We start from the raw sequence: 45570 nt of genomic DNA, 5'->3' as shown, positions 1-45570 counted from the left end.
ACAGCCTACACCGATCATTACATACCTATACGCAGACTTTCGCCTACCCACAAGCATTACACAACCGATGCAAACCTTTGCTCGACTACCATAGATAGCTACTGAACCGCCTGCAATCTCCCGACTGCAAACGACCCGTATTATTCGCAACCCATAGCAGTCTTAGCTCGACCGACACAAATCCCTTGGGACCACACGGCAACAGTTGGGCTACCGTACAGCCTTTCAGGACTCATGCCAGTCTTCCCGCCGACTAACGCCGAGCCTCACGACCCGACGCCAATCTTTGGCCGACTGATGCCGAACACCATACGATATCCGACACCAATCTTGGCTCGACCATTACAGACCCTTTACACTCATAGTATCTGCTGATTAAAATATCTAATACCTTGAAATAAATGGTATTAGAATTGCATAAAAAGGTATAGTACAATACCTATACCTCAGCTTCGTATCAAGTTGTCGCCATAGCTAGTTCACGTCTGTTCACAGCTTGAGGAAGCTCTTCCAACCAGCCATTTTCTATCAGAATGTTAGCTCCATCTTCTGCATATAAAGCAATCTCTGCCGCTAGTCGGGTGTATTGAGCTCCCAGATCATATCTTTGACTAACACTGATGGCAGTACCATAGTTAGCTATACCAGCGGCTATTAGAGCGGTAACATGAAACATCATTAGCTTATCTGAAAAAGGTGGCACGATGGAGTCCGTAACTAACGCATCTAGGGTTGCCTGACTAGGCAAGTCTTCTTGACTAAGTCTATTCGAAAATAAATCGTTATGCTTTGCCGCTATTTCTTTCCCTCGCAAAAAATAATCTCTTACTTGCGACGACTGAGCGACTTGACTAAACCCGATAATTAAAGCTTTACCTATCAGGTTTGTTTGTATATTCGTAAACAAGTGGGTAATTTCCAAAGCACTAAGAGGACGCTCACCCTCAAATAATCCCCCCAAGAACTCTTGCGTCTGGGCGAAATGCACTTCTTTAGTAGGGGGAATATACGGAGAACGAACATATATTCCTTTACTAAGCATTAAGTGCGTCACCATAGAATCCAGTGTAGCCGTTAAGGATAAATGAGATTGATAGAACTGCCTCAAATCACTTCTCACCACTAACGAAAGTCCGATCCCAGAAGATAAAAGCCCCAATCTAGCCATATGTTTTAGATAATCTAAAACGAATATATCACCAAAAAGTCTAGGAGAATTTACGTTAACGTCATCCTTGCCAAATCCTTGTGGAACAGCAAAACCCTCATCACAAAAAGTGTTGGCTATCAGTCTAAGGCTATTTTGCGACATGGTTAAGGCTGAATCGATAATCTCTTTTATACTATCATCTTCCGCCTTTGCCGAAAAATAACGTAGCACACAACTAGCCATACTGTCATTCTGGTACTGCATCCAAATAGTAGCGATTTCTACGGCTGTTAGTCTAATGTTTTCGATCCGATTGTCCATGAAAAACGCCTCCGACAATTCTTCAATTGCTAGCATTTGCTACCATTTAGGATTTACTTGCTGAGGGTTTTACATACGTATATAATGAGCAATCTGAGGGCGGTAATGAAGCTACCCGTCAGCCATAGGGTTCGATGACGGGTAGCTATTCTTTCGCTTGAAGGCTCAATAAGGAATCTTGGGCGTAATAAAGGGCGTACACACAGGCCGGCATTTTGGTGATACAACTGTCATAGCCGGGATGCAAGCAATAACTGCAGAAGGACGACATATTGCAACAGGATTGCACGGAGAACAACTAGGCTGACAGGTGGGCGGACGATTTGGATCTATTTATTAACTGTTTCTTTATAGACAAGCGGCCACTTATCAAAAAAAGTATTAAAGTAAAGGAATACCATTAGCAAGGCAAACTGTCCTGCCAATAGACCCATTACCGGAAATCCCATTCCCAAATCATTGCCGGCAAAGGGAAGTATTTTGTAAACTTTCAGCCACGCAAGACCAAAAACAGTTCCGAGTCCAAGCCATATTACCACACGAATCATCACGCGACGCCCAATGCTTGGTTCATTTTCTGCTCCAGGATAGTCGTCAAACAAGTGATGCCAGCACAACATCGTAACAATAAGTGAGAGTTCAAGAGAAGCGGCTGTGACATAAGGATTTACACCGGGATTAATGTGGAAAGCGTTAATCAAGCTGACATAAAAGGTTGGGGTTAAATAACCACCAAATATCAGAGCCCCCGCTAATCCAATAAGTCCCATCCAAGGTTGTTTGCTAGTAAACAGCTTATAAGGATAGCCCTCCCCGCCTTCCGCCGGAATCAGAAACCAGAAAATAAATCCTTGACAGAAGGCAAGAACAGCCGGCCAAGACCCCAGCGGTTGTTCAGTAACATTGTGTCCACCCAATTGAAAATGCATAAAGCTGGGAACAAACATAGCAATCCAGATCAGCAATGCAAAGAAGGAACTTGTCATCATTACCGCCAACCCGTCGAGGGGCGGTTTTAGGTTACCGGCCCATGGCCGTTTTTGAAAAAGAGATACGAAAGGAATTTGTGCTATTATCACAGGTAATACATAGAAATTAGAAGCTTCCCATGCCTCCAGGGCCAAATGAAGTTCTTCCGCGCTCTTAGGAGCAAACATGAGAATGAGATTAAAGGGCTTCCACCATATGCCAATGAAGGATATCACAATTAAATATGCTGCACTACCGCAAATGAAGCTGAGGAAGGTGTACCAAATTCCGGCACCAGGTTGAATGGTAGTCAATTTGTATTTTCCGTAGTTGCCAAATATTAAAGTCTGCCAGATCCAGGCGCTGATGCTGCACCAAAAAAAAGTTCCCTCAGCAAATGTGGTTATAAATTTTTTCGCTACCGCTGGTTCAACTGCCTGTAAACCTACTCCAGCCGTAGACGTAATAATGGCTTTCGCTACCATTGCCCAAACCGGCCAGTAAATCATGGCATAGGCAAAGCATATGATGACACCCACAATCCCGGTAGTCAGCTTGCTATCAAAACGTTTTTTAATGGCATAATCCATGCACTATCCTCCTAATATTGTAAAAATCAACGGTCACTTCCTTTAATTTTTGCAACTGCCGAACCAACAACCATTTTTAGCACTTCAGATGCCCCAACACCGATATCAAGCAGTCTTGCATCCCGGGCATACCGCTCTACATCATTGTATTTCATATAACCGTGGCCGCCGAATATCTGCAATGCCTTATGGCATACCTCATTAACCACTTCAGCAACAAAGAGTTTGGCAACCGAGGTGTCTAGAGCATAATCCTTTCCACTATCTCTTTTCCTGGCAGTTTCGCCTACCAACAGGTTAGCGGCTTCTATTTTTACATACATATCTGCCAGCATCTCCTGAACTGCGAACAGAGAATTCAACGGCTTACCAAAAGCACTTCTTCGATTAGCATATTTCGCCGAAGTCTCCAGCGCAGCTTCGGCAATGCCTAGTCCCATAGATGCCATACCCAAACGGCCGCCAACCAAACCGTACATAGCAATTTTGAAGCCTTCATTGACATTACCCAGCAAATTCTCATGGGGTATTACACAATTGTCAAATAGTAACCCCGTAGTATAAGAGCTTCTACAACCCATTTTCTCTTCAGGGGCACCAATTTTAAAACCAAGCATACCTTTTTCCACGATAAACATGCTAATGCCTTTGGCCCCAGCCTCGCTATCGGTCTTTAAAGCAACGAAATAAAGATCGGCTAATCCACCATTAGTACAAAAATATTTAGCCCCGTTTAAAAGCCAGCCTGCCTCTGTCCTCACGGCAGTTGCCTTGATTGCGGCAGCGTCAGAGCCAGCTTGGGCTTCACTGACAGTATAGGCCGCAACTTTTTTGCCCTGTAGCAAATCAGGCAGGTATTGCCGCTTTTGCTCCTCAGTACCAAATTTAAGTAAAACATCTATTGCCATCCAATGCACGTGAAGGGTTAACGTGACCCCTGGACTCACTTTAGCGATTTCCTTGGCTACCAGATGGGTAGTGACAGAATCATAGCCGCCTCCGCCATATTCCGGGCTATAATTCATACCGAAAAAACCCAATTCACCCATTATCCCTAAAAGTTCAGTAGGGAATCGGCCGTTAACATCCAACTCTCTGGCAATAGGCTGCAGATGTTTTTTGCAGAATATTACTGAGTTTTCAACAACATTACTACCTGTGTGATTTTCCGTAAGGCTCATAAAGTCCCCCCCTGTATACTTAATTGAGAGGCCTGTAGGGCAGACCTCTCTATATAACATGCCGATTATAAGTTCATCTCACAGAATGTGTCAGCAACAATAAAGTCTGCCTCTGTACAAGCTTTAATTTCTTCTAATGTCACACCAGGAGCATGTTCCTTTAAAATGAGGACATTTTGCCCGACAGCAAAAACGGCTTTATCAGTAATGATCGTCTTAACACAACTTTTTCCAGTCAGTGGTAGAGTACACTTTTTCAGAATTTTAGAAGCGCCCTCCTTATCAGTATGCATGAGACAGGCAACCACTTGTTCCGTGCCATAGCATAGATCCATCGCACCACCAATGCCAGGCCACCATTTGCCATTACGAAGTACCGCCCAATTGGCGATATTGCCTAACTGATCGACTTCCAAAGCCCCCAGGACTGTAATATCCAGAATGCCGCTACGCATTGCCCCCAATGAAGTAGCCAAATCCATAATGGCAGCTCCTGGCAGCAGTGTAACAGGTTCTGACCCGGCGTTTGTCATATCGGCTTTAGCCTCTGATGCGGTAGGTCTAGGTCCAACGCCAAAAACACCGTTTTCAGCATGAAACATGACCTTAACGCCTTTAGGTAAATAATTAGATGCTTGAGTCGGCATCCCAAATCCTAAATTGACAAGTTGTCCGTCCTTAAATTCTTGTGCGACACGTTTGGCTATTAATACTCTCGGATCCATGTCAGTCCCTCCTAAAAATTCTTATTTTTCGGGGGTCAATTTACCTATTTTCAGCCAATGCTGACGGTAAATATCATCATGCTGCTCTAAACTCAACCCCTTGACAACAGCTTGCACAAAAGGTGCCGGTGTCCCAACCCGTTCAGGCGGAATAGTACCAACAGGAACAATTTCTTCTACTTCAGCAACTGTATAATCACAGGCCATAGCTACCATAGGATTGCAATTTATGCTGGTATGACGATATTCGAGATTACCCATTTCATCGGCACGCCATGCTTTAACCAAGCCAATCGGCGCCCTCAACGCAGCCTCGACAAAACACTTGATACCATTTACTTCAATTATTTGCTTTGGTTCTTTCAAATCGGGGAACAATGCAGGATCATCCAGTATGCCTACCCCAACCGGGACAAGTACGCCACCAAGCCCCATTGCGCCTGCCCGCACTTTTTCAATCCAAGTGCCCATCGGGTAGAATTGCTCAACTTTGAGGTTGCCTTTCAGGTATTCGTCTGTTGATTCTTGAGTAGTACCAACATGACTTGAAATAATCTCACGCACCAAACCATTCTTGTATAACATGGCTCTGCCAAAACCACTCAAACCCGGCTCATTAGTGATCAAAGTTATTTCACTGATTTGATTATTGATTAGCCACTCAATACAGCAAGTCGGCTCTGCCGCTCCAACAAACCCCCCCATCATAATTGTTGCGCCGCTTTTGGGAATGGAACTTAGTGCTTCATCAATGGATTTGATTTTGTTAGCAAATTTAGACACTTACTTTCCCTCCTCCAGATACTAATCTTTCGTTGGATGAAACTGATGGCCATCAGTATTAGTATACACTTGCAATAATCATGCCAACGCTATTAGATTAATTAAATGCGAATTTTTCGTAAAAAAGGCCCCTGGGTTTCTAGCCCAGGAGCCGTTTTACCGTATCGATAAGAGACAGGTGTCCACAAAGAATACACCTATACTCCTAATCTCCCTATTTTTTTATATAACACAGACCGCTGCATATTCAGCAGCCGTGCCGCTTGGGCCTTGTTCCCCTTCGCCTGTTCCAATGCGCTTACAATCAAATCCCGCTCGGTTTCCTGAATGCAACCCCGGAAGCCGATATCAGAACTCATTGGTACATTGCTACTCTCTTCTTCCCATGGCCTGATAGGAATATTGCGGATATCAACAATGTGGTCATCACTCCAGTTGATAGCCTGCTCAAGCCGGTTTTCCAATTCCCGTACATTTCCCGGCCAGCTATATCTTTTCATAATCTCCAGGGATTCTTGGGAAACGCCTATGGCATCAGCGCCTATTTTGCGGTTTATACGCTCAATCAAGGCATTGATTAACAGCGGTAAATCCTCAATTCTTTCCCGTAAGGCAGGCATCTTGATTTCTAATACATTCAGGCGGTAATAAAGGTCTTCGCGAAAGCGCTTTTCTTTCACCAGTTGTATGAGATCGGTGTGAGTAGATGCCATAACCCGTACATCAAGTTTGGTAGGAGTCGTAGCGCCAATTCGCCATACTTCCCTATCTTGCAATACTCGAAGCAATTTTACCTGCATAAATAAAGGCATATCACCGATTTCATCCAGCAAAATAGTGCCACCGTCAGCCAGCTCAAATTTTCCGGGTTTTCCCCCCTTTTTAGCCCCGGTGAATGCGCCATCTACATAACCAAACAATTCCGATTCAAGGAGATTTTCGGGAATCGCGCCGCAGTTTACACTGATAAACTGCCCTTCCCGCCTGACAGAACGGGTGTGAATGGCCTGCGCAATAATTTCTTTGCCAGTACCACTCTCCCCCGTAATGAGTAATGTCGAACTCGTTCTGGAGGCTCGCCTTGCCAGTTTCTTTACATATAGCATTGGGGGAGTTTCACCAATGACATCACGACAAGTACAAAGCGTGTTCTTTATGTAGTTTTCTGTTTTCGCCGGGCGAGACACTTTATTCATAATTTCCTTGGCAGTGATTTGGTCAGGAAACAAAGTCTTAACCATTGCGCCCACAGTCTGCCCATCTTTTTTCAAAGGAAAACGAGCCACTAAAAATTCTTTGCCATTAATTATTAATGTCTCACCCCAAATCGAATAGCCTTGCCCAACCGTTTCGAACAATCTGCAAGCAGGAATCACATCCCAAACTTTTTTGCCTACAACCTCCTGCTCAGTGCGATTTAAAATTTCCAAAAAGAACGAATTTGCAAAAAAAACTGTTCCGGTTTCGTCAATCGCAATGCTCCCCTCAAAGGGATTATCCAGAATCATCTTCAACCTAGCGTCCGACTGCTCAACGGTTACAAATTTCATAGTCACGCCACGCTCCTCCCTGTCGTATTGCTTAGATCATATAAGTTATGCAAATACTGCGCCAATGTACAAGCCTTGTAATGATGCCCTTTCATTAAAGCATCGCTATTATGCGTCTCTTTTTAATACACTCATGACAAATTTCATCGCAAAGACGTCTTCAATTGCTACACCTATAATATCCTCGACCAGGGAGATTGTCTACAGAAAATTCACAAGTGGAAACGAATACAGCGAATGATACATCAACTTCCCATTTTCCATTTTACTCTCTATCAGCGAAAACCGGCTCACTAGAAAGGATAATTTTTCCATGGTGTCGATGTATTTTTCAAAAGATGCTTCTCCGATAAATTCCACATCCCGCCCCAAGGTAATGTGCGGTTGATATGGCCTTTTTTCCGGTAGAAATCCCAACGGAGCCAAAGAAACGGAAAGATCTTTTTGCATGCAAGTCAGGTTTCGCATATCACCATCGATTCCCACCCAAATCACGCGGGATGTATGACCGTTTCTGAAATCTCCGACCTTTTTTAGTGTCATTGAAAATGCACTATGAGATTGGGCCGTCTTGCGTAAAGCTTCCACGACCGGCCCAATCTCTTGTGAAGGTACCTCACCCAAAAATTGAAGAGTAAGGTGTAAATTTTCTCTTGTCACAAACCGCCCGCGTTTCGCATGACTACGGATCTGATTTTGCACTTTCAACAGTTCATCTACTATCTCTCCCGGAAACTCAATACCAACAAACAGTCGCATGGCCACACCCCCGTTTCAGTTTCTTTATCTGTTTAATCATTATCTAAACCCCCCTTTATATAATCGGTTTTAGTATATAGAAAAAGGTATAAGCAATATGCTTATACCTTTAACGCTTCAAAACTTTAACATATTTCCTTCAATAAATTCATTCTTGCCGTGAGTGCGGGGACCCTCCAACGACGTTTTTCCACTCCAGTGTCATAATCATCCCAAAGGCGACCAGCAGTACAAGAAATGAATAACTGATCATCGCTGCCTGAAAATTAATGGAATCGGCTACCTGAGTTATTATCAAGGGACCAAAAAAATAACCGCTGCCCCAAAAAAGATAATATGCCCCTGAAATCGTCCCCTTTAAAGAATCAGGTACAATCTCATACAGGAATGCCATTGATGCAAGATAAAAAACGCCCATTCCAAAACTGGCAACCGTGAGTACCAATAAGATCAACGGAAAACTGAAAGCTGGCATAATAATGAACCCACCGGTAACGGTAAGCAACCCCAAAATCATAAATTTATTGCGGCCAAATCTATCTGATAATGGCCCGGTAATGATTTGTGAAAGGCTGATAGCTACATAAAACAACGAAAAGAACACGCCGATATCAACTGAGGTGAAGTTCTTTTCTTCTAACATAAATGTGGGGATATTGGTGATAAGAATGCCGTAACCCGCTCCGTATAAGGTGATCCCCAGCAAAGAAACCAACGTTTGCCGGTGTCTTATCAGTTTGAATATAGTTCGAATATCGAACAGGCTCGTTGTCTCTAATTCCTTCTTAGGAGAGTTATCCACGAAAAGATAAATGACAATCGCACCCACTAGACATCCAAAAGAGTACACCAGAAATACTTCATTGCTGTTTAATACCTTTGCTAATGCTACTCCCAAAACAGGCCCTAAGGTAAGGCCTATATGCATGGCTGCGTTATATATCCCCATAACTTTCCCCTTTGCAGACGGAAATCGTAGTGATAGCAACGCTGGCGCCAGTGCCCAAACCGGTGCTTCGCCAGCCCCCTGTAAAAGCCTGGCGAAAAATATCATATTCGAGTTTGTTGCAAAGTAAAACACCAGTCCGGTAAGAACACACAGCAAGTACCCAAAAATGATTAGCGGCTTGAAACCTATCTTATCAGACAAACTGCCAATAGGAACTTGGAGTACTAAATAGGAGAAGGCAAAGGCCGACGCTATATACCCAACTGACCGCCCACTTCCATCCAAATCGACGATTCGCTGCGGCAGTAGAGCAACGACCATGCCTACTCCGACCATCATTAAGACCACCGCCAAAATCAAGCCCCAGAGTGTTTTGTCCCTAATTCCTAAATCATTGTTTCTATCCAAAAAAATTCTCCTTTTTTACTCTTTTCGAGCCAAGAAGGATGCCCAATGATTTAGTGTAAGCAGGTTATCCTTCCGGCTAGAAAAGATTGTAGTCGGAATTAACTTTACTTACAGATTGCGGGGGTGGAATTCTCTTCGCGTAACAGCCAGTCGCAACTTGGGTTTCCAACTCATACATTTTCAACATAATAAAACTCCTTATCATAAAAATAATAAAGCCGCGCAAACCAAGTGCGCGGCTGATCCACAAAACCATACATTAAGGGTTGGGGGATTCATGCTCTTGCTGAGTTTGCAACCTAAACTTGATCAGTTTTTCTGGCAAGAACATGTTACACATTTAAGCATCCCTCACATTCCATATAATGGATTTATTATATAATCAATGCACTATCCTGTCAACAGCACTTACTTATTCCACCTGCCATTACTTCGTCATCAATAAACAGTATGTCATAATCATCACAGATTTGGCTTACCTGGTCTCTAAACAATATAATAGCTACAATTCCGTTGTAAAAACATAGTGGCATAACCCTTGTTCCCAAGGGGTTATGCCACTATCTGTTATCAGTAAAAACCATGTTGCCTTTTTACTCGCCTACTAATGGAAGAGGGCTGCCTATCGACTGCAGCTACCATCACAATAAGGAATATTTCCAGAATTACCGCACCCACAAATGGCCACGGTTTTACCCTTTTCCATTTGTATTATTGCTGGCTCTTTACCAGTTCCCTGGTGTGACCCATCGCAGTATGGGGGATTTCCAGTCTTTCCGCACGTGCAAACTGCTTGCGTTTTGGGTTCTTCTGATAGCATATATGGACTTTTCCTATCATACATACCCATTGTACAATCACCGCCTTTCAAGCTAAGTTTGCACATAAAAATAAATTTTATTCAACTAGGCGTTACCCAATGTTAGTAATTCAGTCACCGCGGATGCTATACCTTATCTTTTTCCGTCTGAAACGAAGAACCGTATAGCAAGGTTCCTAAAGCAGTTAATGTAATATTTATTCCGCAGAATGCACCATGTTTATCGGGAGCACAATTATCGCAAATTTTGCTAACTGTATCAAATGCGGCAAGAGCTTTAAATTTATCCACTCTGCCGTTTTCAGTTGGTAATCCCCGAATAACATCCAGAATATCGGAAGGCAGTATATCTTTAACCCGCTTATCACCTGTTTCGGATAGTCGTGTCAAAATATCTCTTGATATATAAATATGACAACTACTTTTGCAGCAATCTCGACAAATTCCACACGCCTTATTAGCAGCCAAAAACGCTACAAAGGCGTTCTCCTTCGTAAACCCCGTATGCATTTTTTCCATCTCCCAAAAATATTAGGCGACGGGGAGGTTTAATAATCCACCCCGCCGCTTCATTCTGTTATTTATTTATTCTTTTTCATTGCCTGACCACAGCAATGAATTTCCGGGTTACCACCAGCCTTAGTCACAACCACTTCGTTTCCACAACGTTCACAGATAAAAACTTCCCCAAGTTTAGCCAATGAAATTGCCTCCCTTTATTTTTAAATTTATGATTAAGCAGTTTTCTTTGCAGAAGTTGCCTTTAATGAGCTAAATAGATTACCTAACGCTAGAGTATTGCTTCCTGAAAGAATCAGCGCCACTGCAGCGGCCAGTAATGATAATTCAAATTCATACCCATTAATAAAGCCTTTAGAAGCTTTAACGGAAAAAATAGCACCCAGCATCACAAAACATATTCCGGTAGCCGCAGTACGTGTAAAAAGTCCAAGGATCAGACATGCGCCCCCCAAAGTCTCAATGGTAGTCACCACATACGCGAGGATTGGCGGTAGGCCAATTGAACCAAAAAATTTGACGATACCCTCAAACCCAGTAATCTTTTGTAATCCATGAGCCAAAAAAATTGCTCCCAAAGCAACCCGAAGCACGAGCATGCTCAATTCATAGTAACGATTTGACATCTTAGTTCCTCCTGTGTTTTGGTTTATTTATTAATTTAGTCAATACTTTTGCGAAAAAGGATACGGGTAAAATTCATTTTTTTATTACATCAATCTACCGGAATCTCCAACGGAAAAAACGCCGACCCCCTCCATTCCTTTGACCACAAAACCTTTACTTATAATCTTGCGCAACGCCGTTCTGCCGCGATGAAGCCTTGACTTGGCTGCGTTAAGATTAATATTTAAAATACTGGCAACTTCAGGGATAGAAATACCCTCAAGATCATGCAAAACGAGCAGTACCCGCTGGGTCTCCGGTAATTTCATAATTGCTTGCTGAATTAGAAATTGATTATATTTTGATTCACACATCTTATCCGGGTCTTCATTTGGGCGTTCAACCGGTAGCATTGCTGTTTGTACATTCTCATCCCATTCTATCTGATTGCTAGTGCGACTTCGTTTATTACGGAAATTCAAACAAACATTCGAGCTCAATCGATAGACCCACGTATACAAGCTGGATTGTCCCTTAAAGTTTCTTAAAGAACGATGCACCTGAAGCAGAATTTCTTGTAATGCGTCCATGGCATCATCATGATTTCCCAACATCCGGTAGGCCAATGAATACAGCTTAGTTTGATATTGATTTATAAATAGCTTCAGCGCTTTCTCTTGATTGCCTGTGTTAAATAAATGAAGAATCTCCTGATCTACAGGCTTTATACTCTCGGTCATAGTTCTATCCTTCCTTTGTTTAATGACAAACTCCGATATATGGAGTTTTTTTCATCAATTCTTCGTCCTTTTCAGTGTAACCTGAGTTTAAGAATTCAATGACACCAAGACCAACGCCAGGTAATTTTTCGTAAGCCCGAATATTTCCACGCGTCCCTGAGCCCATTACTCCTAGCAGCATAAATAGATCACGAAAAGCCCCTTCTGGTTTTGCTATCTCGACTAGCTTAGGGTTAATATTTAACACCTCCATCCCTTTTCCCTTTGACAACAAATTAAGCACCATCGAATCAAACTTTTCATATTCGCTCAATACCTCACCTGTCATAAAGCTGGAAAGGTCATGGGACAACGAACCAGAGGCAAGAAATAGTACTTTGCCACCCCAATCTCGCAAAGTATGCCCTAATATTCGCCCCCATCTAAATGCACAAAGCGGCGAGCCTGACACAGAAATGGGGATTACAGGAATGTCTCTCTCTGGAAACATAAAGTGTAATGGAATAGTAATCGCATGATCAACACCATACGGTTGCTCGCTGGGAAAGATTAAATTCCTTTCACCGGCCTTCAGGAGTAAATCGGCTAATGCAGTATGCCCGGAGACATCATAGTTAATCTCTCGACGAAAGCCGTAATAATCGGTTATCGTTTTATGAAACAACGAGTTATCTACAAGGAATTTTTCTGTCTGCCAATGAGTAGTAGCTGCAACTACAACTTCTACCCCCCATAGCTTCAGACTCTTACCAATATCCTGAAGGGCTGTAATTATGGAAGAAGATTTATGGTTAAGTTCATCCTCAAGCAGTGTTGGTGCATGAGGTACAATAATTCCACAAACATTGGACTCCAATTTCATGATCATCACCCTTTCTATATTCTTAGTCAATGAATGTCACAAAAAGGATTCGGGTGTTATTACAATTTTTTAAAATAAAAAAAGTAGCTCAAGTGATAAGCTACTCTTTTTATCATAAGATTTTTTGTGACTTTCGGCGGCAGGTGAAGATGATATTGTCAAATCCTATGACGCGATATCTTAATTTACTTTTGTAGCAAATTAATTTTCTCAGTTGGTACAAGATAATCGGTATACTGTCTAATTACACTGCATTTTAAAATTTTATGTTGCCAAATTGCTTCGCCCAGTACTTCCGCTCTTATTAAGATTTCCGCCTCATTGACGCCTAATAAAGCGCGCATTCCCGTGGAACTGCTAAAGCGAGGGTTTATTTCGAAAATATAGGGTTTACCATTGAGAAGACGCAATTGAAAATTGGACGGGCCGTAAGGTTTTAGAACCTGAGCCACTTCTTTGCAGTAATCTGTGATCTCCGTGAAATCATCTGAGTCCGCTGACATAGTCATGCCTTCTTGCAAGTATCTTTTTAAGGTTATCCCGGAAAGAATCTTGCCGTTGGTCCCAGTGCAAATACCGACCGTAAATTCCCCGCAATCCTCCGGTAAATATTGCTGAAGAATAATATCTTGCTTGTTTTTGAGCAGGGGTTGCAGATCCTCATATTGGTTAACGATGTACAAACCCTGTGATCCGGCACCCTGTCTCGGTTTAATTACGATGGGAAATTGCACTTCCTTAATAAATTCATCGATTTTATCCTGATCTTCCGGATAGCGAATGGTAACAGGAAAATAAAAGCCATTTTCTTTAAGAAAGTTTACGGTAAGCCATTTATCATTACATATATTCATTGTTTCGGGTAAATTGGTAAACACTTTGACTCCGGTCTTTTTTTCAATATCAAGCTTATTATGGCTATAAAAAGCAAGCTCATGTGAGGAAGCAACAAAAATGGCGTGTATATTTTCCTTGGCAATAATATTTAACAAGCTAGTTAAATATAGTTCCTCCTGGTGGGCAGGTGGTACGATATAGGCCTGATGAGCCAAGTACAAACCTAAGGTGCGGGCGCTGATATCACAGGCCACCAGGTTTAGGGGTAAATCCGATCTCAGTAAAGATTGAATGACGGCTACTCCATAAAGAGACCCGGAACCTGATATCAATACATTTACTTTTTTCACATGATCACCTGCTTGGTAAGATAGTCCTTGCTATTAGGACCGCAGTTAAATATCAAATCCACTGCCGACAAATTTGGCATGAAGTCTCCCCACAACTGTGGGTAAACAGGATGGTCAAATTCCTGGTAAACCAGCCGAATGTCGTTTCTTGCAAAGGCCGCCTCGTCATTATAGACGCGGGCTCCGTTACCGGAAAGGTAGATATCGGCTTTACATTGTTTACATAGGCTAATGATACGGTCGCCTTTATTTCCTTCGATACCAGGTATTTCGGAAGCTCGTATCATTGGCGTCTTAATTTCTAAAATGTCTCGCATAACATGGATCAACCGTAGGTTCAGGTCAGCCAGAAGTTCCCCTGGGTTTTCATAAATAGGGAAAAATAAGTTTTTGTATTTCTCCAAATAGGGAGAACGTGCATAGCAAGTTTGTAATGAGCCCCAGTGGTTTAAATACCATGGAAAATCGTTTTGAAGAGCCGCATCTTTAATCAAACTCTTTTTTCTACTTACCTGTACGCTTAATAATCGTTCTCCCTCCGGACCCTTTATTTTGTTTTTTTTAGTAACTTCCCTTCTCGCAAGAAGCACATCATCCAGGATGACAAACAAATCACAGGACATCATTTTATGAAAGTATCCCAGCCATGGTAGGTAATTCGGTTGATGGCCGCTAATAATCACGGGTACGCCCCCTCAACGGTAATTATTAATTACTTCTACAATGGTTGTTAAGTCACTCTGGGAAAGGGCCGGGTGAACAGGTATTGAAACACAGCAGTCAGCCAAGTCTTCTGCCACCGGCCAGGTACCTGAGCAAGTCGCTATATTTTTATATGCTGGCTGTGCCGGCATTATTAACGGGTAGTGGATGCCGTAGCCGATACCGTTAGCATCCAGGTAGGCTGTAAAATCGTCTCTATTTTTTACTTTTAAGGTATATTGATGATAAACATGCTTTCTATCTGGTGGTGACACTGGTTTTTGGATACGTGGGTTTAAAATATGGTCATTGTAGAATTTTGCGTTCTCTATTCTTTTTTTGTTATATAGATCTAATTTTTTTAGCTGCTCTAGCCCAATCGCTGCATGAATATTGGTCATTCGGTAGTTGTATCCCACCATTTCGTGATAGTAGCGCCGGCGTTGGCCCTGATTAACTAATATTCTTACTTTCTCTTCGATCGTTGGGTCATCGGTTAATACCATACCGCCTTCGCCGGAGGTTATATTTTTGCTGGGATAAAAACTAAAGGCCGAGGCTATGCCCAAAGTACCGACCTTTTGGTCGCGGTAAATAGCTCCGTGGGCCTGGGCACAATCCTCCAGAACGATGAGATTATTTTTGTTTGCAATCTCTAAGATTTCATCCATATCTGCCGGTAACCCGAAAAGATGAACTACGATCACAGCTTTGGCTTCAGGGTGGTCTTTCACCGCGTTATCCAGTTCGGAGGGCGAAAGATTATATGTTACCGGATCGATATCAACAAAAACGGGTGTGGCCCCTGTGTATAAAATTGCATTAGACGTAGCTATAAAGGAGTAAGGAGTAGTTATGACCTTATCTCCAGCGCCGATACCCATAGCCTGCAGGATAACATGTAGTGCGGTTGTACCTGAGGAAGTAGCAATGCCATACTGGGAATCGTGATACCGCTTAAACTCATCTTCAAACTCCTGAACATAGCTGCCTGCTGCCAACATACCGCTGCGCAAAACTTCTATCACCCGATCTTCCTCTTCTTTGCCTAACTGGAGTTTCACGTGGGGAATCATTTAAGCAACTCCTCCTTAATTTGCATCTTTAATTTCTGACATAATTGATTATTGTCTTTGTGTCCAGTTCTAATGCCAATAAAGTGACCCTTTATGGGTCGCCCTATGGTATGAATGTCACCCAGCAGGTCTAGTACCTTATGCCTTGCCGGTTCGTTATCCCATTGCAAATTTAGAGGACCTTTTGATATGACTAGACAGTCCTCAATATTTTTCCCAATTAATTTGACAACTGCTTCATATTCACTTTCCATAATGTATGACCTTGCTGTTGCCAGTTCAGAAGCAAAATCTAAAGAACCGTCGAATGTAAAATGAGCTAACTGGGTGGGAATTTCTTTATCCGGATAGTCAAGCAGGTATGTGAGGGTAAGCTCAGGTGCGGGCAAGGCCAGCAAAAACCGATCATAACGCTTTTCTTGATGAAAAAATGGGTTTGCGATGCAAACCGGTTCGTGTATGCTAAAACATCTTTTGGGTGTATCCTGGAAGACAAGTTCTGCCTTTAAAAGGGTTTGCACAAAATCCCGGCTGCTGAAGCTGCTTACCACCGGGATAAACGCGCTATTTAGGCTAACCTTCAAATTATCCAGGCCCAGTCCGGCAATGGCAGCCAGCAGGTGTTCAGTATGGTCGATGCGTATATCGTTGTTAACCAGTGAAGTCCAGCGGGCGTCTACCCGTGCATATTCCGGCCGGCATGGAATTTCCGGTTGCTCCGGCAAATCTTCCCGAATAAAGACAATTCCGGTATCGGGTGGGGCCGGGTGAAACGTTACTGTGCAATCTGTTTGACCGGTAATACAAATGCCGGTACAACAGGCTGTTTGTTTTATGGTTTTCTGCATGGTTTAACCTGCCTTAAACCAGTGAACTCAAGGATTTGTGCAGCCCTGTCATTGTACGTATTGTGGTAAGAATATACTTCCTGCTGACCCGCTAACGCAATTTCCTGCCGCTTTTCGTCCTGGTTCAGGTAATAATCTACCAGGCGTAGGGTTTCATCTTCCGAGCGGGTAACGACTAAATGTTTTTCTGGTGTAAACTTTTCTAAAACGGCATTGGTAGCCGGTGCCAGGAGGAATCCCCGTGCGCCCATAATCTCGTAGGTTCGTGAGGTTAGCTCTGTGATTACGTTTTGAAACCCGAGAATTATTTTAGCCGAACTGTAAACATGGTTTGTTTCCAGATACGATAAATTCCCCTGCAGGTGCCGGGAATCTACGCTAAATCCAACAATATCCGGGTCCAGAGTATCCCAGCGTTTACCCCAAATGGCTACATCATAGCCCCTTTCCACCAGAGGTTTTAATAATATCCGGGCGCTGTCCCGGCGGTAGGAACTCCAGGTTATCCCGGCGGTAGCTACAACTGCGATATCGCATTTGTACTTTTCTATAGGTTTGGCAGGCCGGTGAAACTCCGGATTACAAGCCCAGGGCAAATAGTACGCCTTAAAGCCAAGCTGGTTGTAAAAGGCTACTGATTCCCGGTCAATTGTAAAAATATATTCCGGCTTTGTTGCTTTAATATAGGGTAATGACCATTCATCTGTCCAGCGGGGATCCTCCGTCGCCCAGTAAGCATGCGTTAAGTGGTATTTCTCCACCATCTCCCCTAATATTTTAAGTCTTGAATTTGTGTGTATTTTAGTCCATCCGGCAGTTACCACAAGATCTGGATGATATTCCTCCAGTAATTGCTCCAGTTCTTCTTCTACGATATCCTTTAATATCTTTACTTCACACCCGTTTTTTTCAAAACCGGGAGGTAAGCCCAGTAAATACTGGTGATCCACATCAATAAAAAGTACTTTCACAAAATCACCTCTATAAATTAAGCTGATACACTTCCCGTAATACGCCCCGCCCACCGAACTTTTCTTTAAATTCGAAGAGCCCCTGATTTATCCTTGACCCCTTATCTTCAGTGGAAATACCCCAATCCAAGTAATAATAGCCCTTTTCCATACCCCAGCTAATTAATTCGTAAAATAATAGTTCAACAGAGCGCAGGTTCTGGTATTTATTGTTACTGGCAATGTAGAAACAGTTAATAACACGGCTGTTAAGCAGAAATGCGACTACTCCGCTAACCATTTCGCCTTGCAGGAAAGCGGCAAAGAGCTTTATTGACTGGGGGTACCTACTTGTTAAATCAAGGATTTCCTCTAAGGTATGGGTGGGCTCTGCATTATGCTTTTGTTTAAGATTATCTGTAAGAATACGCCAATAGGTTGCTAAATCATTACTTTCTTCGATGGTAACTCCGAGTCTTTGCGCTTTACGAATATTCCTTTGTGTACTCTCGATCAAATGATTGGAAGGCTCAGCAAGTTCTTTTAAAGGCAATGCCGTGGCTAATTCGGAACTGCCTATGGAAAAACCGTAATATCGTAAGGCAAAGTCTATTTCATCACTAGGCCAAAAATGATAAATGCGAGGAATCATTTTGATTTCGATAGCGTTAAAGTTATTAGACTTACAGTATTCAGTTAATAAGGGTACCAGGGCCATTGCTTCGGAGGTGCCAAACTTTTGGTCAACAATGATTCCGCCGTGTGAAGCACCAGGATACGAGGAGAACACTTTTTTTTGGCCCACCATTTTTTGAGCTGCTGGTATTACAGCAATTAATTTTCCGTGGGTGTTATAAACCATCAAGGAACAATCAACAAACCGGCCCGGCGGGTGATAGTTTAGAAAAGTTCGCTGCTGCATAAATGTACCGTTCCGGGAGGCTCCGACAAAATTATCCCAGTCTTGTTGATAAGCTTGGTTATAAACCTCAATCTTTAACATTTGTTTCACCGTTCCCATCCCAACAAAGTTTTGCTCCGTTGTTTAACAGTGACTGTTCCACTAGCTCCGTCGCCTTTATTACCCAGAGAATATCTGCGGACCCGGTCCTGGGAGGTAACTTGGATTTTATACAGTCAACAAAATGTATACACTGGTTGGTTAATGGCAAACTTTTTTCAAACTTGAGGATACTAATTTCGCCGTTTTTAGATATTAGCTGTAACTTATCGTTATCTTTGACATCATCAAAGACCATTGTCATCTGATCTCCCGAAAATTCCGCCTGTCGTTTTTTAATTGGACTGATCCAGTTTGCATAAATTTGTACAAGCAAATCATCAGGAAATTCCATAGTAATGATAACTAGGTCATAAATATTTTGTTGCTGATAGCTTACTCCATGTGCAGATACCCATCTCGGATTTCTGTTAACCAGGTATCTAACCATGGAAAGATCATGCACAGTAAGATCCCAGTGCACACTAACATCTTTGAGAATTTTCCCAAGGCTGGTACGTTCCAGTAAAATATACCTCAACTGCCCCAGCCGTCCCTGACTAATATGATCTTGCATTTTGAAAACTACCGGGTGATATTCCATTAAATGCCCCACCATTAAAATGGTATTATTCTTCTCAGCCAGCTTTGTTAGGGTATCTGCTTTATGGTAGGAAAGAGTGCACGGTTTTTCCACCAGCACTGCCTTGTTTTGCGATAAAAATTCTGCTGCGATAGAAAAGTGGCTATGAGGTGGTGTTGCAATAATAACACCGTCCAAATGGTCATCATTTAAGAGTTCACGGTAGTCGGTGGTTGTTCTTATACTGGGGTAAGTTTCTCTGACCTTTTGCAAAGATTCTTCTTTTATATCGCATATAATTTGAAGCTCTACTTCCGGTATAGAACATAAAGTGTTGATATAATTAAATCCCCAGGTGCCACAGCCTACCAAACCAATTTTAACCATATTTCACCATCCGCCTTGAAGAAATAAAAAGTTTCTATTTACTAGTAGGGTATTCCGCTAACATTTGAAGCGTGATAATTTTAACGAAATTACAAGAAGCGCTCCCCCTTAAAGGGTGTATTAGCCAGCAGATTTCGTACAGAAGAAGAATCGAAAATTACATGCAAAAAGCACTATTTGCTTTTTTAAAAAGTCAAATAGTGCTTTTACTTTTTGAACTCTGGATCGAAAAATCTCCGAAGAACTTAAACTCTAAAACTACTCATAGCATTCTGTAAATCTTGTGCCAAATTGGCCAAAACCTGACTTGATGAGGCAATCTCCTGCATTGATGCAGATTGTTCTTCTGTCGCTGCTGAAACAGTCTGGGCATTGGCGGTAGTATCGGAAACTACCCGGTCAATCTTGTCCGAAGCCTTAACGATTTCAGAATTACTCTCTGCAACAGATTCTACTGCTGTTACGACGTTTGTTGCCAGCTTAGCCACTTTTGCAACCACTTCAGCAATTGTTTCAAATTCCTTACCAGCAACATTTACACTGTTCACCCCTGTTGAAATGTTCCGGTTCGATTCCTGCATGGATGCTACTGCATCGTTAATGTCAGTGTTATTATCATTTATTAAGCTGATAATCTGAGTCGCTGCTTGCTGCGATTGTTCTGCAAGCTTTCTAACTTCTTCTGCCACCACCGCAAAGCCACGCCCTTGTTCACCAGCTCGCGCCGCTTCGATAGCAGCATTTAGCGCTAGTAAATTGGTTTGTCCGGCAATACCAGAAATCATACCAACAATCTCACTGATTTTTTGGGAACTGGCTGCTAACTTATTTACGGCTCGGTCTACTTTACCAGCAGTTTCACTAACACTGTTCATTTGGCTGACTGCATTATCGATAATTTTCTTTCCTTTAGTCGTAGATTCATTCGCGCTATCCGCCAGTTTGGTTACATTTTCTACATCTGTTTTGACATGCTGAACTTTTTTATCCAAATTAGCGAGAGCAATATGTACTTGTTCCACAGCTTGTTTAGCCTGTTCAGTACCAGCGGCTACATCAGTTACTGCTTCTGCTACACTGCTAGCCGCCTCTGCTGACTGTTGTGCGCTGGCAGTAAGCTCTTGGCTTGATGCTGCTACATGTTCGGCAGAAGTAGCAATTTGACGAATAAGTTGGCGCGTATTCTTGTTAAGATGATCAATGGCGGTCGCCATACCGCCAATTTCGTCATTACGGGTTAAGAACTCATGTGCTACATCAATAGAAAAATCACCATCTGCCAATTTAGCAAGATGATCGGCTTCCAGTTTTAACGGTTTGGTAATATTGTTAGCCAACAACCAACCTAAACCTAATGCAACCAACATTGATCCCAGAATAATACTAATTAATGTTTTTTTAGTGGTCTCAAATTCTTGTTCGCTCCTTTTGTTCATTTCATCAGCTAGTTTTACATTATAGTCTGCTAAATCGCGCAAGTATACATTAAATTTTTCAGCAGGTCCGGCCACATTGGCCACATAATACTGATAAGCCTCAGCATTTTTATTTTGCATAGCCAACTCAAGTACAATTTTGCGTGTATCGCGGTATTTCACCAATTCTTCTTTGGTTTGAGCAAGCAATTTGGTCGATTCTGTATCTAGTTTAGTCTTTTCATATTTAGTTAAATTATCATTAAATATTGTTATTCTTTTTTCAATATCAGCCTTCAATTGACTATTACGATTATCATTATTTGTAAGCATTAATTCATAAATATCGGCCTGAATAGCTCTAGCCTGATTGCGATTATCATTAAGCCATTCCACCGACAAAAGCCTTTGTTGATACATTTCGGATATGCTTTGATTTGCCTTTTCATTGTTATAGTATCCAAAATACCCAATAATACCGAGAAAAACCTCCATAACAGCGACTAAACACAAAATCTTGGAAGATAGCCTTAGATTATTAAACCATTTTACGTTCATGTTTTTCCTCCCAATTACTCATTATATTAACTTAATTGCCTGGTATTTCGAATATTTCACAGCAAACATTTTGAAATATTTGTCGAAATTTGTAGAATAAGAGATTCGATATAATAATGAATTATCCTCTATTTAACATCTAGGAATAACGTCCTATTTTGAGATAAAGTCTTTTACAGAATAAGACCAGAAACAAAAATAGAAAAGACTGCCAGATCGCTTAAATGACATAAGTCAATTGCAACCTGGCAGTCATGAAACGCACAGGGACAGGAATTAGTGAAAAATAGCGCAATTCAACTGTAAACTTTACAAAATCAGCCGATACCTTGTTTATTCCCTGAATACTCGTGTTTATGAAATTTGTTATGTCTCCCGTAATAGTTTATCATAATGTTACTATAATAGTATCTTTAAAATGAGGGAGCATAATTATGAATTCAGTCACACTAATTGTCGTAGCCGTATGTTTTTGTCTCTTAGCTTACCGTTACTATTCTGCCTTCATCTCTGCCAAAGTTTTAACACTAAGTGATGCGAATGTAACGCCAGCACTTAAATATCAGGATGGTCGGGAGTTTGTACCCACCAATAGATGGGTAGTATTCGGTCACCATTTCGCAGCCATTGCCGGGCCTGGCCCTTTGGTCGGCCCTATTCTTGCCGCACAATTCGGTTGGGGACCTGCTTACATGTGGATTTTGCTGGCCTCAGTTTTCGCCGGGGGTGTACAGGATTTGATTATCCTCTTCGCTTCGCTGCGCCATAAGGGCGAATCAATGGTAACTATTGCAAAGAAAGAAGTCGGACCCGTAACAGGTTTGGCAACCTCCTTCGCGGTGATCTTTGTCGTAATTGTCGCTCTGGCCGGCTTAGGAATTGTTGTTGTTAACGCCTTATACCAAAATCCCTGGGGAACCTATACATTGTTTATGACTATTCCGATAGCAATTATAATCGGCTTGTATATGTTTAAACTCTCTCCCGGTTCGATTCGTTCAGGCTCAATTGCCGGATTTCTCATGGTACTTTTCGCCGTCTTCTCCGGTAACTGGCTGGCATCTTCATCCTGGGCCGGGATTTTTACTTTAACTAAAGAACAACTTTCTGTCGCTTTGCCGCTTTATGGGTTTATTGCTGCAGTTCTCCCAGTGTGGTTGTTATTAGCACCCCGCGATTATTTAAGTTCCTATATGAAAATTGGTACTGTTACGGCTCTGGCCCTTGGTATTCTTATTGTTCATCCCGATATCAGCATGCCTTTTACAACTACTTTTGTTAATGGCGGCGGTCCGATTATTCCCGGCCCGGTATGGCCGTATGTATGTATCACTATTGCCTGCGGTGCAATCTCCGGTGCCCACTCACTAATTAGCTCTGGCACTACACCTAAAATGATGGAACAAGAAACAGATGCCAGAATGATCGCATATGGCGGAATGATGGTGGAAGCGATTGTAGCCGTTATGGCACTCATCGCCGCCGTAGTTCTTGCACCAGGCGATTACTTTGCAATAAATACCTCTGCGGCTGCCTTCAGTAAGCTTAATATACCGACCGTAGAGCTTAAGCAATTATCCGAACTGGTTGGTATGGACGTAGCTCACAGACCGGGCGGCGCGGTATCACTGGCTGTCGGCATGGCTCATATCTTCTCCAGTATTGGCGGCATGAAACATTTGATGAACTACTGGTATCAATTCTCCATTATGTTTGAGGCCTTGTTCATCTTAACAACCATCGACGCTTTTACCCGTGTAGGCCGTTATATTCTGCAGGACTTTTTCGGCACCTATATTTACGCCCCGTTTAAAAATGTCAATTGGTGGCCTGGCATCCTAATTACCAGTACTCTGATCTCCTTTTCCTGGGGCTACCTGTTATTCAGTGGTGATGTAGCCTCCATCTGGCCAATGTTCGGAGTCGCTAATCAGCTTATGGCCGTGGCCTCACTGGCTATTGGCACAACCATCATTTTAAAGGTAGGAAAAAAGAAAACTTATGCTTTGATAACTGCAGTTCCCCTAGCGTTCTTAACTGTAACTGTATTTATCGCTGGTTTTTTGAACGTAGGTCTCTTCCTCCAGCGCAATGACACTTTAGGCTACATTAACGGGATACTGTCTATTATCTTACTGATATTAGTAGCGATTATCCTCGTTGACTCCTGCCGTAAATGGTTGCCACTTATAAAAACTAGCAAACCGCAAGGACTAAATAATCATACTGTAGCGCAGAAGATAAAGACTAATCAAGCCTAGAAAAATCCCGCTAGTTGTATATCAACTAGCGGGATTTTCATTCGGGTGTGAAATTCCAAACTTACATCTGGCACCGTGCCGACAAAATCACATCTCTTCTTGCCCACTGTCATGGCTAAATTGCCATTGAATGCCAAACTTATCTGTTACATTGCTGTAGCATTTGCTCCAGAATGTTTCTTGAAGGTCCATGACTATAGTGCCGCCGTCTTTCAGCTTATTAAACAAAGATATAATTTCATCTATGTTGTTACTGACTATTGTAAGGCTTATGTTGTTTCCTGCAATAAAAGGCATACCAGGAAAAACATCAGAAAACATCACATTGCTTCCATTAATCTTAAGCCGTGTGTGCATTACTAATTTTTTTGCTTCCTCTGGAAGAACAAATTTAGGGTCAGGTGGCATATCTCCGAAGGTCATAATTTGTGGTTTTTCTGTTCCAAAAACCTGTGCATAAAACTCTACCGCTTCACGACAGTTTCCATTAAAATTAATATAAGCATTAACAGCCACTTGCTTCACTCCTTAGTTTTTAATTGCCAAAATCTGACCTTACTTCAGTATTTATACAACGCCGCTACCTCCATTAACCCTTCCCGTTCATCCAGCCTCATTCCTTGCGATTATTGCAACGAACCAGCCATGCATTTTAGGCTAAGGAGGGCAGATGGATGGCTTAGCAATACAGGTACTGGATATAATAATAACCTATTTTTATAAAATTATGAGGTGAAACAGGCTATGAAGATTAAACTAAACAGTGTATTTGTAGATGACCAGGACAAGGCCCTTACGTTTTATACGGAGGTTTTAGGCTTTGTCAAAAAACACGACATGCCGATAGGGAATTTTAAATGGTTAACAGTTGTATCACCCGAAGGGCCGGACGATATTGAATTAGTTCTTGAGCCAAATGACAACCCGGCTGCGAAAAAATTCCAAAAAGCCATTTTTGAACAAGGTATACCTTTAACGGCATTTGCTGTCGAGGATATTCAAAAAGAGTATGAAAGAATGGAAAAACTCGGTGTAGTATTTAGTATGCAACCAACAAAAGTGGGAGTGACAACCATTGCCATATTTGATGATACTTGCGGTAACCTCATACAGCTCTATGAGGCCTAGCGCCAAAAGATAAAAAAACACAAATCTAACTCTACTTCTTTTATATTAATAAACTAGAGCCATAGTTATCAAAAAATTAACTATGGCTCTTAGTTCGTTATATTAGATATACTTTCCTTGAACTATTTTGTTACTTTTGTGGACATGCACCGCTGCTATTATAACGCCTAACCATTTTCCTTTTTCCTTACAGCGATTGGCTCTTTTTAATCAATTTTCCCATTACCCACCGGAGAAATATAGCGAGGAAAAAGTATCCGGGAACGGAATATATGTGTTTCCATTCAATAAGTTGGTATATGTCTAAGTAAACAAGAAGCGGTTCCGAAACAAAGGCAAATAGAAATGAAACTATGACATGAGCAATAGCAAATGACCGCCACGTTTGGCAATACTGATATATAACCATATAACTGACTGGTAAAACCGATATATCATATGCAATGAAGACATCCAGCAAAGGGACCAGGTCGTACTTATATTCCCAAGCATCCATTTCCACACCGATAGCATCGAGTAAGCCGGAAAACAATGCTATTAGCAGGCCATAGGTTGTGATTTCGAAAAATCTTCTGCGGTCAACAATTTTCCACCAGACTAGGAAGGGAATAATGGTTATGGCCACCAGCAACCACCACTGATAAGTAAAAACCACGCTATTAAACCAGAAATCACGGCCTGCTGCGTCAGCTGCTGATTGTAAGGTATACGTCTCTTCGAAAGTTGGAATTCTCTTCATCTGATCACCTGTAACTCAAAAGGTTGTATCAATTAATTTTTCCTACAACAGCATAACTATTTGCATTTTTTTTGATTTAATTGATCTAGGGCCCAACATTACTGCCGCAAAAAAAATCACAGGCCTTAGGCTTGGTAATGGCTTACAAAATCAATAGCAGCTATGCTTGATTCTCGCTTTTATCCTGCGGAGTATTTAAAACATACACCTTAACCGGTTTAATACCGAACCGACTTGCTTCTTTTACTGTCCATTTTGCAACATCGATGCGGTGGCCCTTTATAGCTCCGCCTGTGTCTTCTGCTACCGCGTACTCCTTTGTTCCATCAGGATACTTTATCATTACCTGTGAACCGAGTGGAATCACTCGGGGATCGACTGCGATTACCCCAGGCCTAATTTGCGTCCCCAAGCGAGTCTTATTGCCCCATTGATCGTTGTCATGGGGTCCTGGTGCGTACGCGGTCGCAGTTACAGTTAGAACCTGTTTTGCTCCGGCTTCTTCCGGTGGGCTGCTTTCCGCAAGCTGGTTAGTTTGTAGCGGCGGCGCTTCTTGCGTAGCCACCGGGGCTGCTGGCGAATTAGCGTCAGGCGATGTCACAACTGCAGCCATGCCAGGAATAGCTGCAGCCGCAATAACAACGGCACTACCGATTGCAGCTGCGATCTTCTTAAAATTCATCTTAGTCTTGCAATGATGTTTCTCTTTCATATTTCGTCCTTTCTTTGTTTATAACATTTAATTTAACAAAGTTCAGCCCGCCCTATTGATTATTATTATTTACCAGAAACGCACATAAATATTATACAATTCTAGTTGAAAAGCAAAGGGGGCTGATACGGTTCCTGCTCTTAGCGCAAAGCAAAAGATCGCTATTTACCTATCTCCAGGTAAATAGCGATCTCCTATTTCTTAAAAACAGTCAGTTCACCGCAGCAAACATTTTATGACATCCACCAAATGGAGGCAGGGTACTCTGCAGAACCAATAATGACAGGTTCTCCAATTTTCGGGGTAGAAATACTTATATTTCGTCCCTTTGCCGCTTTTGTTACACGCTCAATCGGGTCTGTCCAATCATGAAAAGCCAAACTAAAGGCCGCCCAATGTATAGGGATCATAATATTACCCTTAACATCGATATGAGCTTGTACTGTTTCTTCCGGCATCATATGAATAGTAGACCATCGTTCATCGTATTGACCGCACTCCATTAACGTCAAATCAAAGGGCCCATACTTTTTGCCAATTTGTTCAAAGTGAGGACCATAGCCGCCATCGCCACTAAAGAAGACTCTTGTTTGTTGGCCTGTAATTACCCACGAGCACCACAGAGTTGTGTTACGATCAAATAGTGTTCTGCCTGAAAAATGCCTTGCAGGAGTGCAAGCCAGCGTCAGTCCAGCAATAGACACTTCATTCCACCAGTCAAATTCTCTTATCTTGCCTTGATCGACTCCCCATTTTTCTAAACGTTTCCCTACACCAAAGGGAACGCAGAACAGACTGGTTTTGTCCTTAAGTTGCATAATAGAATTATAATCCAAATGGTCATAATGATCGTGCGACAGAATAACAAAATCGATTGGTGGTAGATTCTTCGGTTCGACGGGTAATACTTTGCTAAAACGTTTACCTCCGAACAGCGGAAATGGAGAAGGATAATTGGAGAATATAGGGTCTAACAATAGTCGTTTTCCTTCAATCTCCAATAATACAGTAGAGTGACCAAACCAGATAATTTTTCCTTGTTTAGTAGCTTGTATGGTTGAAGTATCTATAGGTTCTAGAGGAATTGGCCTCTCTGGTTTTCTTTTGGAATTATCTTTTATAAAGTCTCTCAATATAGTAAACATGGTTAAGAAATACCCTGATTATTTGAATCGATTATTTCCTTTAGTTTCACGTTCTGGTTAATAAACCTGGCTTTGCTTCTCTCAAATTTCAAATGTATTGCATTTTGGGGGCAATGGTGTATGCATGCATAGCATCCTTCACATTTATGCAAAAATTCAGGTTTTCTTTCAAGTTTAATATTGTTTCTGGGACAAACCTTCTCACATATTTTGCAGCTGTTACAATTGTCTTGAACAATAAGCCGCTTATCCCCAGTATCGTACTGAAATTTTGAGTTGAGGTTATAGATAGGTTTAGAGAAGACATCTGACGCAAAGCCTTTTCTTGTAAGCTTCTTTTGTCTGTTTGAAATATCACTTACTATTTGGTCCAGCTTTTCTTCAATTTTTTTCGAGCTCTCTTTTTTTAGCTGGTCTTCTATCTTAAACAAAGGCAGATAATTATCAATCATTAGTACTTCATTTGTATAGTTGAACTGAATACCCGCTTTGCTCCCGACTTCTTCCAAGTGTCTCAATCCGGATGCTGCCATATTGCCATACGTCATAATTGCAAAGAAGTACTTGGCCTTGAGTTTTGACTTTTGTAAAAAGTCTATTACGATCCTCGGGAGTCCAAATGCATAACAGGGGAATACAAGCCCGATCGCTTCATCCTCAAATTTACTCTTCCCTTTCTTTAACATCTGAGGAATTGAGTATAGTTCTCCACCGATTCTTTTGGCAACGTACAAGCTATTTCCTGTGGCCGTAAAATAAAAAATTTTCATTTTCATTTCTCCTAAATTTAATAGTTTATATAGGCCTCACATATATCTGCTTGGTATCCAGAGTGAGTTTGCGTACCTGATATTTTTCTTTTTTTAGTAGCTATTTTGGAGCCCCTTAAGTCAATTATTTTACGTTTCGATAACTATCGAATTGATTTTAGTTTATTTTGATGTTCTTGTCAATACTCTAGTTAGATAGTATAGCCTCCAATTCAGGAAAAAACACTTCGTTCGCACCTATTACTTTAATGGTTCTTTACAAACTTTATAACTACAAGCTTGTCGGTATACTATTGCAAACGCTTAGTGCAATAACAAAGGTACAGACAAACCAAGAGAACTTTTCACGTTTAAAAATAGCTTCAAAAAAAGAGCCATAACTCGCGCAACGCGAATTATGGCTCTTTATTTCGAACACTTATCCCAAACTCATTCTTAATAATTCCGCTATAAAACGGTATGAGCGCACCTTCGCTAAGCCATAGTTCCCACAAATGTATACAAAAATATTGCGATACCGATGCCTCCAGTAAAAAGCCCCATATACCAATAGATATGAGCCTTATTTATCGAAGCCAAAGAAGAAAATAAGATGCCTATTTGTAGGAAAACCAAAGCTTGACCAAAATTGCCATTAAAATGCTGGGCGGTATCGCGCTCTTTCTCCAAGCGCTTAGCGTTATCTGCAATTTGATCCTTTTCATTTTTGTATCGGGAAATTCCTTCGTCATATTCAGCCAGCTTATTTTTGTAAAGCTCAGATTTACCTGATTCCTGAGCGGCTAGAGCTATTGTATCACGCTGAACCTGATAAGTTGTCTCTTTAATACTTTTTGCCTGATAATATGACCATTGGTCAGATGCCTGGTTTTGCGCCAGCACCATTTTATTGCCATATCCAGCTGCTTTGAATGCAGCTAATGATGCACATACCGCCAAAACTAATGTTGTAACAGCAATAAACGTACCTATGTTTTCTTTCCATGATTTTTTTGCTTCTTGGCTATTTTCCATGTTATATCTCCTTGCATAAATCTAAAGTTTCATACTGCTTAAATCCTGCTATTGGGGATACTCAGCAATACTCTAACTGTTCGCAGCGCTTGGGCTTTGTGCCTTTTGCTCACTTTCATAACATTTTCTCAGCTCATCTAATCGGGACATTAATTTATTCATAAATTCATCTTGATGTACTAAATGCGCCATGATAACCTTGATTTCATCTTCTGCTTTTTTATTAATCTGGTAATCTTGTTCTGCCATTAATCGATCTTTTTCGGCCTGCCTGTTTTGACTCATCATTACTACGGGGCCTGTGTAAGCGGCCTGGAAGCTTAACACAAGGTTAAGTAAAATAAATGGATACGGATCCCATGTGTTAAAATAGCTGGGGTCGAAGACTTTCATATATGCCAAATAAGTATTGAACCCTATCCAAATTGTTATCATAACACTTTGCCAAATAATAAACGGCCAACTGCCGACTACCCTTGCTACGTAATCAGCTACACGCTGACCACGAGTTTGTTGTTCCTGGAATTCATGGTAAACATTCCTTACAAGATGCCCTTTAATTATATACCTAGCTGCTGGTCCGGTGCTTTGAATACCTTGATTGCTCATGATGTTTACTCCTTTTTCGGACTTTTTCAGTTTGTCATTTGTCAGATAGACAAAAGAGGTTATTGGGGCGGATGCTTTAATGCTAAATGCTTGCATACCTCAGCAACTAGTTTTTCATTTATCCTACATATTAAAAATTTCCCTCGTTTTTCAGTAGTGATCAACTCAGCATTAGCCAGCTCTTTTATATGATGCGAAATTGTTGGCGCACCAATATTCAAACAATCAATGATATCTGTAACAAAACATTCACAGCCAGTTTGAAAGCTGGCTTCGTGTGCCTCGGCAATTTTTAAATATAGTTCCAGTCTATTGGGATTTGAAAGGGCCTTAAATATCTTCGCCATTTTTTTCGTGTCCATTATACAACCCCTAGCTCATTATATTACATTTCGATAGATTTCGTTTAGCGAATTTTTCTGTTCTAGTCAATAAATACCCCTGGGCATACCACTCGAAACACAATTCGCCCTGCATAATTTTCCATTTTATCATATCCACTTTTTAACTCTCGAATAATAATGATATATTTCGATAAGTATCGAAATATATCATTATTATAACAGATCTTGTCAACAATTTTTTACCGCCAATTTAACCGTAAAAATATAAAAAGGAAGATTTTTATCCCTTCCTTTTTATATCTCTAACGTGAGCAGTACATAACAGTTTCCCTTATAGACCCCCGGTTGCTATATACAACCCAATGAATATAAATATAAGCACTGTCTTTATAACTGTAATAACAAAGAGATCATAGTATGACTCTTTATGTGTTAAGCCGCACACTGCCATAACAGTGATGAGACCGCCGTTATGAGGCATAGAATCTAATCCGCTGGAGGCCAAGGCCGCAAAACGATGTAATGCATCAGGTGAAATATTGGCAGTCTGTGCCCAAGCAAGGTAATCTGCACCCAGCATACCAAGCGCAATTGTTAAGCCGCCTGATGCCGAGCCGGTAATAGCTGCCATAATATTGACAGTGATGGCTTCCGATACCAGCGGACCTGCCCCTAGTTTAATCTCCATTAAGAAAGACTTAATTACTTGGAAGCCTGCGAGGCTAGCCACTACACTGCCGTAACCATACCCGGAGGCGGTATTAAGGACCGCTACAAGTGAGCCGATTGCGCCACTGTTGAGTGAAGCAGCAATTCCCCCCTTGCTGTGAAACTGCCTGCGCCCAATGAAGAGTGCAAGAAGTATGCCTAGAATTAGAGCAATATTAAGAGACCAGATTGCTCGTACTTTATCTACGCCAGTACTCAATAGTGATAACTTTAAAACTTTGAAAGGTACGAGGATATCTTCGTTCCATTGATATGCCCAGGACCATTTGAAGGGATTACTCAGATATAAGTTTGCAATTAGCACTAGGATAAGCGGAAGGGCAGCAAGAAATTGATTAGGTAATTGGTGCTCCTCAGTCTTCTCCGGCTCATTCAGTGTGTGTAAACCGTAACCTTCACCCCGGGCAGCTGCTTGGCGCTGTCGATATAACAGCCAAGCCCACCCTGAAAAAAAGATTGCTAACCCGCTGATTACGCCCGTTAAGGGAGCAGCCCAAGTTGTAGTACCAAAAAAGGCTGTTGGTATGATGTTTTGAATTTGGGGCGACCCCGGAAAAGCCCCCATACTGAAGGTGAAGGTCCCCAGCCATAGGGCAGCAGGTATAAAACGCTTGGGAATGTTGGCCTCCCGGTAAAGGGCTGCAGCGAACGGATATATAACAAAAACGACGACAAATACGCTGATACCGCCGTACGTGAGAGCACCGCACCCCAATAATACCGCAAGTATAGCATTCTCTTTGCCCAACTTTCCGGCAATCGCTCCGGCAATTGCCCGGGCCATTCCACCGTCTTCCATTACTTTGGCGAAAACGGCTCCCAATAAGAAAATTGAAAAATACATTTTAAAATACTCGGCCGCTTTAGTCATGAAGATTTCGGTATATACAGGCATAAGACTAAAATTACTCGCCGTCGCTGCCAAAATGGCAAACAACGGGGCAAACAAAATGATGGAGTAACCACGGAAGGCAAAGTACATGAGTAAGAGTAGGCTGAGAAGTATTGCAAGTAGTTCCACTAATTATCTCCTTTTCAACGTAACATTAGATAAAAATAAGCCAGTGGCAAAAACGATGTGCAGGCGAGTTTACCTAAAGCAACAGGCTAACTTACCTGTACTATTATACCATATTGCCGTATATTTGTTCATTCCACTAAATAGCGTAGCGACTATACAAACATGCATAAACTATGCGCTGCTTGAAACCACAGCCTATTATTATAAATGGAAATTTATGTGATATTTTAGAGTCTAACAAAATATACCTTGTTATGTAAACAGGACATTCGGTGAAATTGTCGAATATCTAATACCTAGTTACCTATAAAACAACGAAAGGTGGATGCATGTGAACCTCAATTTTAAAAAGAAAGTCGTTTCAGGCATTATTGCCATTTCGCTTTTAACCACTTCCTTCGGGGGTACACTTATGACCTCCGCTTATGCGGCGGAAGCCGCTGACGAAACAGCAGTCAATGATACACTGCATGATGATAAGGCTGATACCGGCGTTATCGCCGGGATTGTTGCCATTGGATTGATTTCTGCGCTTACAAACCATGGTGGTAAATCTTCAGACAACTCAACTAAGAGCACCACGCCTTCTACTAGCACAGGATCGAGCAGCCAGTCGCAAACTACTACTAGTTCTGCTTCGGATGAGCAACAAGCGTTAAAGCTTCTTAACCAGGACCGCGCAAAAAATGGACTTCCGGCACTAAAATCGAACTCTCAATTAACTACCCTAGCACGCAACTATGCAAAGGATATGATTAACCGCGGCTATTTTTCACACTACAACCCTGAAGGCCAATCCCCGTTTGACCGTATGACGAAAGCCGGCATTAGCTACAAAACGGCCGGTGAAAACTTAGCAGTCAATACCAGCGTATCAACTGCCGAAACTGCGTTCATGAATAGCTCAGGTCACCGCGCTAATATTCTTAACTCCAGTTACACTGAGGTTGGTGTAGGTGTAGTAAGCACCTCGAGTGGAGATGTATACGTGGTTCAGGAGTTTATTGGTAAGTAAGTGAATAAGTATCATCAACCATGATACAGCTATTGACTACTATCTACTAGGCCAATGGCTTGGAATGGAATACACCTCCTAAATTACTATTCTCCCTACAGTTCATGTGTATTCGCTTTTAAGGCATTCCGAAGCATACCGGTGTCTCGCTTGACAGAGAAGCCGCCTGTGACTTAATCACAAGCGGCTTCTCTTCTTTTAAAATCTGTTTCCTAAAATAAACTTATTTATTGCGTTGGCTACTCCCTCATTGTCATTAGAACTTGTTATATAGTCAGCCTTTTTTTTCACAGTATCCAAAGCATTTCCCATTGCAATACCCAAACCGGCATATTCTATCATAGATAAATCATTTTCACTATCGCCTATGGTTATTATCTCTTCACGCTTCAGATCATAAAAAGATGCGAGCATTGCTACTGCTTTTCCTTTTGAGACCCCTTTGCGGGTAATTTCAATATTATATTTTGAAGAATCAACGATTTCTAACTGTTTAATATTTTTCAGTTCATTCCGCAAATCACTAATCAAAGCTGTATCTCTATATATAATTTCACATTTAACAATATTATCTTTTTCTTTATTCAATACTTTTTGCCACTGTTGCCAGGAAAAAATATATTCCATATCTAGTTTGTTGCTTCTCGTGCCTAATATTTTAGATGCAATATAAAAAAGCTTAAACATAAAATTTCCATAATAAAACTTATGAGGAGTACAAAAATATGGCTTTGTGTTGTGTTTACGAAATGTCTCCAGCAATTCTAGTGATAAACTTTCGCCAAGAACATCCTGGTAAATCACTTTATCATTATCTTTTTCCTTTATGAAAGCTCCGTTTGATGCTATCACCGGGGACTTCACACCAATAAGATTAGAATAATATTCGGCATCAGTATACATTCTTCCCGTACTTATCACAATATGAACACCTAGCTGATGTGCCTTCAATAATGTTTCTTTCGTTCTATTGGTAATCTTATGCTTACTATTCAGAAGCGTCCCGTCAACATCAATACAGACTAATTTATAGGCCATAATAGCGTCCTTTCTTTAAACAATTTAATCAAAATCTGCCTCCTCTCCCCAGAGAAGTGCCCTCAAAAATAGCTTTTATTGCAGTACCCTATATTATTATGTCTAGATTTATGTTCTCGGGATGCAATTGAATAAAATAAGTAAAAGCGATCTCTCGGTAGGTTATGAGATATCGCTTTTATTGTGCATTACAGATAGTATTACCTGTTAGAATATACCTTCGGGCACACTTCTAGATACCGCATTACCCGCTCCCTGTTTTTCATCCGGTTGGTATTTTTTTCTTGATACATGTCATCATCAGCCTGACGTAAAACCTCATGTACCCTAAACCCTTTCCCTAAGCAACTGCCTTGGGAAATATACAACGGTAGCGAACCCTTACTTCTTTTATACGATTCGATGTTAGCGGCAATATTATTACGCAACGTTTTCATGCTGTCTTCTGTAGCATCCCACACTAGCAGAGCAAATTCGTCACCGCCAATTCGCGCCGAAATAATTCGTCTATCATCAAATGAGATCGCTTGTGCTGCTGCCTTTAATAACGCATCACCAGCATAATGGCCCAATGAATCGTTAATTATTTTCAACCCATCCACATCACACATAATAATACCAATATCCCGGTCAGAGGTAGCCATCTGATTAAGTTGAAGTTCGAAGTAAGCCCGGTTATATAGACCTGTTCCGGCGTCGTGGTAACTAACATACTCTAGTGTACTTTCCCATCTTTTTCGGTCACTAATGTCAATCATACTTCCAAAAATAGCCTTTTTCCCATTGATTATACAGGTGCTAGTAAGTATATAAACATCGATGATCGAACCATCTTTGCGAAGAATGCGAATCTCATAATTAAAATGACCTGTTTCTCCATCCATTCTCTTGCGAAGTTTCTCCCGAACTAGTTCCCTATCATCAGGATGGACATATTCAAGAAAACTACTCAACTGTTTCGCTTCTTCCGTGGTATAGCCAATCATTTCTTCCATCTTTGGGTTTAAATACGTTATCTTCCCGTCCAGTAAAAAAGAAACGCCAACAAGGGAATTCTCTACAAGACTCCGGAATTTATCTTCTGCCTCTACGAGTAAATGATTCACTTGGTTCAGTTCATCGATAGTGGCAATTAATTCTTGCGACATGGAAATAAAAGCCTTGTTCAAGTACTGTAATTCCTGAGGAGCTTTTGAAAATGAGCCTTCTTGGGATGATACTGCACCATAATCTCCACTCTCTACTTTATTAGCCATTGCTACTAGATCAAAAACCGGTCGGTTTATTCTTCGTGTAAAAGCGGTGATCAAATAGACTAAAATAGCTAATAAAGCGAGATATACCAAGCCTAATATGCTAAGCTTTTTGTGTAGTGGGGCCAAAATTTCAGCCTCATCTACTTCGGCAATTATGATCCACTCGGGATTTCCAATTGCGGAGAACGCGCCGAACACACGTTGGCCGCGATAGTCTGTGTATACTTCCGACCCCGACTTTCCTTGTATTGCCTGTTCAAATCCGTATGTCCCTTTTACACTAATACGCCCATTCGTATTTGGCATTCCACGAGCAGCAGCATCACTCGCCAGTTGTGTTGACGTGACCATCATTCCGTTACGATCAACAAGATAGCTTTCGCCTGTCGACCCAAATTGAAACTGTTCCATAGTTTTGCTAATCGTGGTTAATCTTACTCCCCCGGCAACTACTCCTATAACATTGCCACCGCGGTCGAAAACAGGAGATGAAAAGACAATAAGCGGGTTATTTGTGACTTTCCCATACAGAATATCTGAAGTATACGACTTTCCGAGTAAGCTCTGCTTGAAGTACTCCCGGTCTGAAACGTTAGTTCCCTCGTATGCCCAGCCATTTACATCGATAAAAGAGAACCCCCAAAATTCCGGGTTGTTACGTAAAACTGCCTCGATATTTTTCTTTATTGCTTCTGCATCACCGTCTTGCGTCGACTGCAGCTCAGCGAACGTTTTTACCTGCCCGGCATGATTATTGAACCAATTCTCGATCATACTCTGTTGAATATTGACCGTCTGTTCAAAGTTTTTAAGGATGTAACCGCGTGTTGTCTCAACCTCTTGTGAAACAAAAATGTAAAAAAACAGTGTAAGCACACTGCTAGATATCAATAACAGTAGTCTAGTAAAACCGGGAATTGTATTATACGAAAACAATCCCTTTATCTTTTCGCAAAAGGTGATCATTGAAGTAATCTCCTGTCACTGTTTATAAATCAATACTATTTCGACTTTTATGAATCAATATTATTCGACTTAGTACTAACAAACCCTTTTCTACAAAAGATTATATGTTTGTTAAGAGTACAAGGAGACGGTTACTAGCGATCCGTGATATAATGGATTTTGATGCTAATTTGCAATTCTTGAGATTATAAAATAGGAGGATACCGTATGCTAGAAGTAACGATTCGAGGAGTTCGTCCAGAAGATCTGGACCGTGTAGCTGAGATAGAGGCAGTCTGTTTTCCTCCGGCAGAAGCTGCATCGCGGGAATCATTTAAGGAAAGGATTGCGGCTTTCCCCGAATCCTTCTTGGTAGCTGAAGCAAATGGAATTCTGATTGGGTTTATCAACGGATGTGTCACCAACAGTTCCATTATCTATGATGAACTATTTCATAGCACGCAGCACCATATACCAGATGGTAAGAACCAAACTATTTTTGGACTGGACGTAATCCCGGAATATCGTAAACAGGGAATTGCGGCTCAGTTAATGAATCATTTTATTCAGCTAGCCAAGAATACCGGTCGAAGAAACGTCATTCTGACGTGTAAGGATCGGTTAGTGCATTACTATGAGTCATTTGGTTATGTGAATAACGGAATCTCAAAATCAACGCATGGTGGATCTCAGTGGTTTGATATGACCCTTATTCTCTGATGTTACTTCCCAAACCCGCCAAAATAGACTATGCTTATGTCCCGCACGTCCATATCTTAGGAAAATACCCGGCAGCCATAATTCGGCTGCCGGGTTATCTATTCTCTGTCCTGAAGGCTGATGCCCTCCAACGCCACTGCTTCCGGAACAGGGCGGCTGATTAAATAGCCCTGGATAGAATCGCACTGCCACTCCCGCAGCAAGCTACACTGCTCTTCTGTCTCCACACCTTCGGCCACTACCTCGAGACCCAAGTTATGCGCCAGAGCTATAATAGAGCCCATAAGCGGAACATTTTTCCCGCCTGCGGTCAAATCGTCCACAAACGCCTTATCAATCTTTACGACATCAATGGGCAATTGCTTCAGATACGTTAACGAGGAATACCCTGTCCCAAAATCATCAAGAGCAATACGGACTCCGATATCTTTTAGCTCCTTGAGTTTGGCGATATTGGTATTAAAGCATTCCGAATTCATCAGTATTGTTTCGGTAATCTCAATTTCTAACATCGTAGGCGGTAAAGCTGCCTCGTGTAAGGCTGCCCTAACCATCGGCACAAAATCATCACAGGCAAGCTGTTTAACTGAAACGTTAACGGCAACATAAGTATCGGCATAAGCCATATCAGTCAATTTGCGGGCAAACGCGCAGGCCGTCTGCATAACCCATTTGCCAATCGGGACAATAAGCCCCGACTCTTCCACCAGCGGAATAAACTCTCCCGGGGATACCAGGCCTCTTTGGGGATTATTCCACCGTAATAAGGCCTCAAATCCGGAAATCCGTCCTGTTGCCAAATATACTATAGGCTGAAAATACAGCAAAAACTCTTCATTACTGACTGCTGCCCGCAAACTACGCTCCATGTTGAGTTTTTGAATCAGGGTTTCGTGCATGGAAGCTTCAAAGAAGCGGTAGCCGTTCTTACCTGCATTTTTAGCTGCATAGAGCGCTGTATCGGCATTTTTTAGGATTTCGTCAACTTCAGTGCCGTCGAGCGGATAACATACAATACCTATACTAACCGACAGAAAGAAAGGATGGGCACACAAATTAACTTCTCTAGCTAGGGCTCTGAGCAGGTTTGTCGCATACTCGGCTATATCTGCGGCCTGACAAACATCTGTCAGCAATACAACAAATTCATCACCACCCAAACGGGCTACTAAATGGTGCTCATCCACTAATCTGACAAGCGTGTCTGCTACTTCAATAAGGAGTTGGTCGCCTTGCATATGACCGCAAGAGTCGTTAACAAGCTTAAAATTATCCAGATCAAGATAAAGCATGGCGCCGCTGCCTTGACCGCTTTGAGCCATTACCAGTTCGCTGCGCAACCGTTCGGTTAGCAACCTCCGATTAGCAAGTCCGGTTAGTGGATCCCGGTAGGCCAATCTCCAGATTTCTGACTCCCGTCGTTTATGCTCACTGGTATCAGTAAAAGAACCTGCCATACGGATTGCCCTGCCCGCTATATCAAACAGAGCTTTTCCCCGTGATAATACCCAAAGATATTCTCCCGCTTGGTTCATAACACGATATTGGGCAGAATAAAACGGCGTTTTCCCTGCGAAATGCTCGGTCATCGCCTGCTCCCGGACGGCTTTATCCTCCGGGTGTATCCTTGCTTCCCAATGTGTATGAATGTCAACACCCTCGGCGGCAGACAGACCCAGTATATCGTTCCAGCGCTCTGATAACGCTATTTTATTTGTACGCAGATCCCAATCATAAATAACATCGTTAACACCTTCCATAGCCAAGCGGTACCGTTCTTCGCTTTTTTGGAGCAACTCATTAGCTGCTGTTAACTGCGTGTACAAAGCGATAAGTTCTTCATTACCGGCTGTTAGCTCTTCGTGGCTTTGGGTTAATTCCTCATGCGCCTGCAGCATGGCCACATTTTTTGCCCACATATCGGTCAGCATGGCATTAAAGCCGGTAATTAGCCGTTCGGCTTCCGAACCTTTACGGTAGATTAATGGAGAAAGCATCAGGGCTTCCTCCGGATTATTCTTTAGCCGGTCAAAGGCATGAATTAACCGCTGATAGCTACTAAACATCGGCTGCAGCAAGGTATACTGCGCCCCCATTACCAGTAAAAAGAAGAGCAGGAATACGCCCTGAAGTTGCAACAGGAACTTTTTGTAGCTTGTTTGAATATCTTCTACATACATACCTGTGCCGATATAAGCTTCAAGCTCAGGAATGCCTACTACATAAGAAACCTTTTGTTGCGGCTGGGCGCGTCCAGGTGGATGATAATCGTAGGTAACATAGCCCTCACCTTGACGTGCTTTATCAATAAGCAAGGATATGATCGGCAAACCGTGCGCGTCTTTAAGTTGACTCTGATCACTGCCTTCCAACCTTGGCTCAAAGGGCTGCACAAGCATTATGCCTTGGTAAGAGCTCATAAACACATAGTTTGCGCCAAAAATATCACTATAAGTCATAGTCCGGACACTGTCGCGCACTTTGTCTAACGCGGTCTGCCGTGACAATAGCCCGGTGCGGTACTGTACAATAACAGGCTCTATCGAATGCCGCGCAACCTCAGCAATGCGCTTGAGCTCTTGCCGGCGGTAATCATAGATATTTGCTTCAAATTTATTAGTAATAAAACCGACAGCAAGTAATAAACCTGTTACAAATATCAGCAAAGCAAGTAAAATTCTGCTCAAGGTTTTGTCTAGCCACAATGCCAAAGCTTGCACCAAAATACCTCTTCTCTTAAATATTTCGACTCTACATGACAATACTACTGTGATTACATCTTTTTTCGATATTTTGACGACAAAAACCTTGTTCTGGAAAAAATATTTTACGCCGACCAGGGGACAAGCTCAAAAAACAAAGCTGACACCTTCGAAAAAGGTGCCAGCTTGCGTAACTTTACTATTCTGTGACTATGGTTCTTAAGCCCAGTCTGGTAGCCCTCTTCTTGCTCTCAAAAAAAGGAAGTGAGGATTTTTGGTTAATTTTTTATATATTTTAGGTTGCAATTCTTTGAATTTTTCTGTCGGCATAGGTTCTATTAATTTATCAATTGTGAATCCTGCTTCAATTACAGACGAGATGATTTTACACAAAGGCCTTCGATAAAATTGAACCTTTACTTTTTCTTTATTAGTTTCCCATTCATCTTCTAAAAGTTCTGTTAAAAAGTAGTTCTCTCTATTGAAATATATAAAATCCATAAATGGATGATGCACAGAAAAAACTAAGAAACCGGAGTGCTTGAGTATTCTACCAAACTCTGTCATTACGATATTCCAGTCTTTAAGATAATGAAGTGTTAAAGATGATAGTACAATATCTATAGACCTATCTGCAATGAAGTTTAGTGGCTCATTTAGATCAGCTCTTACAACGTCAGCCTTATTTCCAACTCGCTTTTTGGTCATCTCTATCATGTTAGGACTAAAATCTAATGCTGTAACCTCGGCTCCCTGTTCAATTAGCCACTTACTATACCAACCTGCAGCACATCCAGCATCTAAAACTTTTTTTCCTTTAACGCACGGAAGTAATGATATGGTAGCCGGCCTTTCATAATATGCATTAAAAGGTTTAGTATCTACAAATTCAAAATAGTATTCAGCCATTTTCTCATAGGAATCAAAAGAAATAGATTTTTCATTATGCAAGCTAATTCCCCCCTAGAATCTTCATGCAGAAAAACTAATATTCCACTGATACCAGTCATCAGGTAGATATTGCTAGGTTCCCGCTCTCCGTAGTTTATGTTTTTGTAGTCGTAGCTAATCATTGTCATTGGGCTTAGGGGACAACTCAGCTCTGGTGACTTGCGTATCTTCTTTAATTTTTAGATTTACCGGTGTTCCAGCCTTTATCACTGCTTCTTTTCCTTTTATAAAGATCCCGCCCAACGAATATTTTACTAAAAAATTTTGTTTACCACCTAGTAACTGAAGGGTACCGGTTACAGGTAACGCATGATCCTCCATTGTTTTAATCTCTGAGAAGGTAACTTCAATCTGCCCATCGCGGCCCCAAGGACCAGCTTTTTTTACTTTTGTTACGATGGCCGCTACCTCAGTATTAGCCGGAACTATTGTAACGTCCCCAATCGTAAGGTCTTCTATGACTTTAAAATGAACTTTGTCATTTTGTTTTTTTTGTTGGGAACTTATGGTATCCACTGCTTGAACTTTAATGATTGTACCTTTTGTAATTAATAGAGCTTGCGGCATACTGACTGCCTCTGCTTGGTCTGCAGACGCAAATGCTATACTCGCTGTTATCAGAACAATAATTAGACTAGCCAATACTGCATACGATTTTACATTCATTTCAAAAGCCTCCCTAGAATAATTAGTCCGTTTTATAGTTGGTTACACCTAACTAACTATATGCCTAAATTTTTATTTGTCGATGTCAGTAACAATTTTTCTTAAGAGCTCTGTAAACTGTCTTGTCTCATCATCAGCAAGACACTTTGTCATCCTGCAGGCAAAATGATAATAACCCATGCTCTCAATCGCTAACAACTCTTTCCCTTTTTCCGCTAAATATAAATGAAAAACTCGTAAATCTTCCTCCGACTGCTGCTTATAAACCATATTACGTTTGATTAATCTGTTAACGATGTCCGTGACAGTAGATTTTTGGACATTAAACTTTTCTACCAACTGTTTAAAGGTAGGGCCATCCATTTCATTAATCGCATGTAGATAATGCAGTTGTGTAATAGTTAAATTAAACAACTCTCCGCCATTTGCTTCTTCCTTATATTTCCTCGTGGATTGCCGCATGGATTCTGATAGAATATCTATGTATTTTACAATTAAAGCTTCCGCTTCCATTATATCCTTCACCTTCTTTCCCTTTAGCCTCTCTTTATTAGTTAGATCAAACTAACCATATTATAGCAGTACCTGGTTTTATTTGTAAATACCCAAATTATATTTCAAACTCTTTTCCATTCGACTCCCAACCTTCCCCAATTCTTCTTCTATACGGAGAAGCTGATTATACACAGCAACCTGCTCGGTACGAGCCGGTGCACCTCCTTTTATTTGAGCAGCGTTTACACCTACGGCGATATCCGCAATCACAGTGTCTTCTGTTTCACTTGAGCTGTGGGAAATAATGCAGGTATATCCAGCATTTTTTGCAATTATAATTTTATCGAGGATTTCAGAAAGTGTGGCGCTCTGGTTAACCTTGATCAGGATGGCGTCTCCGATTTTGTTGTCGCTGCCTTGCCCTAATCGCTCAATATTAGTAGCAAAAAGGTCATCACCCACCAGTTGGATTTTGCCGCTCAGCCGCCGGTAAAACAACTCCCAGCCCTTACGATCATCTCTCGCCATGCCATTTTCGATGGAGATTATCGGATATTCGTCTACTAGTCTAGTGTAATATTCCACCATCTCAACCGGTGTTTTAATAAATCCTTCTCCAGGCAAATTATATGCTTCGTCTTCGAAAAAATCCGTGGCTGCCACATCAAGAGCCAGAGCAATTTGTTTACCGGGCTTATAGCCAGCCTTATTAATGGCTCCGAGAAGAACAGCCAACCCTTCTTCATTGGACGCTAAGTTCGGAACAACACCGCCAGCCTCGCCAATGTAAGTGCTCCGACCACAATCTTCAAGAATACCTTTTAGTGTATAGTAAACTTCAGTACACATCCGAATAGCCTCAGCAAAAGAACCTGCTCCCACTGGCACAATCATAAATTCTCGAAAATCGAGATTGTTGCTGTTATGTTTTCCCCCGCTTAAAATATTCACCATCGGCACAGGCATTTGCTTGGTGTTAAAGCCGCCAAGATACCGGTAGAGTGGCATATTGAGCGAGGCAGCAGCCGCTTTCGCGACAGCCAAAGAGACCCCAAGGCTGGTGTTGGCACCTACAATCTCTTTGTTGTACATGCCATCCAACTCCAGCATAATACGGTCAACCCCTGCCTGGTCTAGAGCATCCATACCCACAACCTTGGGCACAATTATATTATTTACAATCTCCAGCACCTTCATTGTGTTTTGACCAAAGCATCCCCTTTTACTGCCACCACGGACTGCTACCGTTTCATACAAACTGCGAGAAATGTAAGCGGGTATGGTGGCACGGCCAATTGTTCCGTCCGACAGAACCACGTCTACTTCAACCGTAGGATTACCCCGAAAATTTATAATGTCTCGAGCAATAATCTTAGCAATTTTGGCCATCATTCTCCCCCTTATGAACATACATCACAGCCAAAGTATGATATAACCCTAACAAAAATCAGCGGGCTCACATAAAGTAAGACTTAGCTTCAGGTGGGGTTTTAACCCCATCTGAAGTTTAGTCGACCTTATCCAGGGACTTAGCCGCTCTTAACTCCCACTTGTAGAAGATGGGAGTCTTAGAGCGGCTTGGTCATCGGATCAAAGTAGTGGTTTAGGATATTAGCATGAAGTTGCTATGAAAATATTGGATATGATACTATTGTACTTATAAATACCTTATGGTTCATGAACAATGTTGTTAGAATATAGCACAAAATTGACAGAGGTGATTTTATGAATATCGCCAAAAACAGTTTGAAGTGTGACCATAGTATAAACCGCGATTTTCCAGTAGACATCCACCGCAGCGAACACCAGCGACTAGGGACTGTTATCGAGTGCCACTGGCATGAGAATTTTGAGCTACTCTATTTTGAGCAAGGTGAAGCCTTGATCTACTGCAATTCCCGTCCCATTAGGGTCGGTCCCGGGGAGCTAATCATCATCAATAGTAATGACTTACACTATGGCGAAAATTTATCCCCACAACTTGTTTATTACGTAGTGGAATTTGACCTTTCATTCATTCATAGCAACAAGATAGATTTATGCCAGACTAAATACATGACGCCCCTAGTGCAAAACAGGATTCTCTTCCGCAATCAGATCGATCAGAATAACGAACTGCTGGCGGAGGTGCGTCATCTCATCGACGAATACTATCGCCAGGAACTGGGATATGAACTGGCTGTTAAAGCGTACATTTATCGCATCCTGGTTTTGCTGCTGCGCTTTTATGGGGAACAAACGATCAGTGAGACCGAGAAGGACCGTCAGCGCAAAACCTTAGATCGCCTTAGCCCAGTGTTAGAATACATGGACTGTTATTACACGGAAAAACTCAGCCTCAGTCAGCTTTCCTCCATGGCCAATATGAGCGACCACTATTTTTGCCGGCTGTTTAAAAACCTCACTGGCAAATCACCGACTGAATACATCAACCATCTTCGCTTAAACAAAGCGGTGACCCTGTTACGGGAAAGTGATCTTAATATCACCGAGATTGCCTTGGCTGTCGGGTTTAATGACAGCAACTACTTTAGCCGCCTGTTTAAAAAATATAAGCACGTGTCACCTTCTAAAATGCTGAAATAGCCCATGTCAGGCGGGAAACAAAAAAAAACCGCAAAATTCGCGGATTTTCGGCTAAGGGCTCTACCTTCTTAAGTTACGCTTTTGGGTATAATACATGCTCTTTTTTTGTTTCGATTTGCTTCGTATCTTTGACTAGCTTCCTCAAAAACCGCCTTCTCTTGATCTGTTGTCAACTCTAAAGGAGGCACGGACATTGGATGGCCGCCGGCATTCAGTGCGACCATTGAAAACAATGCTGTTAAAGCACAGTTTCGCGAACCTTCTTTATAAAGATCCTCCACTTCGACAACGACTGAAACTTCCATCGAAGATTTACCGACAAACGTCAAATAAGCGTGGCAAGTTACTAAATTGCCGACATATATTGGCTGATGGAATATCAGTTCATCTACCCTAGCTGTCACAACATTCGCACGGGCATGCTTATGCGCCACTACATAGGCAGCATTATCCATCATCTTCATTATTTCGCCACCATGAACATTTCCTGCAACATTTGCTTGATGAGGAATCATCACCATAGACATCGTAACCGCCGATTCTCGAATTGTTTTACTTTTCACCGTATTTAACTCCCTTTCTATTGTGCAAACTCAGTTGTTATTTTGGATAATTCCTAATAAATAAGACTTGCCAATCTTTATCTTTTCTATACGTCGTATTTGTATTATTATGGGGTGGCTTTTAACTAATCATGCATGCCATCGTCCTGTCAAACTACTACCGCGACTTTACCCTCACTGTCAGGTTGCTCTTACGATTGCTTACAGCTAGTATTAAAAATAGACTATCCGTAGATAGTCTATTTTTAATATAACTCAACTTTCGCAGCACAAATTTGGCAGGTAAGCCTTGATATAGCTGGGTAGTCCTGCAAACCAGTGCTGTAGTTGACTTTTGATTAGCTTCACGACTAATTTCTTTACCTTTTTTGAAACATCATTCATATCTCAAGCAATTGCTGCAAGGCAACTGCCCACTCTAAGTTGCTAAGCTCATCACACATGGACAAGAATAATCCGCCTAAAGTGCGTTCATCGGACTGCTGGCGGTGCTGCCAACTTAACAAGATATACCGTGCGAAGA

General features: G+C 41.7%; 44 protein-coding genes. 5 read left to right on the top strand and 39 right to left on the bottom strand.

Annotation, left to right across the window (positions count from 1 at the left end; translation table 11 throughout):
- Window positions 1-457: 457 nt before the first annotated feature.
- The 22 genes from VN447_RS03360 to VN447_RS03260 form a co-directional block, all read right to left on the bottom strand.
- The gene (locus VN447_RS03360) at window positions 458-1471 is read right to left on the bottom strand and encodes a DUF3231 family protein (RefSeq protein ID WP_325522801.1); all 1014 of its coding nucleotides are present in this window, start codon (window positions 1469-1471) and stop codon (window positions 458-460) included.
- A gap of 329 nt (window positions 1472-1800) precedes the next feature.
- Window positions 1801-3030: a hypothetical protein gene (locus tag VN447_RS03355; RefSeq protein ID WP_325522799.1), complete on the bottom strand. Its 1230-nt coding sequence runs from the start codon at window positions 3028-3030 to the stop codon at window positions 1801-1803.
- 26 nt (window positions 3031-3056) lie between these two features.
- On the bottom strand, window positions 3057-4211 hold the full coding sequence (locus VN447_RS03350) for an acyl-CoA dehydrogenase family protein (RefSeq protein WP_325522797.1): 1155 nt from the start codon (window positions 4209-4211) through the stop codon (window positions 3057-3059).
- A 65-nt stretch (window positions 4212-4276) separates the two neighbouring features.
- Entirely contained in the window at window positions 4277-4936 is a 660-nt protein-coding gene (locus tag VN447_RS03345; protein ID WP_325522795.1) for a 3-oxoacid CoA-transferase subunit B, read from the bottom strand.
- A gap of 21 nt (window positions 4937-4957) precedes the next feature.
- Window positions 4958-5719 carry a 3-oxoacid CoA-transferase subunit A gene (locus VN447_RS03340; protein WP_325522794.1) on the bottom strand — a complete coding sequence of 254 codons (762 nt, stop codon included), beginning with the start codon at window positions 5717-5719 and terminating at the stop codon, window positions 4958-4960.
- Window positions 5720-5916: 197 nt separating this feature from the next.
- Window positions 5917-7269, bottom strand: a complete 1353-nt coding sequence (locus VN447_RS03335) for a sigma-54 interaction domain-containing protein (RefSeq protein WP_325522808.1) — start codon at window positions 7267-7269, stop codon at window positions 5917-5919.
- Window positions 7270-7470: 201 nt separating this feature from the next.
- Window positions 7471-8028, bottom strand: a complete 558-nt coding sequence (thpR, locus tag VN447_RS03330) for an RNA 2',3'-cyclic phosphodiesterase (RefSeq protein ID WP_325522792.1) — start codon at window positions 8026-8028, stop codon at window positions 7471-7473.
- 148 nt (window positions 8029-8176) lie between these two features.
- Complete coding sequence (locus VN447_RS03325) at window positions 8177-9385, bottom strand: MFS transporter (RefSeq protein ID WP_325522790.1); 1209 nt, start codon at window positions 9383-9385, stop codon at window positions 8177-8179.
- A gap of 622 nt (window positions 9386-10007) precedes the next feature.
- Window positions 10008-10205 (bottom strand): CDGSH iron-sulfur domain-containing protein, encoded by a 198-nt coding sequence (locus VN447_RS23245; protein ID WP_414714873.1) that lies wholly within the window; start codon window positions 10203-10205, stop codon window positions 10008-10010.
- A 126-nt stretch (window positions 10206-10331) separates the two neighbouring features.
- Window positions 10332-10715 carry a hypothetical protein gene (locus VN447_RS03320; protein WP_325522788.1) on the bottom strand — a complete coding sequence of 128 codons (384 nt, stop codon included), beginning with the start codon at window positions 10713-10715 and terminating at the stop codon, window positions 10332-10334.
- Between the two features lie 71 nt (window positions 10716-10786).
- Window positions 10787-10906 carry a hypothetical protein gene (locus VN447_RS03315; protein WP_325522786.1) on the bottom strand — a complete coding sequence of 40 codons (120 nt, stop codon included), beginning with the start codon at window positions 10904-10906 and terminating at the stop codon, window positions 10787-10789.
- 33 nt (window positions 10907-10939) lie between these two features.
- Window positions 10940-11350 (bottom strand): DoxX family protein, encoded by a 411-nt coding sequence (locus VN447_RS03310; protein ID WP_325522784.1) that lies wholly within the window; start codon window positions 11348-11350, stop codon window positions 10940-10942.
- 84 nt (window positions 11351-11434) lie between these two features.
- Window positions 11435-12070, bottom strand: coding sequence for an RNA polymerase sigma factor (locus tag VN447_RS03305; RefSeq protein WP_325522782.1), 636 nt, complete (start codon window positions 12068-12070; stop codon window positions 11435-11437).
- A gap of 19 nt (window positions 12071-12089) precedes the next feature.
- Window positions 12090-12932, bottom strand: coding sequence for a hypothetical protein (locus tag VN447_RS03300; protein WP_325522780.1), 843 nt, complete (start codon window positions 12930-12932; stop codon window positions 12090-12092).
- A gap of 185 nt (window positions 12933-13117) precedes the next feature.
- Window positions 13118-14119 carry an ATP-grasp domain-containing protein gene (locus VN447_RS03295; RefSeq protein ID WP_325522778.1) on the bottom strand — a complete coding sequence of 334 codons (1002 nt, stop codon included), beginning with the start codon at window positions 14117-14119 and terminating at the stop codon, window positions 13118-13120.
- Window positions 14116-14802, bottom strand: a complete 687-nt coding sequence (locus VN447_RS03290; RefSeq protein ID WP_325522776.1) for a WbqC family protein — start codon at window positions 14800-14802, stop codon at window positions 14116-14118. The genes VN447_RS03295 and VN447_RS03290 overlap by 4 nt, the downstream gene beginning before the upstream one ends.
- Before the next feature lie 12 nt (window positions 14803-14814).
- On the bottom strand, window positions 14815-15897 hold the full coding sequence (locus tag VN447_RS03285) for a DegT/DnrJ/EryC1/StrS family aminotransferase (protein ID WP_325522774.1): 1083 nt from the start codon (window positions 15895-15897) through the stop codon (window positions 14815-14817).
- Entirely contained in the window at window positions 15894-16745 is an 852-nt protein-coding gene (locus VN447_RS03280; RefSeq protein WP_325522773.1) for a UDP-3-O-acyl-N-acetylglucosamine deacetylase, read from the bottom strand. Before VN447_RS03280 ends, VN447_RS03285 begins: the two co-directional genes overlap by 4 nt.
- Window positions 16730-17716 carry a CgeB family protein gene (locus VN447_RS03275; RefSeq protein WP_325522772.1) on the bottom strand — a complete coding sequence of 329 codons (987 nt, stop codon included), beginning with the start codon at window positions 17714-17716 and terminating at the stop codon, window positions 16730-16732. Before VN447_RS03275 ends, VN447_RS03280 begins: the two co-directional genes overlap by 16 nt.
- Before the next feature lie 10 nt (window positions 17717-17726).
- Complete coding sequence (locus VN447_RS03270) at window positions 17727-18698, bottom strand: GNAT family N-acetyltransferase (protein WP_325522806.1); 972 nt, start codon at window positions 18696-18698, stop codon at window positions 17727-17729.
- A complete protein-coding gene (locus VN447_RS03265; RefSeq protein ID WP_325522769.1) occupies window positions 18685-19665 on the bottom strand; it encodes a Gfo/Idh/MocA family oxidoreductase in 981 nt (326 codons plus the stop codon). The genes VN447_RS03270 and VN447_RS03265 overlap by 14 nt, the downstream gene beginning before the upstream one ends.
- A 245-nt stretch (window positions 19666-19910) precedes the next feature.
- A complete protein-coding gene (locus VN447_RS03260) occupies window positions 19911-21638 on the bottom strand; it encodes a methyl-accepting chemotaxis protein (protein WP_325522767.1) in 1728 nt (575 codons plus the stop codon).
- A 434-nt stretch (window positions 21639-22072) separates the two neighbouring features.
- Here VN447_RS03260 and VN447_RS03255 point away from each other — a divergent pair, with 434 nt between their 5' ends.
- Window positions 22073-23899 carry a carbon starvation protein A gene (locus VN447_RS03255; protein ID WP_325522765.1) on the top strand — a complete coding sequence of 609 codons (1827 nt, stop codon included), beginning with the start codon at window positions 22073-22075 and terminating at the stop codon, window positions 23897-23899.
- Between the two features lie 87 nt (window positions 23900-23986).
- Here VN447_RS03255 and VN447_RS03250 read toward each other — a convergent pair whose 3' ends face one another.
- Window positions 23987-24415: a glyoxalase/bleomycin resistance/extradiol dioxygenase family protein gene (locus VN447_RS03250; protein ID WP_325522763.1), complete on the bottom strand. Its 429-nt coding sequence runs from the start codon at window positions 24413-24415 to the stop codon at window positions 23987-23989.
- Window positions 24416-24643: 228 nt separating this feature from the next.
- Between VN447_RS03250 and VN447_RS03245 the strand changes: the two genes are divergently transcribed.
- Window positions 24644-25027, top strand: coding sequence for a VOC family protein (locus VN447_RS03245; protein WP_325522761.1), 384 nt, complete (start codon window positions 24644-24646; stop codon window positions 25025-25027).
- A 187-nt stretch (window positions 25028-25214) separates the two neighbouring features.
- Here VN447_RS03245 and VN447_RS03240 read toward each other — a convergent pair whose 3' ends face one another.
- The 8 genes from VN447_RS03240 to VN447_RS03205 all read right to left on the bottom strand — a co-directional run bounded on the left by VN447_RS03240 (window position 25215) and on the right by VN447_RS03205 (window position 32110).
- Window positions 25215-25766, bottom strand: a complete 552-nt coding sequence (locus tag VN447_RS03240) for a CBO0543 family protein (RefSeq protein ID WP_325522759.1) — start codon at window positions 25764-25766, stop codon at window positions 25215-25217.
- 160 nt (window positions 25767-25926) lie between these two features.
- A complete protein-coding gene (locus VN447_RS03235; RefSeq protein WP_325522757.1) occupies window positions 25927-26478 on the bottom strand; it encodes a 3D domain-containing protein in 552 nt (183 codons plus the stop codon).
- 233 nt (window positions 26479-26711) lie between these two features.
- Window positions 26712-27623, bottom strand: coding sequence for an MBL fold metallo-hydrolase (locus VN447_RS03230; protein WP_325522755.1), 912 nt, complete (start codon window positions 27621-27623; stop codon window positions 26712-26714).
- A 2-nt stretch (window positions 27624-27625) separates the two neighbouring features.
- Window positions 27626-28393 (bottom strand): EFR1 family ferrodoxin, encoded by a 768-nt coding sequence (locus VN447_RS03225; RefSeq protein ID WP_325522753.1) that lies wholly within the window; start codon window positions 28391-28393, stop codon window positions 27626-27628.
- 474 nt (window positions 28394-28867) lie between these two features.
- Window positions 28868-29407, bottom strand: a complete 540-nt coding sequence (locus VN447_RS03220; RefSeq protein WP_325522751.1) for a DUF4337 domain-containing protein — start codon at window positions 29405-29407, stop codon at window positions 28868-28870.
- 72 nt (window positions 29408-29479) lie between these two features.
- Complete coding sequence (locus VN447_RS03215) at window positions 29480-30016, bottom strand: DUF1003 domain-containing protein (protein ID WP_325522749.1); 537 nt, start codon at window positions 30014-30016, stop codon at window positions 29480-29482.
- A 59-nt stretch (window positions 30017-30075) separates the two neighbouring features.
- Window positions 30076-30378, bottom strand: coding sequence for a metalloregulator ArsR/SmtB family transcription factor (locus tag VN447_RS03210; protein ID WP_325522747.1), 303 nt, complete (start codon window positions 30376-30378; stop codon window positions 30076-30078).
- 313 nt (window positions 30379-30691) lie between these two features.
- Entirely contained in the window at window positions 30692-32110 is a 1419-nt protein-coding gene (locus tag VN447_RS03205) for a GntP family permease (RefSeq protein WP_325522745.1), read from the bottom strand.
- Between the two features lie 331 nt (window positions 32111-32441).
- On the opposite strand from VN447_RS03205, the gene VN447_RS03200 reads away from it, so the two are divergent.
- Window positions 32442-33125: a CAP domain-containing protein gene (locus VN447_RS03200; protein WP_325522743.1), complete on the top strand. Its 684-nt coding sequence runs from the start codon at window positions 32442-32444 to the stop codon at window positions 33123-33125.
- 198 nt (window positions 33126-33323) lie between these two features.
- Here VN447_RS03200 and VN447_RS03195 read toward each other — a convergent pair whose 3' ends face one another.
- A complete protein-coding gene (locus VN447_RS03195; RefSeq protein ID WP_325522741.1) occupies window positions 33324-34163 on the bottom strand; it encodes a Cof-type HAD-IIB family hydrolase in 840 nt (279 codons plus the stop codon).
- A gap of 200 nt (window positions 34164-34363) precedes the next feature.
- Window positions 34364-36385, bottom strand: a complete 2022-nt coding sequence (locus VN447_RS03190; protein WP_325522739.1) for a sensor domain-containing diguanylate cyclase — start codon at window positions 36383-36385, stop codon at window positions 34364-34366.
- Between the two features lie 207 nt (window positions 36386-36592).
- Here VN447_RS03190 and VN447_RS03185 point away from each other — a divergent pair, with 207 nt between their 5' ends.
- On the top strand, window positions 36593-37084 hold the full coding sequence (locus VN447_RS03185) for a GNAT family N-acetyltransferase (protein WP_325522737.1): 492 nt from the start codon (window positions 36593-36595) through the stop codon (window positions 37082-37084).
- A 98-nt stretch (window positions 37085-37182) separates the two neighbouring features.
- Here VN447_RS03185 and VN447_RS03180 read toward each other — a convergent pair whose 3' ends face one another.
- From VN447_RS03180 to eno, 5 genes are all read right to left on the bottom strand, one after another.
- Window positions 37183-39804: an EAL domain-containing protein gene (locus VN447_RS03180; RefSeq protein WP_325522735.1), complete on the bottom strand. Its 2622-nt coding sequence runs from the start codon at window positions 39802-39804 to the stop codon at window positions 37183-37185.
- A gap of 201 nt (window positions 39805-40005) precedes the next feature.
- Window positions 40006-40737 (bottom strand): class I SAM-dependent methyltransferase, encoded by a 732-nt coding sequence (locus VN447_RS03175; protein ID WP_325522733.1) that lies wholly within the window; start codon window positions 40735-40737, stop codon window positions 40006-40008.
- 114 nt (window positions 40738-40851) lie between these two features.
- A complete protein-coding gene (locus VN447_RS03170; RefSeq protein ID WP_325522731.1) occupies window positions 40852-41403 on the bottom strand; it encodes a hypothetical protein in 552 nt (183 codons plus the stop codon).
- A 72-nt stretch (window positions 41404-41475) separates the two neighbouring features.
- A complete protein-coding gene (locus VN447_RS03165; protein WP_325522729.1) occupies window positions 41476-41916 on the bottom strand; it encodes a MarR family winged helix-turn-helix transcriptional regulator in 441 nt (146 codons plus the stop codon).
- A 78-nt stretch (window positions 41917-41994) separates the two neighbouring features.
- Complete coding sequence (gene eno, locus VN447_RS03160; protein WP_325522803.1) at window positions 41995-43287, bottom strand: phosphopyruvate hydratase; 1293 nt, start codon at window positions 43285-43287, stop codon at window positions 41995-41997.
- Between the two features lie 336 nt (window positions 43288-43623).
- Between eno and VN447_RS03155 the strand changes: the two genes are divergently transcribed.
- Complete coding sequence (locus VN447_RS03155) at window positions 43624-44484, top strand: AraC family transcriptional regulator (RefSeq protein WP_325522727.1); 861 nt, start codon at window positions 43624-43626, stop codon at window positions 44482-44484.
- A 68-nt stretch (window positions 44485-44552) separates the two neighbouring features.
- On the opposite strand, the gene VN447_RS03150 is transcribed toward VN447_RS03155, so the two are convergent.
- A complete protein-coding gene (locus VN447_RS03150; protein WP_325522725.1) occupies window positions 44553-45047 on the bottom strand; it encodes an acyl-CoA thioesterase in 495 nt (164 codons plus the stop codon).
- Window positions 45048-45570: the final 523 nt, after the last annotated feature.

This window comes from Sporomusa sp. (genome assembly GCF_035561155.1).
In the GTDB taxonomy this organism is placed as follows: Bacteria; Bacillota; Negativicutes; order Sporomusales; family Sporomusaceae; genus Sporomusa.
This window is presented reverse-complemented; position numbering and strand designations above follow the sequence as displayed.

Coding starts and splice junctions, on each gene's coding strand:
- VN447_RS03360 (WP_325522801.1), bottom strand. CDS start 1,471: ATGGACAATCGGATCGAAAACATTAGACTAACAGCCGTAGAAATCGCT.
- VN447_RS03355 (WP_325522799.1), bottom strand. CDS start 3,030: ATGGATTATGCCATTAAAAAACGTTTTGATAGCAAGCTGACTACCGGG.
- VN447_RS03350 (WP_325522797.1), bottom strand. CDS start 4,211: ATGAGCCTTACGGAAAATCACACAGGTAGTAATGTTGTTGAAAACTCA.
- VN447_RS03345 (WP_325522795.1), bottom strand. CDS start 4,936: ATGGATCCGAGAGTATTAATAGCCAAACGTGTCGCACAAGAATTTAAG.
- VN447_RS03335 (WP_325522808.1), bottom strand. CDS start 7,269: ATGAAATTTGTAACCGTTGAGCAGTCGGACGCTAGGTTGAAGATGATT.
- thpR (WP_325522792.1), bottom strand. CDS start 8,028: ATGCGACTGTTTGTTGGTATTGAGTTTCCGGGAGAGATAGTAGATGAA.
- VN447_RS23245 (WP_414714873.1), bottom strand. CDS start 10,205: ATGCTATCAGAAGAACCCAAAACGCAAGCAGTTTGCACGTGCGGAAAG.
- VN447_RS03320 (WP_325522788.1), bottom strand. CDS start 10,715: ATGCATACGGGGTTTACGAAGGAGAACGCCTTTGTAGCGTTTTTGGCT.
- VN447_RS03310 (WP_325522784.1), bottom strand. CDS start 11,350: ATGTCAAATCGTTACTATGAATTGAGCATGCTCGTGCTTCGGGTTGCT.
- VN447_RS03305 (WP_325522782.1), bottom strand. CDS start 12,070: ATGACCGAGAGTATAAAGCCTGTAGATCAGGAGATTCTTCATTTATTT.
- VN447_RS03300 (WP_325522780.1), bottom strand. CDS start 12,932: ATGAAATTGGAGTCCAATGTTTGTGGAATTATTGTACCTCATGCACCA.
- VN447_RS03285 (WP_325522774.1), bottom strand. CDS start 15,897: ATGATTCCCCACGTGAAACTCCAGTTAGGCAAAGAAGAGGAAGATCGG.
- VN447_RS03280 (WP_325522773.1), bottom strand. CDS start 16,745: ATGCAGAAAACCATAAAACAAACAGCCTGTTGTACCGGCATTTGTATT.
- VN447_RS03270 (WP_325522806.1), bottom strand. CDS start 18,698: ATGTTAAAGATTGAGGTTTATAACCAAGCTTATCAACAAGACTGGGAT.
- VN447_RS03265 (WP_325522769.1), bottom strand. CDS start 19,665: ATGGTTAAAATTGGTTTGGTAGGCTGTGGCACCTGGGGATTTAATTAT.
- VN447_RS03260 (WP_325522767.1), bottom strand. CDS start 21,638: ATGAACGTAAAATGGTTTAATAATCTAAGGCTATCTTCCAAGATTTTG.
- VN447_RS03255 (WP_325522765.1), top strand. CDS start 22,073: ATGAATTCAGTCACACTAATTGTCGTAGCCGTATGTTTTTGTCTCTTA.
- VN447_RS03245 (WP_325522761.1), top strand. CDS start 24,644: ATGAAGATTAAACTAAACAGTGTATTTGTAGATGACCAGGACAAGGCC.
- VN447_RS03240 (WP_325522759.1), bottom strand. CDS start 25,766: ATGAAGAGAATTCCAACTTTCGAAGAGACGTATACCTTACAATCAGCA.
- VN447_RS03235 (WP_325522757.1), bottom strand. CDS start 26,478: ATGAAAGAGAAACATCATTGCAAGACTAAGATGAATTTTAAGAAGATC.
- VN447_RS03230 (WP_325522755.1), bottom strand. CDS start 27,623: ATGTTTACTATATTGAGAGACTTTATAAAAGATAATTCCAAAAGAAAA.
- VN447_RS03225 (WP_325522753.1), bottom strand. CDS start 28,393: ATGAAAATTTTTTATTTTACGGCCACAGGAAATAGCTTGTACGTTGCC.
- VN447_RS03220 (WP_325522751.1), bottom strand. CDS start 29,407: ATGGAAAATAGCCAAGAAGCAAAAAAATCATGGAAAGAAAACATAGGT.
- VN447_RS03215 (WP_325522749.1), bottom strand. CDS start 30,016: ATGAGCAATCAAGGTATTCAAAGCACCGGACCAGCAGCTAGGTATATA.
- VN447_RS03210 (WP_325522747.1), bottom strand. CDS start 30,378: ATGGACACGAAAAAAATGGCGAAGATATTTAAGGCCCTTTCAAATCCC.
- VN447_RS03195 (WP_325522741.1), bottom strand. CDS start 34,163: ATGGCCTATAAATTAGTCTGTATTGATGTTGACGGGACGCTTCTGAAT.
- VN447_RS03190 (WP_325522739.1), bottom strand. CDS start 36,385: ATGATCACCTTTTGCGAAAAGATAAAGGGATTGTTTTCGTATAATACA.
- VN447_RS03185 (WP_325522737.1), top strand. CDS start 36,593: ATGCTAGAAGTAACGATTCGAGGAGTTCGTCCAGAAGATCTGGACCGT.
- VN447_RS03170 (WP_325522731.1), bottom strand. CDS start 41,403: ATGAATGTAAAATCGTATGCAGTATTGGCTAGTCTAATTATTGTTCTG.
- VN447_RS03165 (WP_325522729.1), bottom strand. CDS start 41,916: ATGGAAGCGGAAGCTTTAATTGTAAAATACATAGATATTCTATCAGAA.
- eno (WP_325522803.1), bottom strand. CDS start 43,287: ATGGCCAAAATTGCTAAGATTATTGCTCGAGACATTATAAATTTTCGG.
- VN447_RS03155 (WP_325522727.1), top strand. CDS start 43,624: ATGAATATCGCCAAAAACAGTTTGAAGTGTGACCATAGTATAAACCGC.